47 protein-coding genes and 1 tRNA gene (2 of these 48 running past the window's edge) are annotated in these 57,671 nt (G+C 54.0%); 21 read left to right on the top strand and 27 right to left on the bottom strand.

All coding sequences use genetic code 11. The annotated features are described in order from the left end of the window. Both P1X16_RS02005 and P1X16_RS02000 read left to right on the top strand, forming a co-directional pair. Positions 1 to 82, top strand: partial view of an SDR family oxidoreductase gene (locus P1X16_RS02005; protein ID WP_277225903.1) — the 3' end only. Its footprint begins 1,022 nt before the window's first position; 82 of the gene's 1,104 nt are visible here — the last part of the coding sequence; its start codon lies beyond the left edge, outside the window; its stop codon occupies positions 80 to 82. Positions 83 to 598: 516 nt separating this feature from the next. Continuing rightward, positions 599 to 4,174 carry a reprolysin-like metallopeptidase gene (locus tag P1X16_RS02000; protein ID WP_277225901.1) on the top strand — a complete coding sequence of 1,192 codons (3,576 nt, stop codon included), beginning with the start codon at positions 599 to 601 and terminating at the stop codon, positions 4,172 to 4,174. Between the two features lie 254 nt (positions 4,175 to 4,428). Here P1X16_RS02000 and P1X16_RS01995 read toward each other — a convergent pair whose 3' ends face one another. The 4 genes from P1X16_RS01995 to P1X16_RS01980 all read right to left on the bottom strand — a co-directional run bounded on the left by P1X16_RS01995 (position 4,429) and on the right by P1X16_RS01980 (position 12,016). Further along, positions 4,429 to 6,165 carry a T9SS type A sorting domain-containing protein gene (locus P1X16_RS01995; RefSeq protein ID WP_277225899.1) on the bottom strand — a complete coding sequence of 579 codons (1,737 nt, stop codon included), beginning with the start codon at positions 6,163 to 6,165 and terminating at the stop codon, positions 4,429 to 4,431. Positions 6,166 to 6,530: 365 nt separating this feature from the next. Beyond that, entirely contained in the window at positions 6,531 to 8,609 is a 2,079-nt protein-coding gene (locus P1X16_RS01990) for a helix-hairpin-helix domain-containing protein (RefSeq protein WP_277225897.1), read from the bottom strand. 65 nt (positions 8,610 to 8,674) lie between these two features. Next, positions 8,675 to 9,523, bottom strand: coding sequence for a hypothetical protein (locus tag P1X16_RS01985; RefSeq protein ID WP_277225896.1), 849 nt, complete (start codon positions 9,521 to 9,523; stop codon positions 8,675 to 8,677). Between the two features lie 183 nt (positions 9,524 to 9,706). Further along, on the bottom strand, positions 9,707 to 12,016 hold the full coding sequence (locus tag P1X16_RS01980; protein WP_277225894.1) for a S46 family peptidase: 2,310 nt from the start codon (positions 12,014 to 12,016) through the stop codon (positions 9,707 to 9,709). A 204-nt stretch (positions 12,017 to 12,220) separates the two neighbouring features. Here P1X16_RS01980 and yidD point away from each other — a divergent pair, with 204 nt between their 5' ends. Further along, positions 12,221 to 12,442, top strand: coding sequence for a membrane protein insertion efficiency factor YidD (gene yidD, locus P1X16_RS01975; RefSeq protein WP_245122216.1), 222 nt, complete (start codon positions 12,221 to 12,223; stop codon positions 12,440 to 12,442). Positions 12,443 to 12,636: 194 nt separating this feature from the next. Next, positions 12,637 to 13,536: a hypothetical protein gene (locus P1X16_RS01970; protein WP_277225893.1), complete on the top strand. Its 900-nt coding sequence runs from the start codon at positions 12,637 to 12,639 to the stop codon at positions 13,534 to 13,536. A 119-nt stretch (positions 13,537 to 13,655) separates the two neighbouring features. Here P1X16_RS01970 and lgt read toward each other — a convergent pair whose 3' ends face one another. From lgt to P1X16_RS01930, 8 genes are all read right to left on the bottom strand, one after another. Beyond that, positions 13,656 to 14,660, bottom strand: coding sequence for a prolipoprotein diacylglyceryl transferase (lgt, locus tag P1X16_RS01965; protein ID WP_277225891.1), 1,005 nt, complete (start codon positions 14,658 to 14,660; stop codon positions 13,656 to 13,658). A gap of 115 nt (positions 14,661 to 14,775) precedes the next feature. Then, the gene (locus tag P1X16_RS01960; RefSeq protein ID WP_277225890.1) at positions 14,776 to 15,081 is read right to left on the bottom strand and encodes a hypothetical protein; all 306 of its coding nucleotides are present in this window, start codon (positions 15,079 to 15,081) and stop codon (positions 14,776 to 14,778) included. After that, a complete protein-coding gene (locus P1X16_RS01955) occupies positions 15,074 to 15,670 on the bottom strand; it encodes a sigma-70 family RNA polymerase sigma factor (protein ID WP_277225889.1) in 597 nt (198 codons plus the stop codon). The genes P1X16_RS01960 and P1X16_RS01955 overlap by 8 nt, the downstream gene beginning before the upstream one ends. A gap of 238 nt (positions 15,671 to 15,908) precedes the next feature. After that, a complete protein-coding gene (gene nadE, locus P1X16_RS01950; RefSeq protein WP_277225887.1) occupies positions 15,909 to 17,849 on the bottom strand; it encodes an NAD(+) synthase in 1,941 nt (646 codons plus the stop codon). 118 nt (positions 17,850 to 17,967) lie between these two features. Beyond that, positions 17,968 to 19,152 (bottom strand): metallophosphoesterase, encoded by a 1,185-nt coding sequence (locus P1X16_RS01945; protein ID WP_277225885.1) that lies wholly within the window; start codon positions 19,150 to 19,152, stop codon positions 17,968 to 17,970. A gap of 50 nt (positions 19,153 to 19,202) precedes the next feature. Next, positions 19,203 to 19,940 carry a ribonuclease III gene (gene rnc / locus P1X16_RS01940; protein ID WP_277225883.1) on the bottom strand — a complete coding sequence of 246 codons (738 nt, stop codon included), beginning with the start codon at positions 19,938 to 19,940 and terminating at the stop codon, positions 19,203 to 19,205. Further along, positions 19,940 to 21,190 (bottom strand): beta-ketoacyl-ACP synthase II, encoded by a 1,251-nt coding sequence (gene fabF / locus P1X16_RS01935; protein WP_277225881.1) that lies wholly within the window; start codon positions 21,188 to 21,190, stop codon positions 19,940 to 19,942. Before fabF ends, rnc begins: the two co-directional genes overlap by 1 nt. 177 nt (positions 21,191 to 21,367) lie before the next feature. Beyond that, positions 21,368 to 21,604: an acyl carrier protein gene (locus P1X16_RS01930; RefSeq protein ID WP_019948606.1), complete on the bottom strand. Its 237-nt coding sequence runs from the start codon at positions 21,602 to 21,604 to the stop codon at positions 21,368 to 21,370. A 161-nt stretch (positions 21,605 to 21,765) separates the two neighbouring features. On the opposite strand from P1X16_RS01930, the gene P1X16_RS01925 reads away from it, so the two are divergent. Beyond that, positions 21,766 to 22,194: an IPExxxVDY family protein gene (locus P1X16_RS01925; protein ID WP_277225872.1), complete on the top strand. Its 429-nt coding sequence runs from the start codon at positions 21,766 to 21,768 to the stop codon at positions 22,192 to 22,194. Positions 22,195 to 22,304: 110 nt separating this feature from the next. After that, the gene (gene pyk, locus P1X16_RS01920) at positions 22,305 to 23,744 is read left to right on the top strand and encodes a pyruvate kinase (RefSeq protein ID WP_277225870.1); all 1,440 of its coding nucleotides are present in this window, start codon (positions 22,305 to 22,307) and stop codon (positions 23,742 to 23,744) included. A gap of 302 nt (positions 23,745 to 24,046) precedes the next feature. Here the strand turns inward: pyk and rpsT are convergent, their stop codons facing one another. Continuing rightward, positions 24,047 to 24,304 (bottom strand): 30S ribosomal protein S20, encoded by a 258-nt coding sequence (rpsT, locus tag P1X16_RS01915; protein ID WP_245122196.1) that lies wholly within the window; start codon positions 24,302 to 24,304, stop codon positions 24,047 to 24,049. 445 nt (positions 24,305 to 24,749) lie between these two features. Between rpsT and P1X16_RS01910 the strand changes: the two genes are divergently transcribed. Beyond that, the gene (locus P1X16_RS01910) at positions 24,750 to 25,733 is read left to right on the top strand and encodes an alpha/beta fold hydrolase (RefSeq protein WP_277225868.1); all 984 of its coding nucleotides are present in this window, start codon (positions 24,750 to 24,752) and stop codon (positions 25,731 to 25,733) included. A gap of 95 nt (positions 25,734 to 25,828) precedes the next feature. Here the strand turns inward: P1X16_RS01910 and rsmG are convergent, their stop codons facing one another. The 3 genes from rsmG to P1X16_RS01895 form a co-directional block, all read right to left on the bottom strand. Continuing rightward, a complete protein-coding gene (gene rsmG / locus P1X16_RS01905; protein WP_277225866.1) occupies positions 25,829 to 26,449 on the bottom strand; it encodes a 16S rRNA (guanine(527)-N(7))-methyltransferase RsmG in 621 nt (206 codons plus the stop codon). A gap of 108 nt (positions 26,450 to 26,557) precedes the next feature. Next, positions 26,558 to 27,175: a sigma-70 family RNA polymerase sigma factor gene (locus P1X16_RS01900; protein ID WP_245122189.1), complete on the bottom strand. Its 618-nt coding sequence runs from the start codon at positions 27,173 to 27,175 to the stop codon at positions 26,558 to 26,560. After that, entirely contained in the window at positions 27,166 to 28,287 is a 1,122-nt protein-coding gene (locus P1X16_RS01895) for a glycosyltransferase (protein ID WP_277225864.1), read from the bottom strand. The genes P1X16_RS01900 and P1X16_RS01895 overlap by 10 nt, the downstream gene beginning before the upstream one ends. Positions 28,288 to 28,477: 190 nt before the next feature. Between P1X16_RS01895 and tgt the strand changes: the two genes are divergently transcribed. From tgt to P1X16_RS01880, 3 genes are all read left to right on the top strand, one after another. After that, on the top strand, positions 28,478 to 29,608 hold the full coding sequence (gene tgt / locus P1X16_RS01890; RefSeq protein ID WP_277225863.1) for a tRNA guanosine(34) transglycosylase Tgt: 1,131 nt from the start codon (positions 28,478 to 28,480) through the stop codon (positions 29,606 to 29,608). A gap of 139 nt (positions 29,609 to 29,747) precedes the next feature. Then, positions 29,748 to 30,824, top strand: a complete 1,077-nt coding sequence (locus P1X16_RS01885) for an LptF/LptG family permease (RefSeq protein WP_277225861.1) — start codon at positions 29,748 to 29,750, stop codon at positions 30,822 to 30,824. 76 nt (positions 30,825 to 30,900) lie between these two features. Further along, entirely contained in the window at positions 30,901 to 31,818 is a 918-nt protein-coding gene (locus P1X16_RS01880; RefSeq protein ID WP_277225859.1) for a DMT family transporter, read from the top strand. 72 nt (positions 31,819 to 31,890) lie between these two features. Here the strand turns inward: P1X16_RS01880 and ispE are convergent, their stop codons facing one another. Next, entirely contained in the window at positions 31,891 to 32,712 is an 822-nt protein-coding gene (ispE, locus tag P1X16_RS01875) for a 4-(cytidine 5'-diphospho)-2-C-methyl-D-erythritol kinase (protein ID WP_277225857.1), read from the bottom strand. A 266-nt stretch (positions 32,713 to 32,978) separates the two neighbouring features. Between ispE and P1X16_RS01870 the strand changes: the two genes are divergently transcribed. The 3 genes from P1X16_RS01870 (at position 32,979) to P1X16_RS01860 (ending at position 35,612) form a co-directional block, all read left to right on the top strand. Further along, entirely contained in the window at positions 32,979 to 33,644 is a 666-nt protein-coding gene (locus tag P1X16_RS01870; protein ID WP_277225855.1) for a sugar transferase, read from the top strand. Continuing rightward, entirely contained in the window at positions 33,641 to 34,324 is a 684-nt protein-coding gene (locus tag P1X16_RS01865; RefSeq protein ID WP_277225853.1) for an acetyltransferase, read from the top strand. Before P1X16_RS01870 ends, P1X16_RS01865 begins: the two co-directional genes overlap by 4 nt. 148 nt (positions 34,325 to 34,472) lie before the next feature. Then, entirely contained in the window at positions 34,473 to 35,612 is a 1,140-nt protein-coding gene (locus tag P1X16_RS01860; RefSeq protein ID WP_277225852.1) for an aminotransferase class I/II-fold pyridoxal phosphate-dependent enzyme, read from the top strand. Positions 35,613 to 35,739: 127 nt separating this feature from the next. Here P1X16_RS01860 and P1X16_RS01855 read toward each other — a convergent pair whose 3' ends face one another. From P1X16_RS01855 to P1X16_RS01845, 3 genes are all read right to left on the bottom strand, one after another. Beyond that, entirely contained in the window at positions 35,740 to 36,480 is a 741-nt protein-coding gene (locus P1X16_RS01855; RefSeq protein WP_277225851.1) for a ThuA domain-containing protein, read from the bottom strand. 178 nt (positions 36,481 to 36,658) lie between these two features. Beyond that, positions 36,659 to 38,338: a glycosyltransferase family 39 protein gene (locus tag P1X16_RS01850; protein WP_277225850.1), complete on the bottom strand. Its 1,680-nt coding sequence runs from the start codon at positions 38,336 to 38,338 to the stop codon at positions 36,659 to 36,661. Positions 38,339 to 39,416: 1,078 nt separating this feature from the next. Continuing rightward, a complete protein-coding gene (locus P1X16_RS01845; protein WP_277225848.1) occupies positions 39,417 to 40,643 on the bottom strand; it encodes a PLP-dependent aspartate aminotransferase family protein in 1,227 nt (408 codons plus the stop codon). Positions 40,644 to 41,091: 448 nt separating this feature from the next. Here P1X16_RS01845 and P1X16_RS01840 point away from each other — a divergent pair, with 448 nt between their 5' ends. After that, positions 41,092 to 44,841, top strand: a complete 3,750-nt coding sequence (locus tag P1X16_RS01840) for a PKD domain-containing protein (RefSeq protein WP_277225845.1) — start codon at positions 41,092 to 41,094, stop codon at positions 44,839 to 44,841. 112 nt (positions 44,842 to 44,953) lie between these two features. Here the strand turns inward: P1X16_RS01840 and atpC are convergent, their stop codons facing one another. Continuing rightward, positions 44,954 to 45,199: an ATP synthase F1 subunit epsilon gene (gene atpC, locus P1X16_RS01835; protein ID WP_245122152.1), complete on the bottom strand. Its 246-nt coding sequence runs from the start codon at positions 45,197 to 45,199 to the stop codon at positions 44,954 to 44,956. A gap of 79 nt (positions 45,200 to 45,278) precedes the next feature. Then, on the bottom strand, positions 45,279 to 46,784 hold the full coding sequence (gene atpD, locus P1X16_RS01830) for a F0F1 ATP synthase subunit beta (RefSeq protein ID WP_277225842.1): 1,506 nt from the start codon (positions 46,782 to 46,784) through the stop codon (positions 45,279 to 45,281). Positions 46,785 to 47,063: 279 nt separating this feature from the next. Between atpD and P1X16_RS01825 the strand changes: the two genes are divergently transcribed. Both P1X16_RS01825 and P1X16_RS01820 read left to right on the top strand, forming a co-directional pair. Then, positions 47,064 to 47,136 (top strand) — tRNA-Gln (locus tag P1X16_RS01825). Between the two features lie 162 nt (positions 47,137 to 47,298). Then, the gene (locus P1X16_RS01820) at positions 47,299 to 48,228 is read left to right on the top strand and encodes a ribose-phosphate pyrophosphokinase (RefSeq protein WP_277225840.1); all 930 of its coding nucleotides are present in this window, start codon (positions 47,299 to 47,301) and stop codon (positions 48,226 to 48,228) included. Positions 48,229 to 48,301: 73 nt separating this feature from the next. On the opposite strand, the gene P1X16_RS01815 is transcribed toward P1X16_RS01820, so the two are convergent. Further along, on the bottom strand, positions 48,302 to 50,170 hold the full coding sequence (locus tag P1X16_RS01815; protein WP_277229428.1) for a CocE/NonD family hydrolase: 1,869 nt from the start codon (positions 50,168 to 50,170) through the stop codon (positions 48,302 to 48,304). Positions 50,171 to 50,410: 240 nt separating this feature from the next. Between P1X16_RS01815 and P1X16_RS01810 the strand changes: the two genes are divergently transcribed. From P1X16_RS01810 to P1X16_RS01800, 3 genes are all read left to right on the top strand, one after another. Continuing rightward, entirely contained in the window at positions 50,411 to 50,983 is a 573-nt protein-coding gene (locus P1X16_RS01810) for a 50S ribosomal protein L25/general stress protein Ctc (protein ID WP_277225838.1), read from the top strand. 223 nt (positions 50,984 to 51,206) lie between these two features. Then, positions 51,207 to 51,770 (top strand): aminoacyl-tRNA hydrolase, encoded by a 564-nt coding sequence (gene pth, locus P1X16_RS01805; RefSeq protein ID WP_277225836.1) that lies wholly within the window; start codon positions 51,207 to 51,209, stop codon positions 51,768 to 51,770. A gap of 44 nt (positions 51,771 to 51,814) precedes the next feature. Next, entirely contained in the window at positions 51,815 to 52,246 is a 432-nt protein-coding gene (locus P1X16_RS01800; RefSeq protein ID WP_277225834.1) for a hypothetical protein, read from the top strand. Positions 52,247 to 52,339: 93 nt separating this feature from the next. Here P1X16_RS01800 and metG read toward each other — a convergent pair whose 3' ends face one another. Next, on the bottom strand, positions 52,340 to 54,385 hold the full coding sequence (gene metG / locus P1X16_RS01795; RefSeq protein WP_277225833.1) for a methionine--tRNA ligase: 2,046 nt from the start codon (positions 54,383 to 54,385) through the stop codon (positions 52,340 to 52,342). A gap of 220 nt (positions 54,386 to 54,605) precedes the next feature. On the opposite strand from metG, the gene P1X16_RS01790 reads away from it, so the two are divergent. Further along, entirely contained in the window at positions 54,606 to 55,226 is a 621-nt protein-coding gene (locus P1X16_RS01790) for a hypothetical protein (protein ID WP_277225831.1), read from the top strand. A gap of 116 nt (positions 55,227 to 55,342) precedes the next feature. On the opposite strand, the gene P1X16_RS01785 is transcribed toward P1X16_RS01790, so the two are convergent. The 3 genes from P1X16_RS01785 to msrB all read right to left on the bottom strand — a co-directional run bounded on the left by P1X16_RS01785 (position 55,343) and on the right by msrB (position 57,308). Then, positions 55,343 to 55,693 carry a hypothetical protein gene (locus P1X16_RS01785; RefSeq protein ID WP_277225829.1) on the bottom strand — a complete coding sequence of 117 codons (351 nt, stop codon included), beginning with the start codon at positions 55,691 to 55,693 and terminating at the stop codon, positions 55,343 to 55,345. Positions 55,694 to 55,827: 134 nt separating this feature from the next. After that, the gene (locus P1X16_RS01780; protein WP_277225827.1) at positions 55,828 to 56,622 is read right to left on the bottom strand and encodes a DUF3050 domain-containing protein; all 795 of its coding nucleotides are present in this window, start codon (positions 56,620 to 56,622) and stop codon (positions 55,828 to 55,830) included. Positions 56,623 to 56,738: 116 nt separating this feature from the next. Beyond that, on the bottom strand, positions 56,739 to 57,308 hold the full coding sequence (msrB, locus tag P1X16_RS01775) for a peptide-methionine (R)-S-oxide reductase MsrB (protein ID WP_277225825.1): 570 nt from the start codon (positions 57,306 to 57,308) through the stop codon (positions 56,739 to 56,741). 187 nt (positions 57,309 to 57,495) lie between these two features. Here msrB and typA point away from each other — a divergent pair, with 187 nt between their 5' ends. Continuing rightward, on the top strand, positions 57,496 to 57,671 hold the beginning of the coding sequence (typA, locus tag P1X16_RS01770; RefSeq protein ID WP_277225824.1) for a translational GTPase TypA. The gene runs 1,633 nt beyond the window's last position; the window shows 176 of its 1,809 coding nt (coding positions 1–176); its start codon is at positions 57,496 to 57,498; the stop codon falls past the right edge of the window.

Below are 57,671 nucleotides of genomic sequence, written 5' to 3'. Positions count from 1 at the left end.
AGCATCCGGCCATACGTACCGCGGCGTCTTGCCTCCCGATACTATTCAGTCAACGAAGTACTACGGCAAGTTTCAACTGTAGTTCTGTGAAAATCAATGGCAGGAATAAGCTTGCCATTTGAAACAGTGGACCTGCTTTTGGGCTGTGAAATGTGCAGCATAGTGCTGCGTTCCTGCCATAAATAGCAGAGCTTACAGCTAGCAAGTACAGCGCCCGGCTTAGGTGGTAAGCCGGGCGCTGTACTTGCTAGCTGTAAGCCTGCTATCGAAATCCTCCTCTGACACATAGTTCAACAATTCAGCGAGTGTGAAAGTCGCAAGGTCGGGCTGTTCAAGCATCCTTGCTCGCGTACTCTCTATCTATAGCTGATTGCTGTATTGTTGGATACACTGCTTTCGTTTGCTGTTCAAACTAGCGTTGGTTTCGCCGATAAAGCAGGCCGTGCAGTTTCTCAGGAGTTGCTTTTAAGCAAGAGTTACCGTGTTATTTCTCTGGTTAATCTCCAGCTTACTTTCGCAGAATGGCAGTCGAAAAACAGTAACTTAGATTCATACAATAGGACTACGCTTCTTCACTTCGCCACCTTTTCTTTTTTCTATGCCATTAGCTTTTACTTTCTCACGGCGTGCTTGGCAGAAGGCTCTTCTCGGAACTCTGCTGTTGGCGGCTGGTACTCCGTTGGCGGCTACTGCGCAACGGGTGCTGTGGGCCAACGCGAGTGAGCCGTTGCCAACGGCTGCTCGGGCCACTACGCAGGCGCTAAGCCAGTACCGCGCCGTGAATGTGCAGTTGCCTGCTATGCGAGCCGCCCTAGCAGACGCTCCTCCTGAAGCTAGGCTGCGCAATTCCACTACAGTAATCTCTTTGCCGCTGCCCAATGGCTCTTCCGAGCGTTATCGGATGGCGCAGGTACGCGTGATGGACCCGCAGCTTGCGGCTCGCTACCCAATGATTAAAACGTACGTGGGCCAAAGCCTCGACGATGCTACGGCTAGTGTGCGGATAGATGTGTCGCCGGCTGGGTTTCACGCCATGATTCAAGGAGCTAGCCGTACTGTATTTATAGATCCGGCGGCTGATGGCAATACCGTACAGCACTTGGTGTTCAATAGAAGCAGCATGAACCAGAACACCCAAAGCTGGGCGTGTACTGCCACTGGTTCGGCCCCCTTGCTTCCTGCCCCTACGGCCGGGCGCCTCCCCAATGGGGCTACCCTGCGCACCTACCGGCTAGCCATGGCTTGCACCGGCGAATATGCCACCACCAAAGGCGGCACCAAAGCAGGTGCCTTGGCGGCCATTGTAGCGTCGGTGAACCGGGTAAGCGGGGTATATGAGAGAGAATTAGCTATCCGCTTGGTACTCGTTCCTCGAACCGACACGCTCATTTTTCTTGATCCTCTTACAGACCGCTACAGCAACCTAAGTAACAGTGCCACCCTAGCCCGAAACCAAGTGGTGGTGGATAGCCTCATTGGCACGGCTAACTACGATATAGGCCACATCTTCAACACTGCCGATGGCGGTATAGCAGGCTTAGGGGTGGTTTGCAGCCCCACCCAGAAAGCAACAGGTTCCACTGGCCTGCCCAACCCCACCGGCGACGCATTCGATATCGACTATGTGGCGCACGAAATGGGGCACCAGTTTGGGGGAGATCATACCTTCAATGGCAGCACGGGCAGTTGCGCCGGTAGAAACCGTTCGGATAATTCAGCTTACGAGCCCGGCAGCGGCACTACCATCATGGCCTACGCTGGTATCTGCTCTCCGCAGAACACGCAACCCAATAGCGACCCTTATTTTCATAGCCGGAGCTACGACCAGATCATTGCGTATGTAAATGGCGCTGGAAACTGCAGTGTGAATACGGCTACCGGCAACAATGCGCCCGTTGTGAATGCTGGTGCTAACTACCGAATTCCGATTGGCACTCCTTTCACACTCACCGGCTCGGCTACTGATGCTGATAACGATGCTCTGACCTACTCCTGGGAGCAGTTCAATCTTGGGGCAGCAGGAGCCCCTACCGCGCCAGTCGGCGACGCCCCAATCTTCCGGGTTTTCGCGCCGGTAGCTAGCCCAACCCGCACGTTTCCGCGCCTCTCCGACCTACTGGCCAACACTTCGACCATTGGCGAGATTCTACCCTCTTACTCGCGCCGCTTGATTTTCCGCTTAGTCGCGCGCGATAACCGGGCTACTGGCGGCGGTGTTGATTACGATTCGATAAACGTGGTAGTGTCGGGAGCGGCTGGTCCTTTCTTGGTAACCGTGCCAAACGTTGCTACGGCCTCGTGGCAGGTGGGCGCGCCGCAGCAAGTTGCCTGGGATGTAGCCAATACCACTGCGGCGCCCATCAACGCGGCCAACGTAGATATTCTGCTTTCCACGGACGGTGGCCTCACCTTCCCGACGGTGCTGCTGGCCAATACGCCCAATGATGGATTCGAGAATGTGACAGTGCCTACCTCGGTGGCCGCCACTACCACGGCCCGTATCAAGGTGCAGGCTTCGGGCAATATCTTCTTCGATCTTTCCAACCAGAATTTCACTATTCGCAACAGCGGCACGCCCACCTTCTTCCTAAGCCCGGCCGCCACCCAGTTGCCATCGTTCTGCGTTGGTAGTTCCCTAACGGTTCCCGTTACCGTCGGGGCTATTCAGGGTTTCACTGGCACGGTTGCCTTGTCGGCCAGCAATCTGCCGGCGGGTGTTACGGTGAGCTTCGACAATAGCAACGCCACGGTAGGCTCCACCGTGCAGGCGACTATAACTTCTACCAGCACCGTTCTAGCTGGCTTGTACTCTATTTCCTTCACGGGCACGAGCGGAGCGGAAAGCCAGACGCAGCAATTTTCTTTTAGGGCACTGCCTGTTGCCACCGCAACTGCCGTACCGATTAGCCCGGTGGCCGGAACCCGAGCAGGACCACGGCCACGCTTCACTTGGAACGTAGTGCCCGATGCCGTTGCTTATGAACTACAGGTTGCAACCGATGCCGCTTTCACAACGGTACTTCTTACACAAGCTGGTATCGTCAGGACCAGCGACACGCCTCCTTCGCTGAATCTGACGCCGGGCACCACCTATTACTGGCGTGTGCGCGGAGTCAACACGTGCGGTACTGCTCCGTACTCGGCGGCTACTGCATTTGAAGTAGGCGCCCTAACCTGTGCCACTACTGCGGCTACGCAAGTACCCGTAACTATTGCGGCGGCTACTGCCAACACTGTCAGGTCGGTGATAAATGTGCAGAATGTGGAGCGAGTAGGCGACATCCGCATCCGCAACCTTGCTATCACGCACCCCAACGTAGGGGAACTTACCGTTTCGCTTACCAACCCCGCGGGCCGTACGGTGGTACTGCTTGCCAATGTCTGCCCGGGTACGGCTAACCTCAACCTGAACTTGAGCGATGCTGCCGGAACGGCCCTTACCTGCCCTCGCACGGATGGTGCCACGTACCGGCCGGCCAGTTCGTTTGCTGAATTGCTGAATGACCCGGCCAATGGCAACTGGACCCTGACTGTAACCGACAACACGCCTGGCAATGGCGGTACGCTCACGGGTTGGAGCCTGGAACTGTGCACGATAGGCGAGCTGCCAGCTGTTCCAACCGCGTTGACCGCACTTCTCAACGGCGGAACCAACACCGCAACCAATGTTAACTTGGTGTGGCTGGATAATGCCAACAACGAGACCAGCTATCAGATCGAGCAGGCGGGCCCGAACAGTACGACGTATCAACTCCTAGCTACTGTGCCCGCCAACACAACCTTCACCAGCACGCAAATCAGTGGCGCCATCGGCACAAGGTATTGCTACCGCATCCGGGCTGTTAACGCAACAGGAGTTTCCGCCTATTCCAACGAGAGCTGCGTTACCATAACGGTGCTTGGCAACAAGGATGCAGCCTTGCTGCGCGGTGTACAGGTGTTCCCGAACCCAAGTACGGGCTTGTTCCAAGTGAATATCGACAACGCGCAACGCGGCCCCATCACCTTGCGCGTCACCGATGCCCTTGGGCGCACCGTCGAGCGGACTGTGCTCAACAAAACCAACGCTCCGCTGCAACACGCTCTCGACCTAGGCAAGCTCAGCACCGGGATGTACCAACTCCACTTAGACATGCCAGAGGGTACTGCTGTAGTGAAGCTGCTAAAGCAATAAACAAGCTAAGTCAGTAACCGGAAAAAGAGGTGGCTCCCGAGTGGGAGCCACCTCTTTTTTTACAACGAGCAACAAAGTTGCCCACAGAAAGTCCTCAAGGCCGGAACCCCTGGCTTCTATAAGCCATTTCCGTTTTGCTTCAGCTTACTTTCCATAACCTGTTTGAACTCGAAGTTAGGCGGCTGTTAAAAACAGCAACGGCAGCACCTACTAGGTGCTGGCGTTGCTGTTGAAGAACAAAAATATAGTAGAGGTTAATCCACTACTACTTTCCGCACTACAGTCTGTTTACCAGCTTGCAGACGGAGCATGTAAATGCCCTTGGCTAGTGCAGTGGTAGTAAACGACTGCTCGGCCGCGCCTCCCCGAACGGCGAGCGTACGCTCGGCCACGGTTTGTCCTAGCGTATTAAGCAACGTAGCCTGTGCTGCAGTTAAAGTATTGGCACCGCTCACACGTACAGTTAGCTGACCCGTACTAGTAGGGTTAGGGAACACCGTTACTTCACCTTTGGCAAGCTGCTGTTGGGTACCTAGCACCGTGCTACTTAAGCCGATAGTAAATGGGCCTTGCACGTCGGAAGTAGCGTACGGTGCTACCGCAATGTAATACACCGTGTTAGGTGTGAGGCCGGTGGCATTCAGAGAGCCAGCAGGTGAGTTGTTGGTTTCGCCGCCTTTGCACGCCACTTGCCGGAAGCCGGCAGAGCATGATGTAGCCGAAAACACCCGGACTGAACCCGCCGCGCTACCCGTAGTAACAATACCTACGCTGGTGCTACCTGCCCCCGTGGCATTGGTAGTGAAACGGAACCACACATCCTTGGGATTAACAGCTACGCCGCATCCCATGGGCGGAGGGTTTGTGTAGCCGCCAGCCACGCTGGTTATGGTAGTAGTAGCACCCACGTTGGTAGCACTAACCGGAGTTGCCCCGCTTGACGGCGCTGGTAGTACCACCGCAGCACATGGGTCGTCGTTGGCGGGAGCTGCTACGGCGCTGGTAGTGAAGGTGGCAGTTAGTATGTTACCCAATGTACCGCTAGCACAAACGGGCTGTATCGTAAGCGTATGGGCTGTACCAGGCGTTAGGCCCGTAACAACAAAAGGCGAACTAGTAGGTGCCGGGGTAACAGTGGTAGCCATACCACCCATTGGAGTATAAGTAACCGTGTAGCTGTTGTTGCCTAACCCACCCACAAAGCTGACGGTTGCGGAAGTATTACTAATAGAACTTACCACAACATTGCGGGGGGTGCCGCAAATAACGGCCGGTGGCACAAACCGGTATATCTGTCCGGAAACCGGTACGGTAGCAATGTTGCGCGGATCGGCAGTGGAGCTGGCAGTAGGAGTAGCCGAGGCGTTGTTGAGAGCCAGGTAGCTACCCGCTCCAGAACCTGTTCCTCCTAGACCAATGGAAGCTGAGGCAGCATTCAGTGCCCCGCCTTCCGGACGATAAATATATTCGATGTTATTGGAGCCTTCGTAGAGTTTGACTTGAAACGATACGCTGGGCGAGGTGGCATCATAATCCCATAGGAAATTGCGCCATTCAAATGTAAAAACCCGGTTAGGAGCCGTACCAGTAGTAGCGTACGAAGCCGTGCCACCCTGCCCGCTCAGATCGTCCCAGAGAGGTGCAAGCAGCGGACGTAAAGCCGAGGCTGTAGTAAGATTGTTGGACTGTCCGGCTTCTAAATTGGCTGTGTTGAAGGTTATGAAGCCATTGGAAGATGCCTGCAACTGTGTAAACACAGTGGCATCGTAAGTAAAGGAAAACCCGATAGGAATGGCAGGCGATAAAGCATCGTCTTCTTGCAGCACGGGTAAGGCCGTGGCTCCAGTCAGAGGGGTGAATGTGCCCGCTACTGGTGTAAACGTGTAGTTGTTTACTTGTGCTGACGCCGAGCCAGTGGTTAGGGCTGCTCCAAATAGTACGACTACAAGATACCGAAAGACTGCACTACAGGCTTGTATACGTGTTTTCATTCAAGGGCAAGAAAGATGTGGAAAGACCAGAGCCTAATCACTGTGATATGGTGCATCGACCCGCAATAGGCCAATATAATCTATAAATTCTTCACCTCGACAATCGATACAAGTGCTCTACGGCTCAGGTAAACCAAAATAAGATACAGTGTTGACCTAGTCTAACTTTTAAAGCACAGACTACTAGCATTTTGCTTACCGGAAGCACACAGATAAGGCTAGTTAGAGACCGTCCTCCGTATACCTTCAGCAAGTATTCCCAGGGAGATAAATAAGCCGCACACGTAAAGGCAAGTGCAACCACAGTGTGCAGAGCAATGCCGAGAAAGCGCACTTCCTGCCACTACACAACGAACCAACGACAATTAGAACCGGTAACGTGCTTGCACCTTGAACTCGGTACGGCGGGAACCTTCTATTTGCTCTAAGCCAGAACCCACTGTGGACTGATGCCGGTAAGAAGTTTCGGCCAGGCGTAGCCAGAGCGTGAGGTTGCGGGTACAACTAATTTCGGCTAGGCCGTAGATGCGGGTGCCTTGTCCAGAAAGCGCAGGTACAGAGAAGGCGTACAGCACGTCCTGCTCGAAAACATACTGCCGGGTATCATAATCGTCGGTGTCGAAGAGGGCATACCGGGCCGTTAGGCGCAAACGACGCCCTACTCCCACACTCACATCTTGCGCCAGCACGTAGCCGCTGCGCCAAGCACCCTGGTTTTCCCGATAGCGGGTGCCTTGTACCCGGGTGCGCAACCCTAGCGTTGTGGTGGGGTTGGCATCGTAGTAGAGAAGCAAACTGCGGCGCACGGTGGGCACTAGCAGCGGCAGCGGCCGGTTACCGTCGGCATCGTACTCCTTCTCGCGGGTGCGTACTTGGGCGTAGAGCAAGCTGGTTTTGGTGGGCGCATACGTTAGGCGTACCAGCCAGTCGTGTCCACGCGAAGGAGCACCCACCTGATATTTCAGCCACGGAAACCAGAATTGATCGTAATAAGCCGATACTTCCCACCGAGCTATGGGCCGTAGCTTTATTCCCAGGTACAAGCCCGACTCGTTGATGTTGCGGGTGTTTTCGCTGAGGGCATTGCCGTAGAGGGTGTGAAAATTACGGCCATAGTGCCGCATCAGGGCCGATACATCGATGGTAGGGGCAACACTAGCTAGTACTCCGTTCACAGTTCCGAACCCGCCGGAACTACTGCGTGCTGTTTCGCCGAAGAGCAGCACGTTGCCGCGCACATAGCTATAATGGCCACTCAGAGCCAAGTTATGCTGGCCCCGAAATTCGTACTGATTGTAGAGTTCGGGGCGGCGCTGAATGGCTTTGTCGAAATGAGTATCGACGGCCGTAAGGCCTGCGGCGAGGTTGCTGCTGCGGCTATTGTAGCTGAGGTTGCCGCCTGCTACCGTTTCGCGTAAGGCCTGTCGATTCGCTAGCTCGTTTGGGGTACGGTGGAAACCTGTCAGCAAAAAGCCCGAAGAATATTCATCGAACTCGGCCAGCGAATCGGCGGCGAACTGCACGTTGGCATCAACCCGCTTGCGCGACACAAAAGCTGTAGCCCGCACCGTTGGTGCCAAGCTGTACGTGGCCGCTGCTCCCCGAAAGAAAGTACTCTCCAACACCGATGAATACGGCCGCACCCCCACCGAGCTGCGCCGTAAGGTGGTAATGGTTTCGGCCCCCTTCCCTACCTGCAAGCCCGACGACAGCAGCAGCCCCTGCCCGAATTGCAATTGGTAGTCTCCCACGGCCAGCGTTTTCAACCGTCCTCGTTCTTGCAGCACCAAATGTCCTGACAGAAAGTCGGCCCCGTAGCGGCGGGTATTGGGGTTCCAGACCAGTTGCTCGCCCGCATCCTTCTCGGCTGTGAGACCGAAGCTGAAATCTTTGGTATGACTGACGCGGTAACGCACGAGCAGTTTGTCGGGCGACCCTAGATAGCGCGTGGGTCCGTGGCCGAGGCTATCAAGCGGCGCTAAAGCGTAGCCCTTTCGGTCTTGCAACACCCGTTCGTAACGGACAAATAGCGCATTGTTGTCTTCCTTAAGTACGCGCTGCCAGAAAGGGCCACGCAAAGCGTTGTTGGCTCCTTGTGTTTGTGCTGTCACGAAGGGAGCTACGCGGTAAATGGTACGCACATCAAAGCTCGGCACTACCTGTAGCTCATACAGCGTGAGAAGCGCTCCGCGCTGCTGGCGGTAATCGAGCAGGCTGGTAATCTGATTTTCGGAGAGCAGCAACAGGCCCCGTAGCTCTTCTCGGGTGGCTGTATTGAGGTTGAGGGGCGTTTGGTAATACTGCAGCAGCGTTTCGTAGAGGTCCTCGTACGGCACTTGGTCGCTCTGTATTTCGGCAAACAACTCCTGCGTCAGCCGATCCAAGTCGGCGGGAGGGCGCACGTATTCCTGCGCCTTAGTGGGTAGGGCCGCTGCCAGCAACACGCATAGTACACCTACACAGCGCTTCGCTCCAGAAAACCACTTGCAATCTAATAGCGTGTACGGCATCACTTCTTCGCGAAGACAAAGCCTACCCCCACATGCTGGCTCAAGCCCAAGGTGGCATGCCAAGCCGCCGCATAGTCGATTTGGAGCGCACCGGCCTGGAATCCGATGCCGCCCGTAGTTTCCTCGGTGAGGGTTCGGAAACCTGCACGCAGCGCCAGCTTTTCAATGATGCGGTATTCCAAGCCTGCCTTGAAATCAGCGTCCTGTTCCACATCTTTCTCGGTCTCGATGTTAAGCAGCACCTTGTCGGTGGGGTGATACGAAAGCCCGGCCTTCAGCACGGTTGGCACCCGTTCTTGCTGATAATCCGCCAGCTTGGCTTGGTTGAGGTTGTAGAGATACGCGCCAAATACCAGCCGTTTGGGTACCAGTTCCGCCTGCCCTCCCAACGATACAGCTACTGCCTGCTTGCTACCTAAGCCCTCAATGCTAAGCTGCAGCATATCTACACGGGCCCCAATACTTACCAGTCCGCCGCGGTAGCCATAGCCTGCCCCAACTCGCTGTTCGCTGTACAGCTTGCCGCCAAAGCGCTGCACCTCCACGCCCACCACACCATTTTTGGCTTTCTCGTTTTCGACCGTGCCCAGGGGCATGGCCGCCGCCACAGCCACTGTGTTCAGCGCGCTTAGCAGGTAACGGTTTTCGGCATACACACCCACCTCTGGCCCAGTTAGCTGCCCAAGGCCCGCTACATTGTTACCAACTGCCCACACGTCACTCAATGTCACGGAGGCGTTGGCAAGTCCGGCTGCTCGCGCGCCGCGTGTACCAGGACCACTACCTTGCCCGTAGGCGGTAATTGATAATAGAAATAAAATAACTACAATAAGATAGAGTTGTCTCATAAGCAAGTGTATACAATCTTCAATAATAGTAAAATTAGATTGAGAGACAGTAAAGCTTGTGCTTTCTCTTTTATTAATTCATTGAAAATCGAGTGCTGAGAGCATCCAGTGTTTCACTAAAAAAGCCCTAGCACCATGGTGGTACTAGGGCTTTTGCCTTGAACTCCCACAGGAGCAGTAAGCTTACATGCCAGCTGCTGTGGTTTCCTTACCTTTCTTCTTTTTGACTTTGGTTTTCTGACCGTCTTCGGTCTTTACTTTCATCTTTTCCACGTCGCTCAGAGCATCGGCCGAGGCGGTTGCGGATGGGCCTACACCGGGGTTAGGGCCATTGTTGACGATCGTCATTTCATCGACAATGTGCCGGGCGCCGCCGAGCTTCTCAATGCACCAGAGCACGTAGCGGATATCGGCGTTGATGCAGCGCTTCAACTCGGGGTCGTAGGCGAGGTCGCCGGTCATGGCTTCCCAGTTGCCGTCGAAAGCAAGGCCGATTAGTTCGCCGCGGCCGTTAATGACGGGCGAACCGGAGTTGCCGCCCGTAATGTCGTTGTCAGTGATGAAGGCTACGGGCAGGTTGCCATCCTTGTCAGCGAAGCGGCCGTAATCTTTCTGCTTGAGCAGTTCCAGCTCTTTCTTGGGCACTACAAACTCCTCGTTGGTAGGATCTTCTTTTTCCAGAATGCCTTGAGCTGTGGTTTTGTAGTCGTAGCGCACGGCGTCGCGGCCTTTGTAGGGGCGCACAGTGCCGTAGCTGAGCCGGAGCGTGGAGTTAGCGTCGGGCGAATACACTTTCTGGCTGTTCTTCTCGCGCAACGCAGCTACGTAGAGACGGTTGGCACGGGTGAGGCCCGCTTGCAGCGTCTGCATTTTCGGCAGAATGTTCTGCGTATAGTTCACGTATACCGAATTGAAGGTCTTGAAGCCAGGGTCGGCTTCGAGCTTCGCCAGGGTAGGATTCGCCAAGAAGGCATTCACCTTAGCCTCCGATGTGAGGAAGGAATTGGTGAATACGAAGTCGGCATATTTCGCCCACGAGCCGCTATACTCCTTTTGCACAGTCTGGAATACGTCGGGCAATTGCGCCTGAGGTACATCCTTGCCGTAGAGGGTCATTAGGGCGGTAAAGACTTTCTTGTCGGTTGAAGGGCTGTAGTCCTTGAAGTAATCGGCCACTGGTTCCTTCAGGCCGTCTACTGCTTTCTGAATAGCGGCCTTGTCGGTTGGCGTGGTTTTGAGAGTCATATAAAGCGGCATCATCCGAGAGGCCAGCGTCACGATTTCCGTTCCGAAAGCGGCTTCGTTCACGTAGTTGGCGCTCAGGTTGTACTCGCGCAGCCCGGCATACGCTTGGTTGATCGTGGGAAGCGCTTCGCCATACTGCTGAACGCGACTTTGGTCGGCCCGTACCCACTGGTCGAGGGAAGCTTCTTCTGCTTTCTTGGTATCCACGGTTTTCAAGCGCTTCATGCCTTCGTTCTGGCCGATGTAGTACTTCCAGTAATTGGCAATGCTGGCGTATTTAGAAGCATATTTCAGGCGCAGTGCTGGATCCTGTTCCATGTCTTCTTTCCACAGCTTAAGGCGTGTATCGCGCAGCTTGATGCGCGCGGGGTTGCTTTGGTCGAGCGTTAGTTGGAGACCAGCAGCGGGCAAAAAGCGTTGGGTGCGGCCGGGAAAGCCAAATACCATGGCGAAGTCGCCTTCGCTCACGCCTTGTAAGCTCACGGGCAAGTGCTTTTTGGGCACGTAGGGTACGTTGTCGGCTTGTGGGGTAGCGGTGGGTTTGTTGTCTTTATCGGCGTACACCCGGAACATCGAGAAGTCGCCGGTGTGGCGGGGCCACATCCAGTTGTCGGTGTCACCACCGAACTTGCCCACGGCTTCTGGTGGCGCCCCTACTAGACGCACATCACCGAAGCGCTGATACACGAATAAGTAGTACTCGTTGCCGCCGAACATGTCGCGCACGTAGGCCACGTACCGGCCACTTTCTTTGGCGGCATCGGCCATTTCCTTTTGGTGCTGCTGCACAATAGCCACACGCTCCTGCTCGGGTGTGGTGGGCGTAACGCCTTCCAACACCTTGCTGGTTACGTCTTCCATCCGCACCAGAATGTCTACGAACAAGCCGGGGTTGGTTTTTTCTTCGGCGCGGGTGGCCGCGAAAAAGCCGTTTTGCAGAATGTTGTTTTGCGGGGTACTGTGGGTTTGCAGCGCATCGTATCCGCAGTGGTGGTTGGTCAGCATCAACCCCTGGCTGCTCACAAACTCGCCGGTGCAAAAACCGCCAAGCTGCACCACAGCATCTTTCAGACTGGAGCTGTTGACGCTGTATATTTCTTCGGCCGTCAGCTTGAGGCCTTTTTTCTGCATGTCGGCTTGGTTGAGCCGTTTCACGAAGAGCGGCAGCCACATGCCCTCGTCAGCGCGTGCCGTAAAGGGTAGCAACAGCGTTAGGAGCAAAACTTTTGCCCAATTGTTTTTTCGCATGAGTAGAAGAGAAAAAGAAGAATAAAGTAAGATAACCATTGGATTCGGACGGCTAATTTACGAAAGAGTCGCGGCCTATTATCAGACACGACAATATGCTGTAGCAATGCAGGAACGTATGTTACACGCTTCCTGCACCCGCCCATGAGTTGCTTAGATATAGCGGCCGCAATTATTCTGCGCCGTTTGCAGTTCTTTGTGTTGATGTCGTATCTAGTTCGTCAGTTGCTGCTAGGGCTGCTGTGGGTGTACCGGTACTTAATTTCGCCGCTTACTCCCGCCAGTTGCCGCTACACGCCCACTTGCTCTGCGTATGCCGTGCAGGCCATCCAGAAATATGGCCCGTGGCGAGGCGGTCGGTTGGCTTTGCGCCGTATAAGCCGCTGCCACCCGTGGGGCGGCCACGGCTACGACCCAGTTCCGTAGCGCAGAAATAGCCGGTAGCAGAACCGGATTGGGAAGTTTCACCTACGGTGGAGATGCCCTGCTACGCTTGTTTGTGGTAGCAATTGAGGGTTGGATTATCACTTTGCACCTTGTTTTACGTACTAGGCTGCGTTGCTACTGTTGGAACGTAAAAGCCAACCGTCATTTTCACTTCTGTTTTTTACCCCTACTTGATGTCCAGAATATCCCTGCTTGCCCTCAGCCTCATTGCCCTACTCGGCTCCGCTTGTTCACAGGCCCAGAGTGATACTGCCAAGGAGTCGGCTGACTCACCTAAATCTGAAAAGAAAAAAGGCAAAAAGAAGGACAAGAAAGGTGACAAGGAAGTAGCGGCGGGGTTACAACCTGTGGGTGAGCTGCAAGGTGGCGTACCTGAAAGCTCGGGGCTAGCGCACGGCAACCGGCCCGGCACGTTCTTCACCCACGGCGACGCCGGCACAACCCCCGTCCTTTACCTCATCAATGAGAAAGGCGAGTTGCTAGGCCAGCGCGAACTTCCGGTACCAAACATCGATTGGGAAAGCCTCGCCGACGATGGCAAAGGCACCATCTACGTCGCCGATGCAGGCAACAACAACAACTCGCGCCAAGACTTGGCCATTTACCGCGTCAATCCCGACCAACCCGATAAAGTCGGTAAAATCAGCTTCCGCTACGCCGACCAAAAAGCCTTCCCTCCACCCAAAGAGGAGCGCAACTTCGACTGCGAGGCCTCGCTTTGGCACGCTGGCAAAATCTACTTGTTCACCAAGGACCGCGCCCAGCGCAGTACCAGCAAAGTATATACGCTAACCGATCAGCCGGGCACCCAAACGGCGCAGTTGCTCACCAAGCTTCCTATTGCCGGCGAAGTTACCGGCGCCGACCTGAGTCCTGATGGCCAGCATTTGGCCTTGGTAGGCCAACAGGCCCTGTATCTGTATGATGGCACCGACTTAGAAAGTGCGCTGAAAGCCACCCCCAAAACCGTTTCTTTGAAAGGTGCCGGTCAAACAGAGGGCATCTTGTTTCTCGACAACAGCACTCTACTCATCAGTACCGAACAAGGCGCACTCTACCGTTACCAGTTGTAGCCTTTTATAGAATAAGCAATACTAGAAAAGCCGCCCCCTGCTAAGCAGAGGGCGGCTTTTCTTATTAGGCGTATTTACGTACTCGATTATTTAGCCAGCGCTTGAAGGGAAATAGAGCGTTACACTTTGATGGCCTTTTTGTCGTTGGTTTCCTCTTCGCCTAAGTCCCGCGGAGCATAGCCATATGGGTTCTTAGGGTCTTTGCCAGCCCGTAACAGCACCCACAAACCCACCAGAATCAGCGGCAAGCTTAAGATCTGGCCCATATTAAGTGGCAGTTTGTCTTCGAAGCCTTCCTGGTTTTCCTTCAGGAATTCACCTAAGAAACGTTGCGTGAACAGCAGTACCACAAACAGCCCGAACAGCAACCCGCGGGGCGTACGGTCCTTGGTGCGGTTCCACATACTGTAAAGCAGCACTAGCAGAAAGATACAGAAGGCAGCCTCGTAGATCTGGGTGGGGTGGCGCGGCACCGCCATCGGCGAATCGGGGGCAACGGGCGTACCTTCAGGGAGCATGCGGTAGGTTTGGGTGCCGTCGGGGCGGATGGCAGGTTGTGCGGCTACCTGCACAGCACCGGGCGGCAGGGGCCGCACGGCAGGCTGCAAATGGTCAGTGTCGCGCACAAAAACAAAGGCCCAGGGCTTGTCCGTTGGCTCACCTACTATTTCCGAATTCATCAAGTTGCCCAGGCGAATCATGGCCCCACCTAGCGCTACCACAATCACAATACGGTCGAGCACCCACAGGTAATCAAACTTATTGTTGCGAGCAAACAGCCAGCAGGCCAGCAAAATGCCGAGCGTAGCGCCGTGGCTGGCTAGTCCGCCTTCCCAGATTTTAAATATCTCCAAGAAGTGCTCGGAAGTCAGATAATAATCAGGGTCGTAAAACAGTACGTGCCCTAGCCGCGCGCCCAGGATGGTACCGGCCAGCATGTAGATGGTAATCACATCCACCCAACGTGGCGAAGTCCGCTCCGACTTGTAGATATGCGAGAGGATGAACGTGCCGAACACGAAGCCCGACATAAACAGCAGCCCGTACCAGCGGAGCGTCAGCGGCCCTAGTTTAGCCAGAATGGGGTCCGTGTTCCAGGTAATGTAGGCGAGGAAGGAAAGCATGGTTGCGAAAAGATGAAGAGGAGGCAAAGGTACTTAGACATTCGGTTTGCGACCTTGCAAACCGCTTTTCCACTCAGATACTAGGCAGAAGCAGCACGAACTGGCAGGAAACCACTCAGCGAGCGGGTAGAGGTGCTTTCTGGCCGCCAGGATAAAGTTGGTATTGGTTGGCGGGCTTAGCAGCGCGCAGTACGTCGCCATCGCCGCTAAGCATGAGCAGTAAACCTAGCATGAGGGCATAGCTAGGCCAGCGCAGCCAAGTATGCAACAATCGGCGCTCCGTGGCTGCCTCGCCAACGAGCCGGGCGCGTACCCGGCTATAAAAGTACGGCTGAGGCTGGGCAGGTTGTCGGGTTCGCCATTGATGCAGCAGATTCTCCCATTCTTCATCGGCAGTAGGGCGAGTGGCAGGATCAGACATGACGCAAGGGAAGAATAAGGTGGGTACGAAGGGTTTTGCGGGCACGAAACAACAGGGATTCCACTGCCGGCACAGTGGTGTTAAGAACAGCTGCTATTTCTTCATAGCTTAATTCCTGTTCGTGACGGAGCGTAAAAGCCACTTGTTGCTGGCTGGGCAGTCGAGCAATGTGCGCGAGTAAAAGCGCCAACTGCTGCTGCCCCTCTAGTTGCGCCTGCGGGTGCACATGATCAATCGGCTCGTGTAGCACGTTGTTGTCGAAGCCCAGTAGGCTGGTGAAATAGGCAAAGCGCTTTTTGGCTTGAGCCCGCTGCTGGTGTTTCAGGGCCCGCGAGGTAGCCAACCGGTAGAGCCAAGTACTTAGCGCCGCTTCGCCCCGAAACTTGCCAATGGTTTGGTACACTTCCACAAACACTTCCTGCGCTGCGTCTTCCGCCTCTTCCGGCGACCGTAGCAGCGCTAGTACTGTGCGGTATATACGATTCTGGTACCGCTCTACTAAAGTGCGAAACGCAGCCTCACTGCCCTGTTGCAATTGGGCTACCAGTTCGGCATCGGCGGAAGCAGCAAGGCATTGCGCAGCAGGCACGACGCAGGAAGCAGTAGGCAGCGGAAGTGTATACACCAGTGAAGCGAAAACTAAAGGATAGAAACGACACCTGCTCAGCGCCTGGCCTTTCCCGCGACTATTGAGGTTATGCCTGCTTAGGCCAATTTAGCTCGCAAAACTTGCGCCCACTCTCCTAATTTTTACGCAACATCTTAATTTTTAAGCAGATAAAGTGTAAATTTTTTCTTTTAGAGCCCAGCCAGAAGCTACTAAGCAACTACAGCTTACTTAATTCTTCGGTGTAGCCGCCGCTCAAAATGGGGAAGCGCAGCCACGAACGAGGGTCCACGTTGTAGTCGTCGAGGTGGAAGCTAGGGGCGTACCGTTCGCGCTTCCACTGGTTGCGGCTCCAGAGGCTGTAGAAGCGCTTGACGTAGGTTTTCAGTAGCTCCGGGTCTGTAGCTGACTCTTCTTGCATGAGCGTAGCCAGGACTTGCTGCGGGCTAAGCCGGTTGTAGAACGCCAGCCGCTCGATGCGGTTGAGCAAAACGTACGGCATCAGGTCCCGCTCGTCGGTTTGTTTTTCTTCGAGCGGGCGCAGCTCGGCGGTAGGTTGCAGGTTGTTTACGTGGCTCAAGGCGGGGTATCCGAGTTCGGTTTGGGCCCACACCAGCCATTTCTTCACAAAATCCTTGTCGACGCCACCAATGGGCGAGATGCTGCCGGCCGTGTCGCCATCCATGGTGCAGTAGCCCACAGAGGCTTCCGAGCGGTTGGAAGTAGTAATGAGCAAGCAGTTCTGCACGTTGGCCAGGAGCCAAATAGCCGGAGCACGCACCCGCGCCTGAATATTTTGCAGCGCCAGATCATCGGTTTTCCAGCTTAGCTCCCGGTTCAGCGCGTGCTGAATTTTGCCCACGTAGCCTGTCACCTCCTGGTCGATTTCCCAGTTGTAAAACACCGCTCCTATCGAGTCGGCTAGTTCCTTCGCTGAGTTGAACGTATCGTCGGAGGAATTGACGGTGCCTTGATAGGCGCAGGTAAGCAAGCGGCGAGTGAGTTGCTTGTTGATTGCTCTCTGCTGCTGATCGGGGTCCGTCAGGGAGGCATCTTTCGGACCGGGCATGCTTTGGTCGGGGGCAGGGGCCACCGGGCCAGCTATTGCTTCAATTTCCTCGGCGGTAAAGCAGCCACTGCGCCGCATAAACTCTGCTGTACCAAGTTCGGTGGTACCCAACCGCACCATTTCAGCCACCGACACGGCACACAGGCACGAATCAGCGCCGCCGCTTAAACTTAGCACGAAGCCGCGGCTACGGGCCTTGCGCATGTAGTCAAATAAAGCCAAACTCAGCGCTTGGTTTAGCTCACGGTATTCGTCAGGGGCAGGCAGCGGGTCGATGGCGTCGAGTGCAACTGGTTCGAGCGGCACCGTAAAGTCAACGTCCGCATATTCTAGATCCACCTCCTTGAAGCTCATAAGCTGGTTGCGCTGCAACAGATGGCCATTGCGGGCCACCAAGATTTCGCCGTCGTAGGTGATGCGGCCGGCCTCGTTGCCGAGCAAGTTGGCGTAGAGGTAGGTGCAGTTGAAGTTGCGGGAGGCTCGTAGCACCAGCTGGTAACGCAGGTCGGTCTTGCTCATGGCGAAGTGCGAAGCCGATGGATTCACAATCAAATCCACCCGGCCTTGCAGCCGGCAGGCGGGTCGTATGTTGTCGGGCCGCCACGCATCCTCGCAGATCTCAAACCCAAACTTTACGCCCTGGTGCTCGAAAATCATGTCGCCTAAGGTCCACTCCTCTCCCTCCCAGGTCACGGTAGTGGTTTCGCCTGCAGGCCACGGGTGGAAAAAACGCGGCTCGTAATGCACACCGTCGTTGGCCAGAAACTGCTTGGCCGCAAAGCCCAGAATCTGCCCGTCGCGCAATACAGCAGCCGTGTTATAGGTGCGATGTTGCAAACGTACCGGCAACCCCACTACTACGCAGATGCCTTCGGTCCAGGGCCGTACTTGCTGCAGATGAACCAGTGCTTGCTCCGGCAGCCAACCACTCAGAAACAGGTCTTCACAACCGTAGCCTGTCAAGCACAACTCCGGCAGGCAGAGCAATTCCACCCCGGCCGCTTTAGCTTGCTCGATGGCCTCGCGGATCACGCGCAAGTTATGGGTCCAGTCAAACGGTATCTGGTTGAGGGCAGCGCCGGCAATTCGCATAAAGAGAGCTTAAGGATGAGCATTTACCTTGCAAATAACTCGAAATGCCCGATACAGGTTGTCGACGTCGGTTATCTATTCTCGTCGTAGCTGCATTAGTCACCCTGGTTCTGCTTTGTTACTGCACCGCGCTGCTTCGCCCTTGGCTATCTAGGACACGGAGCTTACCGTTCTCCATCAACAGCGCGTGGAGTGGCTGGCCTTTATCAGTAAGCTCCTGATGCGGCAGGTCGATGGCAATAACTTTTCCGTGATAAAGCGGCTTTATGCGCTCTACGGGCGTGTGCCCAACCACCATGGTGCTAGCTGAATAAGCTGCTAGTATTTGTGCTACTTCTGCTTCTTCGGCCTCTTCAAAAACCAGCCCCCGATACCAATCTGGGCTACTAGGTGGCTGCGTTGCTTGCCTTTCCTGCGCAGACAATTGTGCTACGGGCGTATCAATACTGGCGCGAGCCAGCGCGTTGAGGCGGTTTAGCGAAAGACGTTGAGTGGCAACCGCCGGGCTGATGCCACCATGCACAAACAACACGCCCCCAATGCGCTCCACCACGTTTTTGGTACGCAACCACTGCCCAAGCACGGTACTGCGGTCGTACCAGTTTTCGTAGGGAATACCTAGGGTATCTGCATTTGCGCGGTATTTGCGGCGCACATACTTGTAGTGGCCCGTCAAGTTCATCCGTTCGTGGTTGCCTAGAATGAAATGCACTTTACCGCCAGCTTGCTTTGCCTCTTGTTCCAGCTTGTAAATTAGCCAGAGGCACTCCGTCACATTTAGCCCCCGGTCGAAAAAGTCGCCCACAAGTACCAAATGCCCCTTCCCGAACTGCCAAGCCAGGTGCTGATCTACTACGCCGGCCCCGCGTAACAAGGATTCGAACCCTTTGAAATTACCCTCGATGTCGGAAAGGGCCAGCCATTTCGCTGGCGCGGGATATTCAGTTGCTTCAACAGCCAATGAATCCGGAGTTCTCCGCAAGGGCACGCGAAACTCCCGCTTTGTCTCCTGCACAAAACATGTCAGCGTGTCCCGACCGTCGGGCCGTAGCGTATCGGTCTGCACAAGCAAGCTGTTGCCGCTTGGCACGATGCGCTTGCTGATAAGCCGTCCGCCCTCACTGACAACCAACGGGCCATCCGCAGCGACACCCGAGAAGTCACTCACGCTATGTGGTCCTTTAATAGACCAACCAGGAAGGAAATATAATCGATTGATTTTGCCTAAAGCAAGCAGCCCGATACCGCCGGCAAAGTATAAGACAACCAGCAGCAGCACCCCGAGTACTATCTTCTTTACCATAAACAGCTAACTCCAGACTAGTTTTCATAACCCGCCGGGAGTAGCATAGCCTACACGCCCAGCATTTCCAAAGCTCGCTCTGCGGCTAACTGTTCTGCTTGTTTCTTGCTTAAACCCATGCCTGTGGCTATGGCTTCTTCATCTAGCAGTACAGTGGCAGAAAATTCCATAACCCCACCTGGCCGAGACTCCCCGTTCAATTCGTAGCGGAGCGTTTTGCCGTTGCGTTGCGCCCATTCAATAAGCTTGCTCTTGAAGTTGGTGGTGGTTTGGGTCATGGACTTTACGTCCACGTAGGGCTTCACAATGCGGCCTAGTACAAACTTGCGGGCCGCTTTATAGCCTTGGTCGAGGTATACGGCGCCTACCAACGCCTCTAGGGCGTTGCCATTCACAGAGCGGGATCGAGCAGCGCGGCCCTGCCCTGGATCAAGCTGCACGAGCTTATCGAGGCCGAGCTTCAGAGCCAGGGAATTAAGGCTTTCCCGGTTCACAATGCGGCTGCGCATTTCGGTCAGGAAGCCTTCCTGCTCGTACGGGAACTTGCGGAACAAGTACTCGGCTACCACTGTGCCGAGCACCGCGTCGCCGAGGAACTCCAGCCGCTCGTTGCTTTGCTGCCGTCCCTGCTCGCCTTGCTGCCGCACCACCGACGAATGGGTGAACGCCAAACGATAAAGCCGCACGTTGGAAGGCGTGCGGCCCGTTACCGTAGCAATTGCTTGCAGGAAGGCTTGGTCCTGCCCCAGCATCCGCCGAAAAAAGCCGAACAAGGGCAGACCTGCCATTACGCTTGAAATTTGCGGAACACTACCGACGTGTTGTGCCCACCGAAACCAAACGTATTGCTTATAGCCACATTCACCTCACGGGTTTGGGCTTCGTTGAACGTGAAGTTCAACCGGGCATCCAGTTCCGGGTCGTCGGTGAAGTGGTTGATGGTGGGAGGTATAATGCCGTGCTGAATAGCCAAAATGCTGGCTACTGCCTCAATACCGCCCGCACCGCCTAACAAGTGCCCCGTCATGCTCTTGGTAGAACTGATGTTGAGGTTGTAGGCATGCTCCCCGAACACCTTCTGGATGGCCTTCACCTCAGCACCGTCGCCAAGGGGCGTGCTGGTGCCGTGGGTGTTGATGTAGTCCACTTCCTCGGGCTGAATACCGGCATCGCGCAAGGCGTTCTGCATTACCAGCACCACTCCTTCGCCCGTTGGGTCGGGAGCCGTGATGTGGTAGGCATCCGAAGAAAGACCACCACCAATGATTTCGGCGTAGATTTTGGCGCCGCGAGCTTTGGCGTGTTCGTAATCTTCAATTACAAGCGCCCCTGAGCCTTCACCTAGCACGAAACCGTCCCGGTCCTTGTCGTACGGCCGCGAAGCTGAAGGCGCGTCGTCGTTCCGTTCGCTCATGGCCTTGAGAGCGTTGAAGCCACCCACACCAGCTTCCGTAACAGCTGCCTCCGACCCGCCAGTTACCACCACATCGGCCATACCCAGGCGGATGTAGTTGTAAGCGGCGACAATAGCGTCGGAAGAAGAAGCACAGGCCGAAGTCGTTACGAAGTTGGGGCCGCGGAAGCCGTTCTTGATCGAAATGTTGCCCGATGAGCTATCGGCAATCATCTTCGGAATGAAGAAGGGGTTGTAGCGCGGGGTGCCGTCGCCCTTAGCAAAGGTGAAGCACTCGTTCTGGAACGTTTGCAACCCGCCAATGCCGGAACCCCAAATAACGCCTACCCGGTCCTTGTTCACGCCTTCGGCCAAACCCGCATCGAGGATGGCCTCGTCGCTGGCAATGACGGCGAACTGCGTGAACAGGTCCATCTTCCGACCTTCTTTGCGGTCGAAGTAATTATCTGGATTGTAATCTTTCACTTCGCAAGCGAAGCGAGTCTTGAACTTGCTGGCGTCGAAGCGGGTGATAGGTGCGGCACCACTTGTGCCTTGGCGCAGGCCGTCCCAATATGCTGGAACAGTGCTACCAAGCGGCGTGATGGCACCCAACCCCGTAACGACAACTCTCCGAGAAGCCATAGGAATGGGCAGAGATTACGAAAAAGTGGAAAAGCAAAACGGTCGGCGGCAGGCCGACCGAATGCGCGAAAGCCGCTATAAAACGAGTAGTTGGCAGTAAGTAGCGAGTAGTGAGATATACCTTAAACCAGGTTGGAAGGTCTCCTTACTGTATACCAATTACTTAATACTATCCACTTATTTGGCGTGTTCCTCGAGGTAGCTGATAGCCTGACCCACGGTACCGATGTTTTCGGCTTGGTCGTCGGGAATGGACACGTTGAATTCTTTTTCAAACTCCATAATCAGCTCTACTGTGTCGAGCGAGTCGGCACCTAGGTCGTTGGTGAAGCTTGCCTCGGGAGTAACCTCAGATGCTTCTACGCCTAGTTTATCGATGATGATGGCTTTTACTTTTTCTGCAATTTCAGACATTTCCGTGGGGGTTTAGAGAAAACTCGCCACAAATAACACCATCTTCCCTAACATTTTCAAACATCGACTCCCTAATCTTGTCAGTACAAGATTCTGACCTGAGCAGTTCATTTCGTGGGTTAGGTGTGTAATTTTGCTTGCTCTGGCTTTAGTCTCTGCCCATGAAAACGCTCACTTTGGACCTAGAATACGAGTGCAACTTCGACTTATTCGGGGTGGTTTCGTCGAGCCGTGAGCACACCTTGGCGTGGCAGCTCAACCAGTTGCTACGCCTGCGTCTGGTGAAACAGCAAGACCTGATTTACGACTTGTTTAGTCAGGGCCGGCTTGTTATTAGCAACTACTTGCATGCCACCGAACACTTCACGCTGCGGCTGTTGCGCAACCGTTCCCTGGATCCATCAGTATTGAAAAAACCGTTCCTAGCGCCCGATATCAAGGAATACGACTACCTGATTCAGGTTAGCAACGGCACTGGTATGCTCGCGCCCGAAACGCTAGTGACGGAACTTGCCGCCTTACCCGTGGTGCAGTATGTATGTCAATTCGACCCAAATAGCCTGAAGTTTAAAGAAAATCTGCTCTTTTGAGGATTGTAGCGCCAAGCTCCAGCTTGGCGAACGGTCGGCGCACCGTGCCGGCCTCCCACTTCACTCACCGTTCAACGACTTACCAAGCTGGAGCTTGGCGCTACTTGCCCATGGAAACACGTGCTCAGTTCAATAAAACCAAAATTGTGGCCACCGTCGGCCCGGCATCCAACACCTACGAACGGTTGGCAATGCTCATCCGCGAAGGGGTGGATGTATTTCGGCTCAATTTTTCGCACGGCTCCTACGAAGACCACCTCTCGGTAATCAACACCGTCCGGCGCCTCAACAAAGACTTGCGCACCAATGTGGGTTTGCTGCAAGACTTGCAAGGCCCCAAAATTCGGTTGGGTGAAGTAGAAGGCGGCGGCGTTGAAATCACGCGTGGCGACAAGATTAAGTTGGTATGCGGCGAGAAAGAAATCAGCACGGCCACCCGCTTGAGCACCATTTACTTGGGTCTGGCCCGCGACGTAAAGCCCGGCGACATGATTCTGCTCGACGATGGCAAGATTGAATTGAAAGTGCTAGCCACCGACCGCGAAACGGAAGTGGACGTGGAAGTAATATATGGCGGCCTAGTGAAGCCCCGCAAAGGCATCAACCTCCCCGACTCCGAAGTATCGGCTCCTTCCATGACCGAAAAGGACATTGAAGACTTGAAGTTTGGCTTGGCGAACGATGTAGATTGGGTAGCCCTATCGTTTGCCCGCCGGGCCGAGGACATCCGCTTTATTAAGAGCCTGATTGCGGAAGCAGGCAAAGACACGCGTGTAATTGCCAAAATCGAGACGCCTGAAGGCCTTCGTAACCTCGACGAAATCATTGCCATTACGGATGCCGTGATGGTCGCCCGCGGCGACCTTGGCGTGGAGGTGAAGATGGAAGAGGTGCCGATGGCGCAAAAAATGATTGTTGAGAAGTGCAACAAGGCAGGCAAACCCGTTATTGTGGCCACGCAGATGATGGAAAGCATGATTTCGGCCCCGCGCCCGACCCGTGCCGAAACCTCCGACGTAGCCAACGCCGTGATGGATGGCGCCGATGCGCTGATGCTATCGGCTGAAACTGCCGTAGGTCAGTATCCGGCTGAGGTTATTCGCTCGATGGTAGGCACTATTGCCAGCGTGGAAAGCCGCAGGCCGAGCCTCTACAACCACTGGTTCCCCATTGACCCCACCGCGCCAAGCTTCATGGTGGATAGCTTGCTATCGGCAGCTTGCCACTTAGCCAAAAACACAGGTGCCAAGGCTATTACAGCCATGACGCACCGTGGCTACACGGCCTTCCAGATTGCGAAGTACCGCCCCAAAGCCAACATCTTCGTGTTCACCGACAACCGTCCGCTGCTGACCACCCTCAGCCTGATATGGGGCGTGCGTGGTTTCTACTACGACCGGATGGTAAGCACCGACAACACGGTGCTAGACATTAAATACGTGCTCACTACTATGGGCCACCTCCAGAAAGGTGACGTGTTCATCAATACAGCGTCTATGCCTATCAACGAGAAAGGCAAAGCCAACATGGTGAAAGTAAGCGTAGCGTAAGGCCAAGAGTTTTACTCTTTAATATCGCCGACTGCTCAAAAAAGAGGCCCGCCTGAGTCATCAGACGGGCCTTTTTGTTTGAATTTATGGGCTTCACCAGCGTCTCATCATACTTAGTATAGATGTTCGGTGAAGACGCTTCCGTTGGCGAGCAGGTACGCGCACCTATAGTAGGTGCAGCGGCTGAAGTGACACACCGAGCTTTCGCTTTCTTCGTTTACATCTCAGACGAACGTGAAAAGGCCCCGCACTCGCGCGCAGGGCCTTTTCTGTATGAAAGAGCAGAAAGTAGCTTTTGCCGCTTAGGCAGCCAGCGACTTCACGAACTTAGCCAGCTTCGACTTGTTGTTGGCGGCTTTGTTCTTGTGGATGATGTTCTTTTTGGCCAGACGATCCAGCATCGACGATACTTTGCTTAGCAGCTCTTGAGCGGCAGTAGCATCGGTGGTTGCACGCAGCTTCTTGATGGCGGTGCGGGTAGATTTTGCCTGGTAACGGTTCAGCACGCGCTTAGCCTCGTTGGAACGGATGCGCTTAAGGGCCGACTTATGATTTGCCATGTGTTAAAAAGGTCTTCTGCTCGAATTCAGTTCAATTGGGTTGGCAAAGGTAAGGCTTTGGTTTGAAATAGCAAATACTTGATGGAATGTAATAAGTGGAGTTTACTCTAATGCAAGCGCAATTACCAAGATGAACCGAGTCATCTAACATAGCATCATTGCTACTCACAGTTACCGTTTCCTGCCGGAAGGTATACCTAGCGTAAAATTACCACTCAATCTTGCATGTCATTTTGTGCATTCTTGCTACTCCACTTAACGCGGCGCTTTTGTTTGCTTATCCGCTTGTTTTGCTTGCCTTCCGTCAGCAACTTTCCTTCTGAAACTAAAGTTATACAAGCTCTAGACGCATATTTCTGCCTCTAAAAAGTATGCATGCCTACATTATCTGTTGCTATTCCACTGCTCAACTAAGCTTCCGCTTTCTACCTAGCTTGCAATACTTATGCCTCTTGTAACACACTCTCGCTATCAGCCGCCATTCTATCTTTTCAATGGCCACCTTCAAACTATTGTTCCTAGCCTGCTTCGCACGGTACCGGAGGTGCGTTACGAGCGCGAGCGAGTGGAAACCACGGACGGCGATTTTCTGGACTTAGACTGGTCTCGTTTGAATGACCGAAGTGTGGACACACTATGCATCGTGTCGCATGGGTTGGAGGGCGACGCGGGACGGCCTTACGTGCGCGGCATGGTGCGCGCACTCAACAAAGCCGGTTTCGATGCGTTGGCTTGGAACTACCGCAGCTGTAGCGGCGAAATGAACCGCTTACTTCGCTCCTACCACCTCGGCGACACCGACGACCTGGATTTTGTGGTGCGCTACGCTTTAGCTACTGGCCGGTACCAGCGGGTGTATCTCACGGGTTTTTCGGCTGGTGGCAATGTCACGCTCAAGTACTTAGGCGAAAACCCTGACCGAGTACCCCACGAGGTGCAGCGGGCCGCAGTGTTTTCAGTGCCCACTGACCTCAAAGCTAGTTCCCACCAGATTGCTCGGCCCGAAAACCGCGTCTACCTAAACCGCTTCATGAAGTCGTTGCGGCGCAAGATGCGCGAAAAGGCAGCGCTGCTACCCGGTCAAGTGAACCTGGAAGGCCTAGACTTGCTCCGCGACTTTCCGCAGTTCGACGACCGGTTTACAGCCCCGATGCACGGCTTCAAGTCGGCCGATGAGTATTACGAGCACTCGGGTTCGGGTCGATACCTCAGTGCTATCCGCATCCCCACACTGCTCGTTAACGCCCAGAACGACCCGTTTTTGGCGCCCACCTGCTACCCGCGGGAAGTGGCGTCCCGCAGCGAGTTCGTGTATCTGGAAACCCCACAGGGAGGTGGCCACGTTGGGTTTGCAGAGGGCACGCCCGATGGCGAGTACTATTCAGAGCGCCGGGCCGTGGAGTTTCTGACAGCTCAAGTGCCTGCATGACCCTGTTGCGCCTAGCTCCTAGTGCGACTTCCTTTTAGGAGAAGAGAAAGTACTACGTCTTGTCCGCTCTTTTTTGGAAGCAGACACGGACACTTCTACTGCGTAACGGGAACAAATACGACCTTCTTGGTTTCGAAGAACTCCTCTTCGTAGAAATCTTTCAGATCGTGAATTTTGGCTTTCAGGCCAGACTCTTCTATTTCCTCGGTCAGGTCGCCCCCTTTCAGGTAGTAGAGCCCGTTGGTAGCATTGCCACTAGGTTTATAGCGAAACGCAATCCAGGTGTGGAAGGTAGCGAGGCGCGCCACGGCGCGGCTTACGATATAGTCATACTTGGTACGAAGCTGCTCGGCCCGGATTTGCTCGGCTGTTACGTTGGTTAGGCCTAGGTCACGGGCCATTTCCTGCACGGCGTGGATTTTCTTGCCGATGCTGTCTACCAAGTGGAACTTCACCTCCGGAAACAGAATGGCCAGTGGTAAGCCCGGCAGGCCACCACCCGTACCCACATCCAGCACCGACGCCCCCGCCGAAAACTCCACCACTTTGGCAATACCTAAGGAGTGCAGAAAATGGCGCTCCGCCAAATTGTTGACGTCGGTGCGGGCTACCAGGTTGAGGCGCTCATTCCAGCTGCGAAACTCGGTGTCGAGCTGCTGGAACAGTTGGCGCTGGTGGTCGGTGAGGTGCGGGAAGTAGCGGTTGATAATATCCATCGTACCGGCAAAGATAGGAGCTTGGCTAAGTGCCCGCCTAGAACCTGCCGCTTGATCCGACAATTCTGCCGGGCATAAAAAAGCCCCGCTTGTGGGCGGGGCTTTTCGTTAGATGATTTCCTTTTTGTTTTTCACCATGTCATAGAGCAGCTCACGGGCGCGGTGCAGTTGCGCTTTCACAGTGCCAAGCGGGGCTTTTAGCTCCTGCGCTATTTCTTCGTAGCTCAGTTCGTCGAAGTAGCGGAGCGTAACGAGACGCTGGTACTTATCGGGCAGCCGCGACACCACGTGCTGCATGATTTCAATTTTCTGGTTCTTGATGGTCGACTCCTGCGGGTTCAGGTTTTGGTCGCGGAAGTCGATAGTGATTTCGTCACCGTTGTCGATTTTGATGGCCGAATCAATCGACATCGTCTTGATTTTATTCTTGCGAATGAAGTCGATGCAATTGTTGGTAGCAATGCGGAACAGCCAGGTGCTAAAGGCAAACTCCGGATTGAATTTGTGCAGGTTGCGGAACGCCTTAGCGAAGGCCTCGATGGTGAGATCTTCGGCATCGTCGGGGTTGCGCACCATTTTCAGCACCACGTGATAAACTGGTTTTTTGTAGATCTGCATCAACTCCGCGTACGCCTTTTCGTCCGCGTTTTCTACAGCGGCCCGAATCAGTTTGAAGTCGTGCTTGGCTTTAGCTGAAAATTGTTTTTCCGGATTATTTACTTCCATCGGAGGTTACGGTAGAGGAACAGGGAGACTCCCAGAGCGAGATAGTAAAAAAAGTAGACAAGGTCTAATATTGGCAGTAGCGCGCCCGGCAATGGGTCGTCAAGTCTACGGCTGAGACGCAAATAGGTACCTGAAACAAGTGCGGTGCGTAGTGCCCATAATACAGCCAAAGGTACCCAATCCGAAGGAAAAAACAGCAGAGTTAAACTTATACTATGAAAAAGCACATTGCTTCCGATAAAGGTTCCAATGCGCCAACGGTCGGCAGCCCGGTAGCTGCGCCCCGCCGACATGTGCCGCCGTTTCTGCCGCCACCAGCTCGTCCAGGTTCGAGCCGGTTCACTGAGCGTGTGTGCCACGGGGTCGGCTACCACCGTTACTCGCTTTCCTTGCCCAACGGCATCCTGCACGAACAGGTCGTCGTCGCCGCTTAGGCTGCGAATGTGGGAGGCAAACCCCCTAGTGGAGTGAAAGACATCTTGGGTATAGGCTAGGTTGCGGCCCACGCCCATGTATGGTTTCCCACGCCACGCGAACGAGAGATACTGCGCCCCGGTAACTAAGGTTTCAAACCTGATCAGCTTATTCAAAAATCCGGGTTCGGCGGCGTAGGCCGAGTAGCCTAGCACGACATTGGCGGGGCGCTGAAAACCAGCCTGCATATTGAGCAGCCACTCGTCGGTGGCCGGTATACAGTCAGCATCGGTGAACAGCAACCGAGGGTAGCGCGCTACTTTAATGCCGAGGGTAAGGGCGTATTTTTTGGGTGCTAATCCTTTGGGCGTGCTGGCTATGGTGACCAGCCGTACAGTGGAATAGTACTGAGTAAGTTGCTGGAAGTAGAGAAACGAATCGTCGGTGGAACGGTCGTCTATCAGCACAATTTCGAAGCCAGCCGGATAGTCCTGCTTCAGCAGCAAGGGCAGTAGCCGGCGCAGGTTATCGAGTTCGTTGTGGGCGCACACTAGTATCGATACGGGCTGGGCCTGCGTGGCATTGGGATTAGGCTCCGGCGGACGGTTGGCAAAGGGCAAAAAATAATAGATGACATAAAATAGCTGTACCAGCACAGTAGCCAGCAGCAGCCAAACAGCCGGAGAATAGCTCAGCAACAAAACGAGGAAGTGAATTAGCCTGCAAAAGTAGGCATTCGGGGTGGCGGAAGTACCTTTGTGGTTCTTACGACTTTCACGCTAGCGTTGGTAGTGAATAGGACTAGGTTTCTTGCAGCAGTTGAACTCCGACGGCGCGAAACCAGAGCCCACATTCCCGAAACGCACAGCGCGAAATCAACTTCCCCGCATGACTTTCGACCTAGTAACCAACGACCCCCATACCAAAGCCCGCGCCGGTGTAGTGCACACCGACCACGGCGCTATTGAAACGCCCATCTTTATGCCCGTCGGGACGGTGGGCACCGTGAAGGCAGTGCAGCAGCGCGACCTTACCAACGACGTGCAGGCCCAAATCATCCTCGGCAATACCTATCACCTCTACCTGCGTCCTGGCCTCGACATCCTGCACAAAGCCGGCGGCTTACATAAGTTCAATGGCTGGGACCGGCCCATCCTTACCGATTCGGGCGGCTACCAGGTATACTCACTCAGCGGCACACGCAAAATCAAGGAGGAAGGCGTGAAATTCCGCTCCCACATTGATGGCAGTCAGCACTTGTTTTCGCCAGAAGGCGTGATGGACATTCAGCGCACTATCGGGGCCGACATTATCATGGCCTTCGACGAGTGTACGCCCTGGCCCTGCGAGTACGACTACGCCCGCCGCTCCCTCGACATGACCCACCGCTGGCTGAAACGCTGCATCCAGCGCTTCGATAGCACCGAGGGCCACTACGGCTACTCCCAAACACTGTTCCCGATTGTGCAGGGCAGCACATTCAAAGACTTGCGCATCAAGTCGGCGGAATTTATTGCCGAGCAGCAGCGCGAAGGCAACGCCATTGGGGGCCTGAGCGTGGGCGAGCCCGCCGAGCTGATGTATGAGATGACCGAGCTGGTTTGTGACATTCTACCCAAAGACAAGCCGCGCTACCTGATGGGTGTGGGCACCCCGGCCAATATTCTGGAGAATATAGCGTTGGGCGTAGATATGTTCGACTGCGTTATGCCGACCCGCAATGCCCGCAACGGCATGCTCTTCACCACACAGGGCATTATCAATATCAGCAACAAGAAGTGGGCCGATGATTTCGAACCAATTGACGCTGAACTAGGTGGCTACGTCAGTACGTTCTATTCGAAAGCCTATGTGCGTCACCTCTTTCACAGTAAGGAAATGCTCGGCCCGCAAATTGCCTCCATCCACAACCTCACCTTCTATCTGTGGCTGGTAAAGCAAGCCCGCCAGCAGATTCTGGCCGGTACCTTCCGTGAGTGGAAAGACCGGATGGTAAAGCAGTTGATGACGCGGTTGTAAACAAAGAGTTGTAGACAAAGAAACGTCATGCTGAGCGCAGCCAAAGCATCTCGCGTGCTGATGCTGCCAAAGTAAATGATTTTACCACACTAGCGAGATGCTTCGGCTGCGCTCAGCATGACGGACTGGATACATAAAAATGAAACTGCTCGATAAATACATTCTCAAGAAATTCCTCACGGCCTTCTTCTTCACCGTCGTGGTATTGGTGATGGTGATTTGCGTGATTGACTTCACTGAGAAGAACGATGACTTTCTCAAGCATAGCTTGGGGGTGAAGCAGATCATGCTGGAGTACTACGTGAATCTGTTTCCGTATTATGCCAACCTGCTCTCCCCTATCACCGTGTTCATAGCAGTGGTGTTCGTGACGGCGCAGCTAGCGGCCCGCACCGAGATTGTGGCTATTCTGGCCAGCGGCGTGAGTTTCAAGCGGCTGCTGGTGCCTTACATAATGGGCAGCACGATTCTGGCTGTTATTACCATGGGCCTCACGGGTTGGGTGATTCCGTACGCCAACAAAACTCGCGTTGACTTCGAGCGGAAGTACGTAAAGAACCCATACCACTTCAAGGGACGCAACGTGCACATCAAAATTGGCCCGAAGAGCTACGCCTACATGGAGAGCTACGACAACGTGAACAACGTGGGCTACAAGTTTGCGCTGGAAACCGTGGAAGGCACTCTGCTCAAACGCCGCATGACGGCCGAGGCCATCTCCTGGGATTCTACCAAGCGGGCCTGGCGCCTTACCCCCCAACTCGTACGCATCATCGATGGTCCGAAAGAGAAGCTGCTCACGCTGCCCCAACGTGATACCACGCTCAATCTCTACCCCAAGGACTTTGCCAGCACCTACCGCCTAAGCGAAACCCTAACGCTGCCGGAGCTGAACCGCTATATCCAGCAGAAGATAGACCGGGGCGCCGCCGACACGCAGATCTATCTGAGCGACAAATACGAGCGGTATGCCTACCCCTACGCCATGTTTATCCTCACCATTATCGGGGTTATTATGAGTGCACGGAAGTCACGCGCTGGTGTTGGGGGGCAGATTGCGTTGGGTTTCGTGCTGGCGTTTGTGTTCATCATCTTCGTTATCCTGAGCCGTAACTTCGCCCAGGTTGGTGACTTGAACCCGATGCTGGCCGCCTGGATACCAAGCATTGTTTTTACGTGCATCGGGCTGGTGCTGTACCGGGTGGTGCCTCGGTAATGCGAGTAACTGAATAGCTAAGTAACTGAGTAAGCTATTTAGCTTTGTCCCTGACAGCTTTTTCACTCAGCTACTCATGTTGAAAGACTACCTCCGCCTGCATTTCATTGTGTTGCTTTGGGGCTTCACGGCCATACTAGGCAAGCTGATTTCGGTGCCGCCGGTGGAGCTGGTATTTTGGCGGACCTTGCTGGCGACTGTAGGGCTCGGGATGCTGCTAGCAGCGCGGCAGGTGGCATGGCGCGTTCCGCCAACCGAGGCGCTCCGGCTTATGGGTGTAGGGTCGCTGGTAGCCGTACACTGGATAACGTTCTTCCTCGCGGCTCGCTTATCGTCGGTGAGCGTGTGCTTGGCGGGTATGGCCACGCTGGCACTCTGGACGTCTTTGCTGGAGCCCTTGATCTTGTGGCGGCGGGTGCGTGCCTATGAGGTCGGCCTGAGCATGCTGACGATGGTGGGGCTGTATCTGGTGTCGAGGGCCGAGCTGGACCAGCTGGCGGGCTTGCTCGTGGCTATTTTGTCGGCGGGGCTGTCGGCACTGTTTAGCGTGATGAACTCGCAGCTGGTGAAGCGCCACACGCCGCTGCGGCTTACCTTCTACGAAATGGGTGGCGCTTGTCTGAGTATTGCGCTGTTCTTTCCGGTTTACAGCCGCTACTTCAGCGAGGGTCGGGGGTTGCAGCTCGCCTTCCACGGCTACGACTGGTTATGGCTAGGCGTGCTGGCCGGCGTGTGCACCGTCTACGCTTTTTCGTCATCGGTGGAGCTGATGAAACGGCTATCCGCTTTTGTCGTGAATCTGACCATCAACCTGGAGCCCGTGTACGGCATCTTGCTGGCTGTTTTGATATTCGGCAGCGAAGAAAAAATGTCGTTTGGGTTCTATATGGGCACGCTTGTGATTTTGTTTAGCGTGCTTATCCACCCGGTCATCGACCAATGGAATCAGCGGCGCATCCAGCGCAAAGAAGCAGTGGATGTGTTGGTAGGATAAGGTGAACTGGAGCGTTTGGTAGGGCGCTGGTATCAGTAGCGCGGACTCAACAGCAAATGCGCCGTTTCATCCTTACAACCGCCCATCCCAAACCAAGTACTCCGCTGGCATTTCCAACTTTGGAGGAAGTTCTAAGCCCGGAAACAGTCCGTACACCGCCGAACCCGAGCCTGACAAAGAAACATAAGCAGCCCCTGCGGCATAAAGCTGCTGCTTGATTTCGCCAAGTACCGGATAAAAGGGAGTTAGCGCATCTTCGAAATCATTGCTAACCGTTTCGCGCCAGGTTTCCAGGGGTTGGCGCAAGGCTTCACGCAAGTCGTGAAGGGGCGTGCGAGGCGTTACCCGAGAATACGCTTCGGCAGTGCTGATGTGCAGGCCAGGATACACCACTTTGCAAGCCGTACCGCTCAGGTTCAAGCTAATTTCTTCGAACACGTCGCCCTTCTCATATGCGAAGACCGGCTTGTTGGCTATGAAAAAGGCGCAGTCGGAACCGAGCCGGCGAGCGTAGCCGACGAGCGTTTCGGCGGACAGATTCAGCTCAAACAAGTCGTTTAAAGCACGCAGGGCAAAGGCCGCATCGGCTGAGCCGCCTCCCAAACCCGCGCCGATGGGTACCACTTTGTGCAGGTGCTGCCGTATGGGCGGCAAGTTGAAATCGGCGCGTAGCAGTTCATAGGCACGATGGCAAAGATTGGTAGCGGGGTCGCCCGGAATCGGGATGCCGGTAAGCGAGAGGGTGATTTCGGCAGGCTCGGCGGCGGGCAGCACTTCCAGCGCATCGCACCACGGCAAGGGCACAAATACCGATTCGAGGTTGCGGAAGCCGTCGGGCCGCTGGCCGGTGATATAGAGGCCGAGGTTGAGTTTTGCGTTCGGGAAAACGAGCATGGCGCAAATGTAGCGGAAGCTTCTTAGGCTTCGGTTAATCAACCAACCGGCTTTTGGCCAGCTACACAAGGCTGCAGTGCAAGCCGGCATCAGATAGCAGACAATTCTTGCTGCGTCTGCATTGCGCGCTTCTAGCAGCAAGCAGCTTGACGCTTGCACAGGTTTTCGTACATTCTGTAGGTGCTTATAGATTCCTTGTCTGTGTATGAAGGGTGAAATGCCCGGAAAAACACAACTTTGCAACCCACTTAGATTGACTCCACCGTATGTTGAACTCCACCGACTGGTACCACCGCTGGGGCAAGCGCGTCCTGGACGTAGGGCTGGCGGCTCCGCTGTTGCTGGTGGCGCTGCCGGTGCTGCTGGCTGGGGCGGCGGTGCTGGCCGTGCAAAACCGGGGACCGTGGTTGTTCCGACAGCTGCGGCCGGGTCAGTACGGACGGTTGTTCACGCTCTATAAACTGCAAACCATGACCACCGCACACGACGCCCAGGGCCGCCTACTGCCGGATGCGCAGCGCCTACCGCGCCTGGGGCGTTGGGTGCGGGCCACTTCCCTCGACGAGTTGCCTCAACTCTGGAATGTGTTGCGTGGTGACTTGAGCCTGGTAGGTCCCCGCCCCCTGTTGCCCGAGTATCTGCCGCTGTATTCTCCTGCGCAGGCCCGGCGGCATTTGGTTTTGCCGGGCCTCACGGGCTGGGCCCAGGTGAATGGCCGCAATGCCATCAGCTGGGAGCAAAAGTTTCTGTACGATGCCTGGTACGTGGACAACGTCAGCTTGTCGCTCGACCTGCGCATCTTGTTCCGCACTGCCTTGCGCGTGCTAGGAGCCCACGGTATCAACGCTCCTGGTCAAGCTACCACCGAGCCTTTTCGCGGCTCATCGTCCCTCTCTTCGGCTCCCCCTTCTGACTTCCTGGCCTCCTCATGACTACTAACTTACATACGCCACAGCTGCGGCCTTTGGCCATCTTCGGGGCAGGCGGTTTGGGCCGGGAGGTACTGGTATTGGTGCACCAAATCAACGAGTATCAGCCTACCTGGCAGCTTACGGGCTTCTATGACGACGCTCGGCCTTCCTTGGACACGCTGCACGGCTTACCCTACCTAGGCACCAGCGCCGACCTTAACGAGGTTACGGCGCCCTTGCATGTGGTAGTGGCAGTAGGCAACAGTCAGAGCCGCGCAGCCGTGGTAAGGCAGCTTACGTCTCCGCACTTGGCATTTGCCACGCTTATTCATCCGGGGGTGGCGTGCGCGCCCTACCAGAACCTGCAGATAGGGGCAGGCTGCATCATCAGTCAAGGCTGCATTCTAACTACCGATATTACCCTGGGTCAACATGTATTGCTCAACCTGGGCTGCACTGTTGGGCATGATGCGGTGCTAGAAGATTTCTGCTCCTTGATGCCGCACGCCAATGTGGGCGGCGCTGCCCATCTGGAAACGGGCGTGTACTTGGGCACCAATGCCACAGTTATCAACCATGTGCATGTGGGGGCCCGCACTATAGTCGGGGCCGGGGCCGTAGCCGTCCGCAACCTGCCCGCTAACTGCACGGCCGTTGGCGTACCAGCGCAGGCCATCAAGACCAAGCAGTACCAGATGTAGCACTACTTTTGCTCGGGCTTTTTAGTTAACAATCAATACTGCAGTATGCCATCCAACCAAGCCTCTGCTGCTTCCTGTGCTTCTACTCTCACTACCTCGCAACACCTATACAACAAGCCTGAGCTAAAACCCGGGCTTTAATTTCTTTATGCGCAGTCAAGATTACGATCGTCTATACCTATCGCCGCCTCACTTGGGCCGGCACGAAATTAATTATTTACACAAAGCACTTGAAGACAATTGGGTGGCTCCTACCGGCCCCAATCTGGACGGCTTCGAGCGAGATATTTGCGAATTTACTGGTGCTGGCCACTGCATCGCCCTTACGTCGGGCACGGCGGCCATTCACCTCGGACTGATTTTACTTGGTGTTGGGCCAGGAGATGTGGTGCTATGCCCTTCGTTCACTTTCGTGGCCACCGCCAACCCCATTACGTACCTCGGAGCCACGCCCGTCTTCGTCGACAGCGAAGCCGATACTTGGAACTTGTGCCCCGAGCGCCTACGTGAAGCCATAGAAGACCAGCTCCGGCAGGGCCGCCAACCGAAGGCATTGCTGGTTGTGCACCTATACGGCATGCCCGCCAAGCTGCGCGAAATTCTGGCAATAGCCGCTGAGTATAATATTCCGGTGCTCGAAGACGCAGCCGAAGCACTGGGCTCCCGCTATGCGGGACAGCCGTTGGGCTCGTTTGGCGCGGTGAGCGTGTTTTCCTTCAATGGCAATAAGATCCTTACTACCAGCGGAGGCGGGGCGCTAGTCACCAACAACAGCGACTTGGCGCGTAGAGCCCGATACCTGGCTTCCCAAGCCAAGGATGCGGCTCCGCATTATCAGCACTCCGAAACAGGCTATAACTACCGGCTAAGCAACTTATTAGCGGGTATTGGTCGTGGCCAGATGGAGCTGATCGAAGACCGAGTGAAGCGGCGGCGCGAAATCTACGCATGGTACCGTGAGCATTTGGCAGGTATTCCCGGATTACAACTCGCGCCTACCGAACCAACAGGCAGCCGCAGCAACCGCTGGCTCACCACCCTGCTCCTTGACCCTGCCGAAACCACCGTCACCCCCGAGCAACTACGGCTCCACCTCGAAACGCGCAACATTGAAAGCCGTCCGCTCTGGAAGCCACTACACCTGCAGCCGCTCTTTGCTACGGCTCCGATGTATGGCGGCAACCTTTGTGCTGACCTATTTGCGCGTGGCCTCTGCCTGCCTTCTGGCACCGCCATGACGGAGATGGATCTGCGACGCGTGACAGATGCCGTGAAGGAAATACTATAGAACCAAGGGCGGCCTTTTCTGCGAGTCTAGCCAACACCAATAGGTTAGAAAGCAAAGACCTACCTGCATCAAGTACAGAAACCGCCAAAACGTGTCCAAAATCAGGGGCGCCTACAGTAATACGGCACTACTTCCCTATAGCGTATGTAATACCGCCGAGCAGATGCCGCAGAAACAGCGGCTCCTGGTAGCTTTCATCTGTGTGGCCTAAGGCTGTATAGAAGGCACGCCCCCCATCGTACGAGTGGCACCACGCAATAGGATGATTAGCCCCGTTAGTACCACCCGTGTAAGTGGTTTCATCTAGCGTAGCTAGCACGCGCAGGTCGGTAGCTAGGTTGCGGAAGTTATACCATTCATCGGTACGCACCCATTGAGCTGGGAGGAAGCTCGTAGCAGGGTGCTTGTTATCCGTAACACGCACCGTCGCTTGTTGAACCTTAGGATGGCCATTGAAATACGCGCCAACCAAGCCATTGTACCACGGCCACTCGTACTCGGTATCTGTGGCGGCATGAACACCCACAAATCCTCGTCCCAGCCGGATATACTGCTCAAATGCTTGCTGCTGAGCTGGATTTAGCACATCTTGGGTGGTGCTCAAGAACACGACTGCCTTGTATTTCCGCAGACTATCGAGTTGAAAACGCGCGGCATTGTTGGTGGTATCAACGCGAAAATTATTGCTTTGACCTAGCTGCTGAATGGCCCTGATACCAGCCGGAATAGAGGTATGGTAGAAGCCACTAGTTTTGTAAAAAACCAGCAGCAAATCGGGTTTTGTAATACTCTGCGTCGGCTCCGCTTTTTTCGAGCAGCTAAATATAACACTTAGCAGCAAGGGCAGGAAGCAATAGACTTGGCGCATAAACAAGAATATGAAAGGTGGGCGTTTCAATACGTGTTTCGCCGCCCTGTAGTATAGGCTCTAGCTCAACAAAGTAAGAGCGTAGTGTTCAGAAGTAGGCGCTTGCGCCACTTAGCAAGACAAAGGCAACCGTGCATTAGATAATAGTGCTCGATATTCCTTTTGTGGGCACCTACTATTACTTAGGATCTTTTAGGATGTATAATTTAACATCAATGCTTGGGCGTTGGAAACTATCGACTGGAGTTGCGCCAAGTGAAGACACAACATTTTCTAATTCTCTGCCGGGAAGAAAATTAAGATCATAGTACCACTTCGGAGTGCGGCCTGGGTAATCTCCAATATTATTTCTTAAATCAGGATTCTGTATAAGCCAGAGACGCTTTTTTCCGCGCAGGTCGCCGAATTGCTGCCGTATTTTATCGTAATATTCTTGCTTACTAGCTGTTACATGCCTTAAGTCATCACGGCCTAACGCGTCATATTTAAGATTGTAAGCATCCTTATAGTATTTGTAGGCGTGGTTCATTGTCCAGTATACATACACGGCATCGCCTTCTTGGTATCGATCATTTGCATAAAGTAATGCTTCTCTATTGTATTCTTTCTTATATAAATGGCTAGGATCCAAGGTAAACCTGATAGCATTCCAGGTAGGAGGAAGCAACACGAGAAAAAAGAGTATAGGGGCAACAACAGTATTCTTATTTTTTCCAAAAAAATCAGCAACGCTTTGCGCCCCATAGGCAATAAGCATAATAAAGAGCGGAGCAAGAAATAATATAAATCGTTCGTAAAACGGATAAGCTTTAAAGCCAGACGCAAGCAACGTCAAACCTATTGGCAAAGTAAGAATAAAGAACCTGTACTTATTTTTTCTGAACAAAACAAAAACACCGATTACCTCCAGAATAATGGGAAGGAATGGCATTCTAAAAAAAGTCTGTATGAGAGAGTAATCTTTTATATGATCACCAAATTTGGTTAACAGGCCTAAGTTTCGCTCTAGCAGCATATAATGCGTATACGCAAACCAAACAAAGTTTTTCTTAGAGGAAGGTGGCAGTGGCATATAGGCATCATATATAACTTCAAAGAAGTTTTTGAGCCAGCCCGAATCTTCGTATTTGCGTAGGAAGAATAAATAAACGAGTGAAAAGCTAAACAGCCAGATAGTAAATGGAATTAGCTTAAGCGAAAAATTCTTCCAGTCCTTACTAAGGAGCAAACTACTACTTACTACAATAGCTATTCCAGCAAGAACGAATATAGAGGAATAAGAAAACCAGACTAAAAGTCCACCACCAATTCCCCATAACAAAAGCGACCTTGTATCTAATGCTTTGTGGAATTTAACAAAAAGATATAAAGCCATAACCGCAGCAAATAGCTCTGTGCTATATTGCTTTGCCTCGGTCGAGTGGTAAACAAATGGTTCGCCAAAAGCTAGGATACCGACTGCTATTAACGCCGCCCAAGGTTTTAAAAAATAACGTGTGACAGGTATAAAGAAGAATAGAGAACTTATTCCGCAGATCAGAGAAAATAAACGAAGGGCTTTCTCGCCTTTGCCGAATAGAATTACAGCAAGCTTGGATGCCCACAAATAACCTAAGGGCGCTTTTTGCTCATAATCCATCGGTTTAGTAATCAGCTCCCAAAACCCCATTTTTATAACATTGCCATTCAAATAGAGCTCATCTATCCAAAAGGATCTGTTATCAAACAAGTGAAATATCCGCAGAAATATGCCTGCAGTAACAAGTGCCAGCAATATTCTGCCACTGTATTTATTTAAATAATCAACTGCACCTTCCCTTCTGCTTACAACAGTCACATTCTTGGGGGCAAGCAACATATATTTCTTGTGTGAATTTGCGGGTTACACTTGAGACGTAAAAAACAGGTAAAAAAGGAATCCACAGAAAGCGCTTCTAGGCTTTTGCTGATTAACCGTCAACTAGTTGCAATGCGCACTCTTGCCTGCAATAACACCTCAAGGTGCTGTTACTGCTGTGCTTGCCTATACGTTCGGCATTTCGTTTTGCGATAGTCTACATAGACCCAAGCCCATGTATTCTACAATAGACTATAGTATCAAAGCAGTTGAGCTACTTATTGATAAAGCACAAGTGCTGTAGGCATTGAACAGCAATATAGATTAAATATGTTTAATTTATAAAGATTCTATGTTTTTTTTGGCGAAATAAAAATAAACAAATACACATTATAGCAATTGTGCAACTTGCCTTAAGTGTAAGGATTTTTGCCTTTACTAGGCGAGCTAACTGATTTTAGTCTCTCTGTTAGCTGAGAATAAAGCATACCTGAAAGCAGTTCTCAATAACGAGCTTATCTAATGAGCTTGCTACACTATTCTAGTAGTGTGTAACTGGGTCTTATACACTCCGCCAAAAAGCAACAGACCAGCGGGATAGTGAAGCACTCAGTGCGCTCTATAAACACCTATCTAGAGTAGGTATCCATTAGGCAGCGTCGTTGACATGCAACTTATAAAATTGGCCAAGCGCACAGCCGCATACTAAGATCAGTGCGAGTGTTGGGGTTACAGCACTTGAAGTGGATGAGCCATAATTGATTTACTATTTGGCTAGTTCGGCACACCTCATTACGATAATTCCAGTTAAAATCTGTTGAGAAGTATAAACACTCAACAGATTCTAACTGGAATTACTTGCTGGGCAAAAACAAGCAAACCTAACATCTATCCATTTAATACACTGTATTTCAATAGCTTATGCGCTTAAAACATCTATGATATAACAAAGAGAATTTGTCTCCTTCAGATGATAAATTCAGTACAAAGTCAGACAACTTAGTACATAAAGTTCATTCACTAGTTTTAAGAGCACAAAAGCATCATGATGCAGTACAAGATTTTTGCAGATAGTATGCTTTTAGCCAGTTAGAATTGGCTAGACTAGGTGGGCTACAGTTGCGAAGGCTTGCTCTAAATCAGTTACTAATTCCTCTACTGGTTCGATGCCCACTGATAAGCGTACTAGGCCAACGGTTATACCTAAGTCTACCTGCTGTTGAGGCGTAAGCGACCGGTGCGAAGTTCCAAGCGGATACGACAAGGAGGAGTCTACTCCGGCTAGAGAAGGCGCAAAAGGAAACCGCTTCGTGGCTCGCATAAATTGATTTACTACTTCGACTTCATCCTCTAACTGGAAAGACAACATGCCGCCGAACAACTGGCGACCTTGCGCGGCAGCCAACTGGTGCTGCGGGTGCTCGTGTAAACCAGGGTAGTGCACCGCTCTGACCGTTGGCTGTTGCTCTAAAAAGCGGGCAATAGCTTCTGCATTGCGGCAGTGTGCTTCCATTCGCAGGCGTAGCGTCTTAAGGCCACGTACTGCCAGCCAGCTTTCCATGGGGCTAAGCGTAAGGCCAAACAGCATACCGATCTGCTTGAGCCGGGCTGCATCCTCCTCAACACGCGTCACAACCACTCCAGCCGTCACATCCGAATGGCCGGAAATGTATTTGGTCACGCTATGGATTACCAGATCAACTTCGTACTCGAAAGGGCGCGTAAGTATAGGAGTGGCAAACGTATTATCGACCACCAGCTTCAACCCACAGACATGGCAAGCCTCGGCAGTGGCACGCAAGTCCACCACGCGCAACAGCGGGTTGCTGAGTGTTTCACAGAGCAATAACCGTGTGCGAGGCTGCAAATAAGGCGTCAGGTCCCCGCCAAGCGCCTCGAAAGGCACGTAAGTGACGGCAATACCAAGCCGATTTAGCTCCAAGTTTAGCAGCGCCGAAGAGCCACCGTAGATATCAGCAGCGCACAGCACGTGGTCGTCGGCAGCGCAGTACGTCATGATAGCTGCGAAGATGGCGGCCATTCCAGAGCCCGTAGCTATTGCGCCCGCCCCATTCTCCAGCAAATTCACTGCATCGGCCAGCTCATCGGAATTAGGGTTGCCGTTGCGTGAGTACATGTAGCGGCTGCCGGGCTCCCCGAAGTACAGCTCCAAGTCGTTGAGGTCCTCAAACTTGAAAACCGAAGTTTGATATATCGGGGTGATTTTGGGCGTGATATGCATGTAAGACGGAAACTTGAGGGCTTCGTGATGATGCGTACTTGGCGTGGCACCGGAGCCACAATCTGAGTAGGCCGCGTCGTGCACAGTGCAAGCTACAGTGAATAGCTTATTTCCACAGCTATTCTCCTTTTTTCACATTAAGTCTTTTCACAATTACCAGTGCTAGACTGGGCGCGCGGCTAGCCAACAAACTCTAGGTCTACTATCAGCTTTTAAGCTACTACTCACCAATTCTGGACACGCGGGTGCTCATGCAGCCAGTCGACTTTGTAGCTGAATATGGTATGCAAAGTTTATTGAAAGCTTAGGTGCATTTGATTGCAGTGCTTTATAAAATTATATCGATTTAATATAGTTTTTATCCTACATAAGGAATGTTTTTGTAGGGAGCAATTGAGCTTTAAAACTATTATTTTAATTTTTTCCAATATTTTACTACTTTCAGTTGCCTCCGCTATTGACTTAAAACAGCGACTCTTCCCTTCAATTTTTTATATATGACTGTCTTTTTTTCACATACCCATTCTGTGTAATGCAAAAGATCTACTTATTAGCGCTTGCGCTCCTGAGTGCTAGCTCCACGCTGGCGCAAGACGGACCGCAACTGCCACTACGCAAAGCTGCCCGAACAAGCGCAGTGCCCAATCCTAACTTTCGCGCCGATCCTAAGTCACGGATTGCCGGCGATTTGCAGCAGCTTTATCAACGCTCACGGGCGCTCAACTCGCCTCAGCAGCTACAAAGCGAGTTTGCTGGACTAACGCTGACGCCTGCAACAGGCGCAGCGCAACGCGGCGCAGCGGCTAGCTCAACTCCGTCGGTAATGGTGCGCATTACGGCTGAAGACGTAAGCGCATTGTTGCCTCAATTAACCTCCAGAGGCTTCCAAGTAGTTAGCTCCTTTCCGCGGCTACACTTCGTAGAGGGGTATTTGCCGATTACACAGCTAGCACCGGGTTCAGATGGCTTGAGTACACTCGACAAGCGTGGGCTACTAGGCGTATTGCCCGTATTGCAGCCCGAACAACGCGCTGGCCGGGTACTAAACCAAGCCGACTACATCTTGGAAGCCAACCGCGTACGGGGGGCCCGGCCTACCAGCTACAATGGCCAGGGAGTACGCGTGGGCGTGCTTAGCGACTCCTATAACAATCTTTCAGGTGCTGCGGCCGACGTGGCCTCCGGCGACTTGCCAGCCAACGTACAGGTGATTCAGGACTTGAATACCGGCCAGGGTTCTGATGAAGGACGCGCCATGGTGCAGCTCATCTACGACATTGCTCCAGGAGCTCCTTTGTCTTTTGCTACGGCTTTCACTGGCGAAGGTGGGTTTGCCAACAACATACGCGCCTTAGCTGACCCGGCACGGGGCAACTGCAAAGTCATCGTTGATGACGTTTTCTATTTTGCGGAGCCCATGTTTCAGGACGGCGTGATTGCGCAGGCAGTAGAGGAAGTTACCACCCAGCGCGGCGTAGCCTATTACTCATCGGCCGGCAACCAAGCCAATTTGTCGTCGGAATACATTAGCCCCGCATTTCTGCCTACTACTGCCGGTTCCGCCGACCTCAACTTCGCTCCGACTGGCAGCCCCTCCGACACGCGTCAGCGCTTCCGCATTGCCAAACGTCAGTCTTTGCGGGTGGCCTTGCAGTGGAGCGACCCATTCTATACCACGGCCGGGGTTCGAACCGACTTAGATATGTATTTGCTGCGTGCCAATGGGGATACCGTTGCGCGCCAAGCCACCAACAACACGCTTAACCAGACGCCAGTAGAAGTATTTACCTTCAACAACGTATCGTCCGATACCATCACCCTTTACGACTTGGTGATTCGGCGCCGGTCGGGTACCGCCGACCCGGCGCGTTTGAAGTACGTATTTTTTGAAGGCAACCCGCCCCGGGAATATTTCACTGGTAGTGGCACCATCATTGGGCACGCTGCTTCGCTGAGCGCCCAGGCCGTAGCCGCTACCCCTTCCTACAGTCGGCTGGTTCCGGAAAGCTTCTCTTCCATTGGCTCCCCTACCATACTATTCGCGCCGGATGGTACGCCTCTGCCCACGCCAAGCACCCGTCCCAAACCAGATATTACCTCTGTTGATGGCGTTAGCACCACGTTCTTTTCCGGGTCTGCCTTGCCTGACCCCCAGGATGGCTTTCTGTTCTTTGGTACCTCGGCAGCGGCTCCCAACGCGGCAGCCGTGGCAGCTTTGGTATGGCAGGCCGAGCCGAACCTAACCCAGGCGCAGTTGAAAATACGCTTGCAAAACACGGCGCGCGACTTAGGTCCTGCTGGCTTCGATAATTTCACTGGTGCTGGTCTCATCAATGCCTACAATGCTATTTTCGGTCCGGCCACGCCAATAGTAGGCCCCTTCATCGAAACGTTTGATGGGCCTCCTGGCTTAGCTCGGGCTTGGGAACTAACGGACCGGAATGGTGCTCGTTCCTTGGTGCGCAGTGACTTCAATCCTGCGTCAGCTCCAGGTCAATTAGTACAGGATGGCTTCTTCCCATATTACAACATCGGCAGCGGCACTAGCGAAGCTACCTTGCGCCTAAACCTATTGGCTACGCCTACCGGCGGCTGGAATCTTACTTTCCGGCACAAAAAGTTTACGGGTGAAATAGACAACCAAATGCCGGTCACCTTCACCGGTACCAGCAACACCGATGGTGTAGCCATGAGCGTAGACGGCGGCGTCACGTGGTACCGCGTGGCTGACCTAACAGGCACAGCGGCTACTACCAACTACCAGACCGTTACTGTCGACCTCAGCGCGCTTGCTTCGGCAAACAACCTAACGCTAGGCCCTGATGTCCGCATCCGGTTCCAACGTTTTGGCAGCACCCGCGTCGATGCTACTGCAACCACCCAACGCGGTGGGCGCGCCTTCGACGACGTAGCTATAACCGGTCCGGTTGCAAATCAGGCTCCGGTACCCTTGTTTTCCACTTCCACTTCGCCTGCCAATCCTATTTGCCCAGGCTCAACGGTGCAGTTTGAAAGCACTACGCTGTTCGGTACGCCTACGGCCTACGCTTGGAGCTTCCCGGGCGGCAATCCGTCCACCAGCACTATTGCCAACCCCGCGGTGACGTATGCTACTGCTGGCAGCTACGATGTTACTCTGACGATTACCACGGCCAACGGCACTGCTACGCGTACGGTACCTGGCGCGGTGGTAGTTTCGGCAGAAGTACCCGTGGCTGGCTTTACTGTGCGGCCACGTACGCCCCTTTGCCCGGGCACGCCCGTCACGTTCCTAAACCAATCGACCAATACGCGCTGCACCACTACCTACGCTTGGACATTCGCGGGCGGCTCGCCGGCTACCAGCACCGAGCTTAACCCAACGGTTACGTTTGCTGCGGCTGGCACCTATACAGTTACGCTCACGGCCACGAATGCTAATGGCTCCAACACCTCGACCCGGAGCGTAGTTATTCAGGCAGGTGCGGCGCTGCCATACGCCGAAACGTTTCAGAGCGGTTTACCGGCTACATGGGCCGTATTCAACCCAGACAATGGCATTACTTGGTCGTATGCGCCAAGTGTAACGCGCAAAGACGGCACTGCTGGTCCTGCTCTAGCTTTGCCTTTCGGCCCGTATAGCACTGTTGGACAGCGTGACTCTTTGCAGTCGCCACTGCTGGATTTGCGCGCCCAAACGCAAGCTACGCTGCGCTTCGATTTAGCCTACGCGCCTATTGTTGATGCGGCTTCGGGCAACGACTCATTGGCCGTCGATGTGTTTGCAGCATGCACGAACGTTCGTTTGGGCCGAGCCTATCTGAAATCTGCTCTTACCGGATTACCAACTACTACCCCGCGGGATGCCTACTTCACGCCTACTGCCGCTAATCAGTGGCGGCAAGAGAATGTGGATTTGGCGGCCTTCGCCAACCAGCAGGTATATCTCCGGTTCATAGCCTTCAATCAGTATGGCAACAACCTGTACCTAACCAACGTGCGGGTTGACAACAGCGGCGTACTTTCCGCCCGCACCCAGGCCGATTCGCCTAGTTTGTTGGCGTATCCCAACCCTTTGTCCAATGGTGCTACCCTAACGCTTCAATTGCCTCAGGTTGCCGGAGCAGCATCTATCCGCCTGGTTGATGCAGTGGGCCGCGTAAGCTGGCAGACACAATGGACGCTGAGCGGCAACGCCTCGCTCCACCGTACGCTGCCCGTAACTCTAGCGCCTGGCCTCTACACCGTCCTGTGCCAAACAGCCGATGGTCAGCAGTTCTCGCGCCGTGTACTGGTTCAATAAGCCAGCAACAGCTAACAACTAAAAAGAGCCCGCTAGCAATGCTAGCGGGCTCTTTTTGTTTCTAAGCAAGCGGTGTATGAAACCAGTTGCTTTTAATTTGAGACTTTTAAAACTATGCTGAAGCGCCTTCGGCCAGCACGATTACGTTATTACGCAGCACTTCTACCACGCCGCCTTCGATGTGAAAGGAAGCACGGCCCGTGGCGCTGTTCAGCACTACGTCACCTTCCTTCAGAGCCGAGATAAGCGGTGCGTGGTTGTTGAGAACCTCGAACAACCCATCAGCACCCGGAAACTGAGCCGACGTAACCTCGCCTTCAAATACTTTCCGGTCCGGCGTGATGATTTCTAAATGCATGGATTGAATGTTGATTGTTGAAAGCTGATTGTTGAAAGCCAAACGAGTAACGCCCGGCTCTCAACAATCAACAACCAAATTACTTCGCTTCGGCAATCAGTCGCTCACCTTTGGCAATGGCGTCTTCAATGGTACCTACCAAGTTGAAGGCGGCCTCGGGCAGGTGGTCGTAGGTACCGTCAATGATGGCGTTGAAGCCTTTGATGGTGTCCTTGATGTCAACCAGCACACCGGCGAGACCAGTGAACTGCTCAGCCACGAAGAAGGGCTGCGACAAGAAGCGCTGCACGCGACGGGCGCGCGATACGGTCAGCTTATCTTCTTCGCTCAATTCGTCCATACCCAAGATGGCGATGATGTCCTGCAGTTCTTTGTAGCGCTGCAGAATCTCTTTCACGCGCTGGGCCGTGTTGTAGTGCTCGTCGCCAAGTACGTCGGCCGAAAGGATACGCGACGTGGAGTCCAGTGGGTCAACGGCTGGATAGATGCCAAGCTCGGCAATCTTACGGCTTAGTACCGTAGTAGCGTCCAAGTGAGCAAAGGTGTTCGCTGGAGCTGGGTCAGTTAAGTCGTCAGCAGGCACATATACGGCCTGTACCGACGTGATAGAACCGCGCTTGGTTGAAGTGATACGCTCCTGCATGGCACCCATTTCGGTGGCCAGCGTAGGCTGGTATCCTACGGCCGATGGCATCCGGCCCAACAGAGCCGATACTTCGGAACCGGCCTGCGTGAAGCGGAAGATGTTGTCGATGAAGAACAGGATGTCGCGGCCGGCACCGGAACCGTCGCCGTCGCGGAAGTTCTCGGCAATCGTCAGACCCGACAGGGCCACGCGGGCGCGGGCTCCGGGGGGCTCGTTCATTTGGCCGAACACCAGGGTAGCCTGCGACTTCAGCAGCTCGTTCTGGTCAACCTTGGTCAGGTCCCAGCCACCAGCTTCCATCGAGTGCTTGAACTCCTCACCATACTTAATGATGTCGGACTCGATAAATTCACGGAGCAAGTCGTTGCCCTCGCGGGTACGCTCACCCACACCAGCAAACACCGACAGACCTTCGTAGGCCTTGGCGATGTTGTTTACCAGCTCCATGATCAGTACGGTTTTGCCTACTCCGGCACCACCAAACAAACCAATTTTACCACCCTTTACATAGGGAGCGAGCAGGTCGATTACTTTGATACCCGTAAACAGGATTTCCGACGAGGTAGCCAGATCCTCGAAGGGTGGCGGCTGCCGGTGAATAGGCAAACCACCTTCGCTCTTGGGCTGCGGAATGCCGTCGATGGCTTGACCGATTACGTTGAAGAGGCGGCCTTTCACGCCGTCGCCGGTTGGCATCGACATGGGAGCGCCGAGGTCACGCACTAGGGCGCCACGGGTCAGGCCTTCAGTTGAATCCATGGCGATGGTACGCACACGGTCTTCGCCCAGGTGTTGCTGACACTCCAGGATTACCACCTGGCCGTTGTCTTTTGTAACTTCGAGGGCGTCGAGAATATTGGGAAGCTTTGCGTTTTCACCCGCGAAGCTCACGTCCACGACGGGACCAATAACCTGGGTGATTTTGCCGGTATTCGCCATTGCGGTTCTTTAATAGGTAGTGAGGCAACGTTATTCAGGCCGCAAAACTACGGCTTAATCCCCGCTTTGCCAAGGCGCCACCTCAACGAAAATTCACTTAATCGGCTACTACCCCTGGCAGCCTGAAAATCAGCCACTCAGGCCCTAAAAAAGGCCTTTGCTTGAGTGGGCCAGCTAAATTTTCTGAAAAAATTTCTCGGCGAAAGTTTGCCTTGAAAAAAAGCCCTAGTACATTTGCACACCCAAACGGCATACCTCTCTTGGTAACCGCAGGGAAATTGTCCGATGGTGTAACTGGCAACACGCTTGATTTTGATTCAAGAAAGTCCAGGTTCGAGCCCTGGTCGGACAACCGACTAAGTAAAGCGAAAGGCGCTGATTCTTCTCCCCGAAGAGTTAGCGCCTTTCGCTTTTTTATTTCGGCTGTCTTTTGGATCATTAGCTACTGCGCTGCTTCTTCGCTGCTCCATTTGCCTCACTTGTTGAATTCTGGTTCCTACTTTCTAAACATCCTATGGCACAGCAGGTAAAAATTTTCGCAGGAAACGCTTCAAATGCGCTAGCGCAGAGGATAGCAGAAGCATATGGGCAACCGCTCGGAGATCTTAGTATTCAGCGCTTCGCGGACACTGAACTTGGTCCGAGCTTCAACGAGAGTGTGCGCGGCTGTGCCGTGTTCCTGATTCAAAGCACCACTCCACCCGCCGAAAACCTAATGGAACTGGCCCTGATGGTGGACGCGGCCAAGCGAGCTTCGGCGTACAAGGTGAACATTGTAATGCCGTACATGGGCTATGCCCGGCAGGACCGCAAAGACAAGCCGCGCGTGAGCATTGGGGCCAAAGTCGTGGCCAACATGATTCAGAGTGTAGGCGCCGACCGCCTCATGACCTGCGACCTCCACGCCGGTCAGATCCAAGGCTTCTTCGATATTCCCGTTGACCACCTCGACGGCGCGACCGTTACGGCCCCTTACATAAAGTCGCTGGACCTCGATGACCTCATCTTCGCTTCGCCTGACGTAGGCGGCGTGGTTCGGACCCGGGCTTTTGCCAAGAAATTCGGGGCCGAAATCGTAGTCTGCGACAAAATGCGCCTGCGGGCCAATGAAATTGCTTCCATGCAAGTTATCGGCGACGTGACGGGGATGAACGTGGTACTCGTCGACGACATTGTAGATACGGCGGGCACCATCTGCAAAGCAGCCGAGCTTTTGATGGAGCGCGGTGCCAAATCGGTGCGGGCGGTTATTACGCACGGTTTGCTCAGTGGTCCTGCTCACGAGCGTATCCGCAATTCGGCGCTGGAAGAGCTGGTAATCACCGACACTATTCCGCTGAAGGAAGACAACGACAAAATCCGGGTTATCTCGGTGGCCAACCTCTTTGCCAACGCCATCCGCAACGTAGTTACCCACGAATCGATTAGCTCGCTGTTCATTTAAGTTTCAGCCTAACAAACGAAAAGAGCCGCTCAACTTCATGTTGGGCGGCTCTTTTCGTTTGTTAGGCTGAAACTTAAGGTACCGGCTGCTTGGAAGCGGGCAGCACTTCTACATCAATGAAACTATCGCCGTGCACGGTGTGAGTTGCCTGAATGTAGTCGCTCTCGTTGGCCTTGTAGGGGTTTTCAACGAATTTCTGCGGGTTGCGGGCAATGAATGGAAACCATGTGCTCTGCACCTGCACCATGATGCGGTGCCCCTTCTTGAAGGTGTGTAGCACATCCTGCAATCGGAAGTTTACGTCGGTTTTCTGGTTAGCTACCATGGGCTCGGGCTTCTCGAAGCTGTTGCGGAAACGAGCCGGCATCACTTCGGAGCGTACCATCTGTTGGTAGTTACTGAGAATCACGTTCTTGTTGGGCATGTAGTCGTGGTTTGGCTCGTCGGGCGGGTACACGTCGATGAGCTTCACCACCCAGTCAGCATCAGTGCCGGAGGTGGCTACTTTGAGGTTGGCCATGATTTCGCCGCCGAGCGTCACGTCATCGGTTAGCACGTCGGTTTGGTATACGAGCACATCGGGGCGGCGGCCAGCGAAACGCTGGTCTTCGCTCATGTAATTGAAGGGTGTGAAGCCCATGGTAGTTGTCAGATCCTCGGTGTAGGGCACGGGCTTGAGTGGGTCGCTAACGAAGCTCTTGGTGCCTGGAGTGGCAGCCGGCTGCTTTTCCAGCTTGCCGTCGGCGCTTAAATACATTTTTAGGTGCGTGGCTTCGGTAGCCGGCCACTTCGGGAACGTCTCCCACTGCTTTTTGCCTGTATCAAACATGTAGGCCTCGGGGAGGCCCGAGTTTTTGTCGCCGCTGCCTTTCAGGAAGTGGGCGAAGAACCTCGCCTCGATGTTGCGCTGATAAAACGTAGCAATACTGTCGCCGAAGTACACGTTGCTGTGTAGGGTGTGCCCGGTTTCGCGCGACCAGCGGCCGTGGCCGAAAGGTCCCATCACCAGCGTATTGTAGGTGCTTGGGCTTTTCTTCTCGATGGTTTTATAGATAGCCAGCGGGCCGCGGAGGTCTTCGGCATCAAACCAGCCGCCGACGGTCATTACAGCGGGTTTTATGCCGGAGGTATAGTGCTCGGGTAGGCCGCGCTTCTGCCAGAACTCGTCGTAATTGGGGTGGTTGACGGTTTCCTGCCAGAAGAAGTTGTTGGCGTAGTACTTATCGGCATTCTTGAGCGGACCTAAATCCAGCAGGAACTGGTAGCCGTCCTTGGTGTTGGCTTTAATGTTTTGGGCGCTGTACCAAGCTTTGCTGGTGGTGTCCTGTTTCTGTACGCCAAACACCGGATACGTGAAGATGTACGACTCGAGGAAGGCGCCATTGTGGTGGAAGTCGTCGAAGAAGAAGTCGGATACTGGGGCCTGCGGGGAAGAGGCTTTCAGGGCCGGGTGGTCGGACAGAATACCGGCGGCGGTATAGAAACCGGGGTACGAAATGCCCCACTGCCCTACCCGACCGTTATTGTTGGCCACCTTCTTGACCAGCCAATCAATGGTATCGAAGGTGTCGGAGCCTTCGTCTACGTCTTTCTTGCTTTTCTTTTTATCGATAACGGGCGTCATGTTCGTCCAGGTGCCTTCGCTCTTCCAGCGGCCACGCACATCCTGATACACAAAAATGTAGCCTTGCTTCATCATGGTTTCGGAAGGGCCTAGGCGGGCCGGAAACTTATTGGCCCCGTAAGGCGCCACGCTGTAGCACGTCCGCTGCATCATGATGGGGTACTTCTTGCCGGCGGCAGCATCCTTGGGCGTGTAGATAACCGTGAACAGCTTCACACCGTCGCGCATGGTCACGTATACTTCCTCTTTGGTGTAGTGCTCCTGCGCGTAATTGGGTTGATTGGCGGTTTGGGCGAACAAGGGCGCGCAACAAAGCATTAGCAGCCAAGACAGTAAAGCAGTTGTTTTCATATAGTGGTCGGTTAAGTGAGGTGAATGCAGACCGTGCAGGATGATGTTAACCAAAGAACGCGCTTCCCCGGACAATTTTCTAATGGCACAGTGCTAGACAGACACTTTAATAATTGAGCGGGCATAGCAACTATACTATTGATTGTCTATCTTTGCGGCCCGTTTGCCACTTGGGCAGGTGGTTATTTTCTTCAAAAACACATCTTTATGAAAAGCCTCGAGATTGTAGGGTTTAAAAGAGCGAATCTCGGTAAGAAGGATTCCAAGGCAGTTCGCCTTGAGTCGTACGTGCCGTGCGTATTGTACGGTGGCGCTGAGCAGGTCCATTTCACGGCCCCCGCTATCCTCTTCCGCGAATTGCTGTACACTCCCGAAGTTCACGTTGTGGACTTGAACGTGGAGGGTACGCACTACCGCGCCATTGTACAGGATGCGCAGTTCCACCCCGTAAACGAAATGCTGCTGCACGTTGACTTCCTGGAGTTGGCTGACGGCAAAGAAGTGAAAATGGATGTTCCAGTGAAGTACGTAGGTGTTTCGCCGGGCGTACTGGCTGGTGGCAAGTTGGTTAGCAAGCTGCGTAAGCTGAAAGTAAAGGCTACCCCCGAAAACCTGCCCGACTACGTAGAAGTTGACATCTCCGACCTCGGTCTTGGTAAGTCTATCAAAGTGAGCAAAGTAGCTGCTAACGGCTTCACCATTCTCACCAACGCACAAGCTCCTATTGCTACCGTGGCTATCCCACGTGCACTGAAGGGCCAGATGCAAGGCGAGAAGTAAACCGCGAATTAAGACAGCTAAGCTGGATTACACGATTTCGTGGAACCCGCCAGTTGTCCAGTGCAAAAAGCCGTCCTGCCCGCAGGACGGCTTTTTTTGTAACTCGTCTTTCAGGTCATTCTCAATCTTCTAATGCTTTTCATGCTGCATCTTTGCATCCGAAGGAGTGGGTAATGGCCATAAGACCTGTGTAATCCGACCAATCTGTTCAATTCGTGCTTCTATGAAATACTTGGTTCTCGCCCTCGGCAACATCGGGCCGGAATATGCTGACACCCGCCACAATATCGGGTTTATGGTGGCTGACTATCTGGCAACGAAACACGAGGCGCGCTTCGAGTTAGGACGCCACGCCTTCACAACGGAAATCAAGCACAAAGGCAAAACCTTCGTGCTCGTGAAGCCGACCACCTATATGAATCTGAGCGGTAAAGCAGCGGCGCACTACCTCTCCAGCCTCAAGCTCGAAAAAGAAAGTATGGTGGTAGTGACCGACGATTTGGCCCTCCCCTACGGGAAGCTACGGCTGAAGGGCAAAGGCTCGGCGGGCGGCCACAATGGCTTGAAGAGCATCCAGGAAAGCATTGGCAGTGACGAGTATGCCCGGCTCCGCTTCGGCGTGGACGCCAACTTTCCGAAAGGCCGCCAGGTGGACTACGTGCTTAACCCGTTTACGCCCGATGAGCGAATTGATTTGCCTACCCATATCGAGAAGGCAGCCGAGGCACTACTGGCCTTTGGTACACTTGGGCTGGAACGCGCTATGAACGTAGTGAATACGAAATAGTTAAATGTGTATATTAGTCGAGGCAATTAACTCGTTCCTCAACTATGAAAACTAAGCTATTGCGTTGCTTTGTGGTTGTATTGGGTGTTGTGCTGCTCTCAGCAGTTGCGGCGACGGCACAGTCGGCAGCTACGGCGACCGTAGTGGTGTACCGCCCCAATAAGCTTTTCAGCTGGAACGTTAATTACGATTTCTTCAATGACACGCGCGAACTGTGCCGATTGGGGAAGGGACGCTACATGATTACCACGGTACCAGCTGGCATGGTTACACTTCGTTCGCATATCAGCGGCTTCTTTGTGTGGCCTCTAAAAACCGATAGTGTCCTGCGGTTTGCGGCGAAAGCCGGCGAAACCTACTTCGTACAAACCGACATCATGGGCTACAACATGGGCCTAGCGCCAGCAGACTATGCCAGAACGCACCTGCAGCGCATCACCAAGTCCGATGACTGCGCCAACTGCAAGGGTATATAGACTCCCAGCTCACCCGCAAACCGACATACAGCAAAAGGCCCGCTCCTAATAAGTAGGAGCGGGCCTTTTGCTTTTACCGAAAACGGTAGCGCCTTACGCAATACTACTGCCGGGCACGACGGCGTGGCCGGGCTGCATCAGCGCCAATGAACCATCGGCGTTTTCGGCCATCAGCAGCATGCCTTGGCTTTGAATGCCTTTGATTTCGCGGGGCGCGAGGTTGAGTAGCACCTGTACTTGCTGGCCTATCAATGCTTCGGGAATGAAGTGCTCGGCGATACCGCTCACAATGGTACGCGGCTCAGCAAGGCCCAAGTCAACAGTGAGTTTGAGCAGCTTTTTGGTTTTCGCCACCTTTTCGGCGGCTACGATGGTGCCCACGCGCAAATCCATGCGCTGGAACTCCTCGAAGCTGATGTCTTCTTTGGCGGGCGCGGCTACGGCGTTGGCTAACTCGTTGGCCTTTTTGGTATCCAGCAGCTTTTGCACCTGCGTATCCACCGTAGCATCCTCGATTTTGTCGAAGAGCAGGGCAGCTTCCTTGATTTGGTGACCAGCCGCCAGGGCATCGGGGCGGCCAGCTTGCTGCCAAGCGCCTTTCTCTACGTTCAACATGTCGCCTAGTCTGGCGGCAGAAGTAGGCAGGAACGGTTCGAGCAGGGTTACTAAGCTAGCGGCCAACTGCAAGGCAACGTGTAGTACAGTACCAGTACGCGCCTCATCGGTTTTGATGAGCTTCCAAGGCTCGGTGTCGGCCAAGTACTTGTTGCCGAGTCGGGTCAGGTTCATCAACTCGTTCAGCGCGTCGCGGAAACGGTAGTTGTCAATCAACTCGCCAATACGGGCCGGAAACTCGGCGAGCTGCGCAAACACCTCTTCGTCCTGCGTGGTGAGCGAGCCACGAGTTGGAACCTGGCCTTGGAAAAACTTATGAGTTAGCACCACAGCACGGTTTACGAAGTTGCCGAGGTTGGCTACCAGCTCGTTGTTGTTGCGGGCTTGGAAATCCTTCCAGGTGAAGTCGTTGTCCTTGGTTTCGGGGGCGTTGGCGCAGAGCACGTAGCGCAGCACATCGGCTTTGCCGGGGAAATCTTGCAGGTACTCATGCAGCCACACGGCCCAGTTGCGGGAAGTGCTGATTTTGTCGCCTTCCAGATTCAGGAACTCGTTGGCTGGTACGTTATCGGGCAGGATATAGTCTCCGTGGGCCTTGAGCATCGCGGGAAAGATGATGCAGTGGAACACGATGTTGTCTTTGCCAATGAAGTGCACCAGCTTGGTACCCGCGTCTTTCCAATAGGTTTCCCAGGTGTCGGGCAGCAGGTCTTTGGTAGCTGAGATGTAGCCAATCGGTGCATCAAACCACACGTAGAGCACCTTGCCTTCAGCGCCAGCTACGGGCACGGGTACGCCCCAGTCTAGGTCGCGCGTAACAGCGCGCGGGTGCAGGCCCTGGTCAATCCATGACTTGCACTGCCCGTACACGTTGGTTTTCCAGTCCTGCTTGTGGCCTTCCACAATCCACTCGCGCAACCAAGGTTCGTACTGGTCGAGGGGCAGGTACCAGTGCTTGGTATCGCGCAGTACGGGCTGGTTGCCCGAGAGCATAGAATGCGGGTTGATTAGCTCAGTGGGGCTGAGCGAGGAGCCGCACCGCTCGCACTGGTCGCCGTAGGCGTTTTCATTGCCGCAGTTGGGGCAGGTACCTACAATGTAGCGGTCGGCCAAGAACTGCTCGGCTTTCTCGTCGTAGTACTGCTGCGAAACCTGCTCGATGAATTTGTTTTCCTCGTAAAGTTTCTTGAAAAAGCCGCTGGCTACTTCACTGTGCGTGCGGGAAGAAGTGCGGGAGTAGATATCAAACGAAACCCCGAACTCCTGGAACGAGTCCCGGATGATGGCGTGGTATTTATCGACTACTTGCTGCGGCGTCACGCCTTCTTTTTGGGCCCGAATAGTAATCGGTACACCGTGCTCATCGGAGCCGCAAATGAACTTCACGTCGCGGCCCGCAGCGCGCAGGTAACGGACATAAATATCAGCTGGTAAGTACACGCCCGCTAAGTGGCCGATGTGCACCGGACCGTTGGCATAAGGCAGCGCCGCCGTGACGGTATAGCGTTGAGGATCAGATTGCATTCGAGAAAAGGAAATAAACTGGAGGAGAACCGAGAGGTGGAGAAAGAAAAATCGGAGCTAGCGTGCGCGGCTACAATTACCGACCTAATGAGTTGACAGAGAACAGGAAGGAATGTAGCTACAACAAAAGCTGGACGTAATTTCTTCTATATTTGGGCAGCTCAACTGTTGTTGCTCCTGCGTGTTCCGCTGAAAAACCCTCATCCACACTTCCTCTCCGATGAAAAAGTCTGAACAAGAACAGCCTGAGAAAAAGGCTAAGAAAGATTCCACCAAAAAAACTCCGGAAGAAAAAGCGCAGCGCAAAGCAGAAAAAGCTGCTCGTGCCACGGAGACTATTTCAGATTCCAGTGCGGATAAGAAGACCAATCAGAAGAAAACGTTGAAGCTAGCAGCCAAGCAACTGCAAAAAGAGCTAGACCAGCGCATGGACGAAGTGGTAAAGCGCATTCGCAAAGAAACGAAAGACAAATTGAAAGAGGTGGTGAAAGATGCCATGCAGCGCCTCGATGTTGATACAACCCGCTTGTTCGAGCAGGCCTTGCACACCATCGTACGCCACCAGGACGCCAATACTTCCGCCGCCTCCGACAGCATTTCTACGGAGCCAGCGGCAATTGCCACTAAAACAAATTCGAGTTCCAAGCCCAAAACCGCCAGCAGCAAAGCACAGCCTGCTCCTACTACGCCAAAAGCTACGCCCGCTGCTCGGCCAGCCATCAAGGCGGCTGCTAAGCCTACTACTCCACGCCGCAGCCGGCCTGCAACTCCCGCTGCTCCCAAGGCAACCACTACAGCCGAAGTAGCAAACACCAGCCCTATTGCGGTAGACGGTCAATAACGTTCAACACACAACTACAAACGGCCCGCTGCTTCCTGTGTAGGAGCAGCGGGCCGTTTTGCATGAAGCCCATTCGTATACATTTTGCTATAACCACATTCTGTAAACGTGTAAGCTTACGGGCGCCGTATGGTGTCAACTATGCCACCGTTGAGCCGGCGCAGGCGAGTTTCGTTGGTAGTCGTATTGGGGTCGTTGGTGTTTAGGCTTTCGGGGCGTTTGCGCGAGTTGATACCGCTGGCTTGCTCGCCCAAACGGACGCGGCCGGGCGTAGCGTCGGGCACGGAGCCACCGTAGCCAGCACCGCTGTTATAGGCGGCTTGCCGCTCGGCATCCGTCGTGATTTGGTTGGGTAGAGTCGGTCGGTCTACCTCGGCAGCGCTTTCCGAGGTAAAGCAGGCCGTAGTCAAGCCGCTGGAACTTATCAACAGCGCAGCAATAAAAAGGCGCGAGTCAAGCTTTTTCATGAGACAAAAAATAAGGCCGCGCCAGAGAGGACGCGGCCTTGCTATCAACGCACTAAGTGGTGGGCAGGTTGAAGCTCTAACGGATAATTAGCTCTACTATTTTCACCTCAACACTGGCGCTCAGAAAGCATCCCTTATCGAGTTACCGGCTGCGACAAAACCGCCCGAATTCCGTCCCAAAGTTCCACTCGGGCTTGCATGCAGTTGGCGGCTACTTCTTGGCATTCCTGCCACCGTTTGGCATCGGTGCCGCACAGTTCGCGCACCATCTGCTGGGCCAGAGGCGTATGTACTTCCTCATCGAGTTGAATGTGCCGGTCGAGGTAGTAGGTGAAGGTGTCGAGTTGGCTTGGAAACCGCTCGCGCAAGTCCCGAACGAGGTGGCGGAACATATCAGGAATTACGTCTTCGCGGCCGAAGGTGAAGGCCGCCGCAATGGCGTGGGTGTCACCGGAATCAATAACCTTGAAAGTAGCCAACACGAAACGCTTCACCGATTGGGGCGCACCTGCTATTTCCAGCGCTTTCTCCATCGACTCGCCCACGGCTAGCGCCCCTAGCATCCGGTGCATGGGAGCTGTATCGGCGCCGCACTCTTCCATCGAACGCAAATACATTTCGAAGTGGCTAGCCGGTTGCCCCTGCTGGTCGACATCGGTTTCTTCTTCCAACACGATTTCGTTGATGAGGCGGCGCGTGGCGGGGTTACCGCGCGGCACCCATGGCACAGTGGTGCAGGTAAGGTCGCGCTGTAAGGCTTTCAGCAGCGACATAAAATCCCATACCGCAAACACGTGGTGCTGCATGAATACCTGCAAATCTTCCAGCGAATGTAACGCGTGGTACACATCGTGTGCCACCAGTTGCGCGCGGGCCGGCGCTAGTTGTTGCTGCAGATGAAGGATAGGATCTTGAACTTGGGTTGGCATATGTAAACAAGGGAAAAAGCTGATGGCAGAATGAATTCCGCCTCAACAACAAACGAAGCGGCCCATTGGCTTGGATTGCCAATGGGCCGCTACAAAATTACAGGCTGTTGAGCTCTTTACTTGGCTTTTTCGAACACCATACCGTCGGAATCCATGCAGTAGCGCTGGCCAGTGGGCTTGGGGCCGTCATTGAAGACGTGGCCGAGGTGCCCACCGCACTTGGCGCACACCAGTTCGTCGCGGCTCATGCCGTAGCTGTTGTCGGCAGTTACTTTCAAGCTGTTTTCGGTGGCCGGAGCCCAGAAGCTTGGCCAGCCCGTACCCGATTCGAACTTGGTTTCGGAAGAGAACAGCAGGTTATGGTCGGCGGCGCAGTAGTAGTTGCCTTTTTCGTGGTTGTCGGCGTATTTATTGACGAAAGGCCGCTCGGTGCCTTGCTGGCGCAGAATAAAGTACTGCGCAGGCGTGAGCTGCTTTTTCCACTCCGCATCGGTTTTGCGCACCGGAAACTCGTCGGGTTTGCCCGTTACAACCTTGGGGCTAGGATACTTGGAACTTACTGCCTTCACGGCAACTGCAGGAGTTTGATTGGCGGCGTTGGTGCCGGGGCCACCGTTTTTTTTCTGCGAACAAGCCGAGTTCAGGGTCAGGGCTGACACGAGCAGAAACAGAAGGGAAGAGCGCATGTGCTGAAGCAGATAAGAGTTGTAGTGGGCCGGGCGGTAGTGTCCGGCTTCCAAGGGAACATACGCGGGCAGCTATACGTTCGGTTCGCGGGCATCGGCGCCGTTTCTGTCTCAGTAAGTTAACTTTTTGATTGGACGGGCTTTTGCCATCGAAATTACTTACCTTTGCACCCGGAAAACCCATTGTATGCAGAACATCCGGAATATCGCAATCATTGCGCACGTTGACCACGGCAAGACGACGCTCGTGGACAAGATCATCCATGCCTCGAAGCTTTTCGACGACCACCAGCAGTTCGACGACCTAATCCTCGACAACAACGACCTGGAGCGTGAGCGGGGCATCACCATCGTTTCGAAGAA

Origin of the sequence: Hymenobacter sp. YC55 (assembly GCF_029433095.1) — a bacterium.
GTDB lineage: Bacteria > Bacteroidota > Bacteroidia > Cytophagales > Hymenobacteraceae > Hymenobacter.
This window is presented reverse-complemented; position numbering and strand designations above follow the sequence as displayed.

Coding starts and splice junctions, on each gene's coding strand:
- fabF (WP_277225881.1), bottom strand. CDS start 21,190: ATGGCTTCTCGGAGAGTTGTCGTTACGGGGTTGGGTGCCATCACGCCG.
- P1X16_RS01800 (WP_277225834.1), top strand. CDS start 51,815: ATGAAAACTAAGCTATTGCGTTGCTTTGTGGTTGTATTGGGTGTTGTG.
- pth (WP_277225836.1), top strand. CDS start 51,207: ATGAAATACTTGGTTCTCGCCCTCGGCAACATCGGGCCGGAATATGCT.
- P1X16_RS01860 (WP_277225852.1), top strand. CDS start 34,473: ATGCGCAGTCAAGATTACGATCGTCTATACCTATCGCCGCCTCACTTG.
- P1X16_RS01985 (WP_277225896.1), bottom strand. CDS start 9,523: ATGAGACAACTCTATCTTATTGTAGTTATTTTATTTCTATTATCAATT.
- P1X16_RS01930 (WP_019948606.1), bottom strand. CDS start 21,604: ATGTCTGAAATTGCAGAAAAAGTAAAAGCCATCATCATCGATAAACTA.
- lgt (WP_277225891.1), bottom strand. CDS start 14,660: ATGCTTTCCTTCCTCGCCTACATTACCTGGAACACGGACCCCATTCTG.
- rpsT (WP_245122196.1), bottom strand. CDS start 24,304: ATGGCAAATCATAAGTCGGCCCTTAAGCGCATCCGTTCCAACGAGGCT.
- P1X16_RS01910 (WP_277225868.1), top strand. CDS start 24,750: ATGCCTCTTGTAACACACTCTCGCTATCAGCCGCCATTCTATCTTTTC.
- P1X16_RS01865 (WP_277225853.1), top strand. CDS start 33,641: ATGACTACTAACTTACATACGCCACAGCTGCGGCCTTTGGCCATCTTC.
- P1X16_RS01880 (WP_277225859.1), top strand. CDS start 30,901: ATGTTGAAAGACTACCTCCGCCTGCATTTCATTGTGTTGCTTTGGGGC.
- P1X16_RS01945 (WP_277225885.1), bottom strand. CDS start 19,152: ATGGTAAAGAAGATAGTACTCGGGGTGCTGCTGCTGGTTGTCTTATAC.
- P1X16_RS01840 (WP_277225845.1), top strand. CDS start 41,092: ATGCAAAAGATCTACTTATTAGCGCTTGCGCTCCTGAGTGCTAGCTCC.
- P1X16_RS01850 (WP_277225850.1), bottom strand. CDS start 38,338: ATGTTGCTTGCCCCCAAGAATGTGACTGTTGTAAGCAGAAGGGAAGGT.
- P1X16_RS01925 (WP_277225872.1), top strand. CDS start 21,766: ATGAAAACGCTCACTTTGGACCTAGAATACGAGTGCAACTTCGACTTA.
- pyk (WP_277225870.1), top strand. CDS start 22,305: ATGGAAACACGTGCTCAGTTCAATAAAACCAAAATTGTGGCCACCGTC.
- P1X16_RS01970 (WP_277225893.1), top strand. CDS start 12,637: ATGTCCAGAATATCCCTGCTTGCCCTCAGCCTCATTGCCCTACTCGGC.
- P1X16_RS01870 (WP_277225855.1), top strand. CDS start 32,979: ATGTTGAACTCCACCGACTGGTACCACCGCTGGGGCAAGCGCGTCCTG.
- atpD (WP_277225842.1), bottom strand. CDS start 46,784: ATGGCGAATACCGGCAAAATCACCCAGGTTATTGGTCCCGTCGTGGAC.
- P1X16_RS01780 (WP_277225827.1), bottom strand. CDS start 56,622: ATGCCAACCCAAGTTCAAGATCCTATCCTTCATCTGCAGCAACAACTA.
- P1X16_RS01815 (WP_277229428.1), bottom strand. CDS start 50,170: ATGCTTTGTTGCGCGCCCTTGTTCGCCCAAACCGCCAATCAACCCAAT.
- P1X16_RS01900 (WP_245122189.1), bottom strand. CDS start 27,175: ATGGAAGTAAATAATCCGGAAAAACAATTTTCAGCTAAAGCCAAGCAC.
- P1X16_RS01980 (WP_277225894.1), bottom strand. CDS start 12,016: ATGCGAAAAAACAATTGGGCAAAAGTTTTGCTCCTAACGCTGTTGCTA.
- P1X16_RS01885 (WP_277225861.1), top strand. CDS start 29,748: ATGAAACTGCTCGATAAATACATTCTCAAGAAATTCCTCACGGCCTTC.
- ispE (WP_277225857.1), bottom strand. CDS start 32,712: ATGCTCGTTTTCCCGAACGCAAAACTCAACCTCGGCCTCTATATCACC.
- P1X16_RS01810 (WP_277225838.1), top strand. CDS start 50,411: ATGAAAAGCCTCGAGATTGTAGGGTTTAAAAGAGCGAATCTCGGTAAG.
- P1X16_RS02000 (WP_277225901.1), top strand. CDS start 599: ATGCCATTAGCTTTTACTTTCTCACGGCGTGCTTGGCAGAAGGCTCTT.
- metG (WP_277225833.1), bottom strand. CDS start 54,385: ATGCAATCTGATCCTCAACGCTATACCGTCACGGCGGCGCTGCCTTAT.
- P1X16_RS01855 (WP_277225851.1), bottom strand. CDS start 36,480: ATGCGCCAAGTCTATTGCTTCCTGCCCTTGCTGCTAAGTGTTATATTT.
- tgt (WP_277225863.1), top strand. CDS start 28,478: ATGACTTTCGACCTAGTAACCAACGACCCCCATACCAAAGCCCGCGCC.
- atpC (WP_245122152.1), bottom strand. CDS start 45,199: ATGCATTTAGAAATCATCACGCCGGACCGGAAAGTATTTGAAGGCGAG.
- nadE (WP_277225887.1), bottom strand. CDS start 17,849: ATGCGAATTGCCGGCGCTGCCCTCAACCAGATACCGTTTGACTGGACC.
- P1X16_RS01995 (WP_277225899.1), bottom strand. CDS start 6,165: ATGAAAACACGTATACAAGCCTGTAGTGCAGTCTTTCGGTATCTTGTA.
- P1X16_RS01790 (WP_277225831.1), top strand. CDS start 54,606: ATGAAAAAGTCTGAACAAGAACAGCCTGAGAAAAAGGCTAAGAAAGAT.
- rnc (WP_277225883.1), bottom strand. CDS start 19,940: ATGGCAGGTCTGCCCTTGTTCGGCTTTTTTCGGCGGATGCTGGGGCAG.
- yidD (WP_245122216.1), top strand. CDS start 12,221: ATGTCGTATCTAGTTCGTCAGTTGCTGCTAGGGCTGCTGTGGGTGTAC.
- rsmG (WP_277225866.1), bottom strand. CDS start 26,449: ATGGATATTATCAACCGCTACTTCCCGCACCTCACCGACCACCAGCGC.
- msrB (WP_277225825.1), bottom strand. CDS start 57,308: ATGCGCTCTTCCCTTCTGTTTCTGCTCGTGTCAGCCCTGACCCTGAAC.
- P1X16_RS01960 (WP_277225890.1), bottom strand. CDS start 15,081: ATGTCTGATCCTGCCACTCGCCCTACTGCCGATGAAGAATGGGAGAAT.
- P1X16_RS01785 (WP_277225829.1), bottom strand. CDS start 55,693: ATGAAAAAGCTTGACTCGCGCCTTTTTATTGCTGCGCTGTTGATAAGT.
- P1X16_RS01820 (WP_277225840.1), top strand. CDS start 47,299: ATGGCACAGCAGGTAAAAATTTTCGCAGGAAACGCTTCAAATGCGCTA.